Source organism: Microbulbifer sp. ABM4_008 (genome assembly GCF_056311705.1).
The window spans coordinates 2,694,459-2,752,129 of sequence record NZ_CM149970.1 but is presented as its reverse complement, the minus strand read 5'-3'; the positions used below and the strand labels follow the sequence as shown (position 1 = coordinate 2,752,129).

The 57,671-nt window shown below is 46.7% G+C and carries 47 protein-coding genes (2 of these 47 cut by a window edge); 21 read left to right on the top strand and 26 right to left on the bottom strand.

Annotated features, from left to right (window positions below):
* Window positions 1-697: the 3' portion of a LysR family transcriptional regulator gene (locus ACYX4J_RS11785; protein ID WP_476176666.1), read on the top strand. 224 nt of this gene lie to the left of the window's left edge; 697 of the gene's 921 nt are visible here — the last part of the coding sequence; the start codon falls outside the window, past its left edge; it ends in the stop codon at window positions 695-697.
* A 244-nt stretch (window positions 698-941) separates the two neighbouring features.
* On the opposite strand, the gene ACYX4J_RS11780 is transcribed toward ACYX4J_RS11785, so the two are convergent.
* Entirely contained in the window at window positions 942-1,640 is a 699-nt protein-coding gene (locus ACYX4J_RS11780) for a hypothetical protein (protein WP_444905498.1), read from the bottom strand.
* 164 nt (window positions 1,641-1,804) lie between these two features.
* Between ACYX4J_RS11780 and ACYX4J_RS11775 the strand changes: the two genes are divergently transcribed.
* Together ACYX4J_RS11775 and ACYX4J_RS11770 are read left to right on the top strand one after the other, a co-directional pair.
* Window positions 1,805-3,124, top strand: a complete 1,320-nt coding sequence (locus ACYX4J_RS11775) for a metallophosphoesterase (RefSeq protein ID WP_444941950.1) — start codon at window positions 1,805-1,807, stop codon at window positions 3,122-3,124.
* A gap of 242 nt (window positions 3,125-3,366) precedes the next feature.
* A complete protein-coding gene (locus ACYX4J_RS11770) occupies window positions 3,367-4,080 on the top strand; it encodes an ion transporter (RefSeq protein WP_444897547.1) in 714 nt (237 codons plus the stop codon).
* Window positions 4,081-4,134: 54 nt separating this feature from the next.
* Here the strand turns inward: ACYX4J_RS11770 and ACYX4J_RS11765 are convergent, their stop codons facing one another.
* The 4 genes from ACYX4J_RS11765 to ACYX4J_RS11750 all read right to left on the bottom strand — a co-directional run bounded on the left by ACYX4J_RS11765 (window position 4,135) and on the right by ACYX4J_RS11750 (window position 8,468).
* The gene (locus tag ACYX4J_RS11765) at window positions 4,135-4,743 is read right to left on the bottom strand and encodes an OsmC-related (seleno)protein (RefSeq protein ID WP_444905496.1); all 609 of its coding nucleotides are present in this window, start codon (window positions 4,741-4,743) and stop codon (window positions 4,135-4,137) included.
* A 150-nt stretch (window positions 4,744-4,893) separates the two neighbouring features.
* Window positions 4,894-5,349 carry a hypothetical protein gene (locus tag ACYX4J_RS11760; protein ID WP_444905495.1) on the bottom strand — a complete coding sequence of 152 codons (456 nt, stop codon included), beginning with the start codon at window positions 5,347-5,349 and terminating at the stop codon, window positions 4,894-4,896.
* Between the two features lie 250 nt (window positions 5,350-5,599).
* On the bottom strand, window positions 5,600-6,673 hold the full coding sequence (locus tag ACYX4J_RS11755; RefSeq protein WP_476176665.1) for a 3-deoxy-7-phosphoheptulonate synthase: 1,074 nt from the start codon (window positions 6,671-6,673) through the stop codon (window positions 5,600-5,602).
* Window positions 6,674-7,742: 1,069 nt separating this feature from the next.
* Entirely contained in the window at window positions 7,743-8,468 is a 726-nt protein-coding gene (locus tag ACYX4J_RS11750; protein ID WP_476176664.1) for a YoaK family protein, read from the bottom strand.
* An 892-nt stretch (window positions 8,469-9,360) separates the two neighbouring features.
* Here ACYX4J_RS11750 and ACYX4J_RS11745 point away from each other — a divergent pair.
* Entirely contained in the window at window positions 9,361-12,849 is a 3,489-nt protein-coding gene (locus tag ACYX4J_RS11745; protein ID WP_476176663.1) for a sialate O-acetylesterase, read from the top strand.
* 774 nt (window positions 12,850-13,623) lie between these two features.
* Window positions 13,624-14,925, top strand: coding sequence for an MFS transporter (locus ACYX4J_RS11740; RefSeq protein WP_444897543.1), 1,302 nt, complete (start codon window positions 13,624-13,626; stop codon window positions 14,923-14,925).
* A gap of 434 nt (window positions 14,926-15,359) precedes the next feature.
* Here ACYX4J_RS11740 and ACYX4J_RS11735 read toward each other — a convergent pair whose 3' ends face one another.
* Together ACYX4J_RS11735 and ACYX4J_RS11730 are read right to left on the bottom strand one after the other, a co-directional pair.
* Window positions 15,360-15,653 (bottom strand): hypothetical protein, encoded by a 294-nt coding sequence (locus ACYX4J_RS11735; protein WP_444897542.1) that lies wholly within the window; start codon window positions 15,651-15,653, stop codon window positions 15,360-15,362.
* Window positions 15,614-16,183 (bottom strand): nitrogen fixation protein NifB, encoded by a 570-nt coding sequence (locus tag ACYX4J_RS11730; protein ID WP_444897541.1) that lies wholly within the window; start codon window positions 16,181-16,183, stop codon window positions 15,614-15,616. Before ACYX4J_RS11730 ends, ACYX4J_RS11735 begins: the two co-directional genes overlap by 40 nt.
* A 1,002-nt stretch (window positions 16,184-17,185) precedes the next feature.
* Between ACYX4J_RS11730 and ACYX4J_RS11725 the strand changes: the two genes are divergently transcribed.
* Window positions 17,186-17,704, top strand: coding sequence for an aspartate/glutamate racemase family protein (locus ACYX4J_RS11725; RefSeq protein ID WP_476176662.1), 519 nt, complete (start codon window positions 17,186-17,188; stop codon window positions 17,702-17,704).
* Between the two features lie 196 nt (window positions 17,705-17,900).
* Here ACYX4J_RS11725 and ACYX4J_RS11720 read toward each other — a convergent pair whose 3' ends face one another.
* Complete coding sequence (locus ACYX4J_RS11720) at window positions 17,901-18,797, bottom strand: fatty acid desaturase family protein (RefSeq protein ID WP_476176661.1); 897 nt, start codon at window positions 18,795-18,797, stop codon at window positions 17,901-17,903.
* A 23-nt stretch (window positions 18,798-18,820) separates the two neighbouring features.
* The gene (locus ACYX4J_RS11715) at window positions 18,821-19,624 is read right to left on the bottom strand and encodes a hypothetical protein (protein ID WP_476176660.1); all 804 of its coding nucleotides are present in this window, start codon (window positions 19,622-19,624) and stop codon (window positions 18,821-18,823) included.
* A 702-nt stretch (window positions 19,625-20,326) separates the two neighbouring features.
* Here ACYX4J_RS11715 and ACYX4J_RS11710 point away from each other — a divergent pair.
* From ACYX4J_RS11710 to ACYX4J_RS11700, 3 genes are all read left to right on the top strand, one after another.
* On the top strand, window positions 20,327-20,683 hold the full coding sequence (locus ACYX4J_RS11710; protein ID WP_444927609.1) for a VOC family protein: 357 nt from the start codon (window positions 20,327-20,329) through the stop codon (window positions 20,681-20,683).
* 151 nt (window positions 20,684-20,834) lie between these two features.
* Complete coding sequence (locus ACYX4J_RS11705) at window positions 20,835-21,380, top strand: hypothetical protein (RefSeq protein ID WP_476176659.1); 546 nt, start codon at window positions 20,835-20,837, stop codon at window positions 21,378-21,380.
* A gap of 390 nt (window positions 21,381-21,770) precedes the next feature.
* On the top strand, window positions 21,771-22,466 hold the full coding sequence (locus tag ACYX4J_RS11700; protein WP_476176658.1) for a GlcG/HbpS family heme-binding protein: 696 nt from the start codon (window positions 21,771-21,773) through the stop codon (window positions 22,464-22,466).
* Between the two features lie 399 nt (window positions 22,467-22,865).
* On the opposite strand, the gene ACYX4J_RS11695 is transcribed toward ACYX4J_RS11700, so the two are convergent.
* The 4 genes from ACYX4J_RS11695 to ACYX4J_RS11680 all read right to left on the bottom strand — a co-directional run bounded on the left by ACYX4J_RS11695 (window position 22,866) and on the right by ACYX4J_RS11680 (window position 27,443).
* Complete coding sequence (locus ACYX4J_RS11695) at window positions 22,866-25,109, bottom strand: xanthine dehydrogenase family protein molybdopterin-binding subunit (protein ID WP_476176657.1); 2,244 nt, start codon at window positions 25,107-25,109, stop codon at window positions 22,866-22,868.
* 2 nt (window positions 25,110-25,111) lie between these two features.
* The gene (locus ACYX4J_RS11690; RefSeq protein WP_476176656.1) at window positions 25,112-25,570 is read right to left on the bottom strand and encodes a (2Fe-2S)-binding protein; all 459 of its coding nucleotides are present in this window, start codon (window positions 25,568-25,570) and stop codon (window positions 25,112-25,114) included.
* A gap of 158 nt (window positions 25,571-25,728) precedes the next feature.
* Window positions 25,729-26,415, bottom strand: a complete 687-nt coding sequence (locus ACYX4J_RS11685; RefSeq protein WP_476176655.1) for a nucleotidyltransferase family protein — start codon at window positions 26,413-26,415, stop codon at window positions 25,729-25,731.
* Window positions 26,412-27,443: an XdhC family protein gene (locus tag ACYX4J_RS11680; protein ID WP_476176654.1), complete on the bottom strand. Its 1,032-nt coding sequence runs from the start codon at window positions 27,441-27,443 to the stop codon at window positions 26,412-26,414. Before ACYX4J_RS11680 ends, ACYX4J_RS11685 begins: the two co-directional genes overlap by 4 nt.
* A 1,041-nt stretch (window positions 27,444-28,484) precedes the next feature.
* Between ACYX4J_RS11680 and ACYX4J_RS11675 the strand changes: the two genes are divergently transcribed.
* Together ACYX4J_RS11675 and ACYX4J_RS11670 are read left to right on the top strand one after the other, a co-directional pair.
* Window positions 28,485-29,623 (top strand): IS3 family transposase gene (locus ACYX4J_RS11675; protein ID WP_476176653.1). Its coding sequence is split into 2 segments (ribosomal slippage): window positions 28,485-28,734 and window positions 28,734-29,623, totalling 1,140 coding nucleotides; the frame shifts between segments, so codons are not numbered across the junction.
* A gap of 32 nt (window positions 29,624-29,655) precedes the next feature.
* Window positions 29,656-31,833, top strand: coding sequence for an N-acyl-D-amino-acid deacylase family protein (locus tag ACYX4J_RS11670; RefSeq protein WP_476176652.1), 2,178 nt, complete (start codon window positions 29,656-29,658; stop codon window positions 31,831-31,833).
* A gap of 483 nt (window positions 31,834-32,316) precedes the next feature.
* Here the strand turns inward: ACYX4J_RS11670 and ACYX4J_RS11665 are convergent, their stop codons facing one another.
* On the bottom strand, window positions 32,317-33,288 hold the full coding sequence (locus ACYX4J_RS11665) for a class I SAM-dependent methyltransferase (RefSeq protein ID WP_476176651.1): 972 nt from the start codon (window positions 33,286-33,288) through the stop codon (window positions 32,317-32,319).
* 1,138 nt (window positions 33,289-34,426) lie between these two features.
* Between ACYX4J_RS11665 and ACYX4J_RS11660 the strand changes: the two genes are divergently transcribed.
* Together ACYX4J_RS11660 and ACYX4J_RS11655 are read left to right on the top strand one after the other, a co-directional pair.
* Window positions 34,427-35,272: an arylamine N-acetyltransferase family protein gene (locus tag ACYX4J_RS11660; RefSeq protein WP_476176650.1), complete on the top strand. Its 846-nt coding sequence runs from the start codon at window positions 34,427-34,429 to the stop codon at window positions 35,270-35,272.
* Window positions 35,269-35,856 carry a flavodoxin family protein gene (locus tag ACYX4J_RS11655; protein WP_476176649.1) on the top strand — a complete coding sequence of 196 codons (588 nt, stop codon included), beginning with the start codon at window positions 35,269-35,271 and terminating at the stop codon, window positions 35,854-35,856. The genes ACYX4J_RS11660 and ACYX4J_RS11655 overlap by 4 nt, the downstream gene beginning before the upstream one ends.
* Here the strand turns inward: ACYX4J_RS11655 and ACYX4J_RS11650 are convergent.
* Window positions 35,818-37,116, bottom strand: coding sequence for an MFS transporter (locus ACYX4J_RS11650; protein ID WP_444933386.1), 1,299 nt, complete (start codon window positions 37,114-37,116; stop codon window positions 35,818-35,820). The genes ACYX4J_RS11655 and ACYX4J_RS11650 overlap by 39 nt on opposite strands.
* A gap of 493 nt (window positions 37,117-37,609) precedes the next feature.
* Between ACYX4J_RS11650 and ACYX4J_RS11645 the strand changes: the two genes are divergently transcribed.
* Window positions 37,610-38,215: a TMEM175 family protein gene (locus tag ACYX4J_RS11645; RefSeq protein ID WP_444897520.1), complete on the top strand. Its 606-nt coding sequence runs from the start codon at window positions 37,610-37,612 to the stop codon at window positions 38,213-38,215.
* A 49-nt stretch (window positions 38,216-38,264) separates the two neighbouring features.
* On the opposite strand, the gene ACYX4J_RS11640 is transcribed toward ACYX4J_RS11645, so the two are convergent.
* From ACYX4J_RS11640 to ACYX4J_RS11615, 6 genes are all read right to left on the bottom strand, one after another.
* A complete protein-coding gene (locus tag ACYX4J_RS11640; RefSeq protein ID WP_444913226.1) occupies window positions 38,265-38,687 on the bottom strand; it encodes a GNAT family N-acetyltransferase in 423 nt (140 codons plus the stop codon).
* A gap of 1 nt (window position 38,688) precedes the next feature.
* Window positions 38,689-39,843, bottom strand: a complete 1,155-nt coding sequence (locus ACYX4J_RS11635) for a JmjC domain-containing protein (RefSeq protein ID WP_476176648.1) — start codon at window positions 39,841-39,843, stop codon at window positions 38,689-38,691.
* Between the two features lie 129 nt (window positions 39,844-39,972).
* A complete protein-coding gene (gene purB / locus ACYX4J_RS11630; protein ID WP_413662229.1) occupies window positions 39,973-41,346 on the bottom strand; it encodes an adenylosuccinate lyase in 1,374 nt (457 codons plus the stop codon).
* A 15-nt stretch (window positions 41,347-41,361) separates the two neighbouring features.
* A complete protein-coding gene (gene hflD / locus ACYX4J_RS11625; RefSeq protein WP_476178659.1) occupies window positions 41,362-42,000 on the bottom strand; it encodes a high frequency lysogenization protein HflD in 639 nt (212 codons plus the stop codon).
* Between the two features lie 6 nt (window positions 42,001-42,006).
* Window positions 42,007-43,152 (bottom strand): tRNA 2-thiouridine(34) synthase MnmA, encoded by a 1,146-nt coding sequence (mnmA, locus tag ACYX4J_RS11620; protein WP_444933384.1) that lies wholly within the window; start codon window positions 43,150-43,152, stop codon window positions 42,007-42,009.
* 97 nt (window positions 43,153-43,249) lie between these two features.
* Window positions 43,250-43,852 (bottom strand): pseudouridine synthase, encoded by a 603-nt coding sequence (locus ACYX4J_RS11615; RefSeq protein WP_413662227.1) that lies wholly within the window; start codon window positions 43,850-43,852, stop codon window positions 43,250-43,252.
* 149 nt (window positions 43,853-44,001) lie between these two features.
* Between ACYX4J_RS11615 and icd the strand changes: the two genes are divergently transcribed.
* Window positions 44,002-45,252 carry an NADP-dependent isocitrate dehydrogenase gene (gene icd, locus ACYX4J_RS11610; protein WP_020415259.1) on the top strand — a complete coding sequence of 417 codons (1,251 nt, stop codon included), beginning with the start codon at window positions 44,002-44,004 and terminating at the stop codon, window positions 45,250-45,252.
* A 104-nt stretch (window positions 45,253-45,356) separates the two neighbouring features.
* Here icd and cspD read toward each other — a convergent pair whose 3' ends face one another.
* Window positions 45,357-45,656 (bottom strand): cold shock domain-containing protein CspD, encoded by a 300-nt coding sequence (gene cspD, locus ACYX4J_RS11605; protein ID WP_444897514.1) that lies wholly within the window; start codon window positions 45,654-45,656, stop codon window positions 45,357-45,359.
* 265 nt (window positions 45,657-45,921) lie between these two features.
* On the opposite strand from cspD, the gene clpS reads away from it, so the two are divergent.
* Window positions 45,922-46,302 carry an ATP-dependent Clp protease adapter ClpS gene (gene clpS, locus ACYX4J_RS11600; RefSeq protein WP_413662224.1) on the top strand — a complete coding sequence of 127 codons (381 nt, stop codon included), beginning with the start codon at window positions 45,922-45,924 and terminating at the stop codon, window positions 46,300-46,302.
* Window positions 46,303-46,436: 134 nt separating this feature from the next.
* The gene (gene clpA, locus ACYX4J_RS11595) at window positions 46,437-48,716 is read left to right on the top strand and encodes an ATP-dependent Clp protease ATP-binding subunit ClpA (protein WP_413662223.1); all 2,280 of its coding nucleotides are present in this window, start codon (window positions 46,437-46,439) and stop codon (window positions 48,714-48,716) included.
* Window positions 48,717-48,812: 96 nt separating this feature from the next.
* Here the strand turns inward: clpA and infA are convergent, their stop codons facing one another.
* The 4 genes from infA to trxB form a co-directional block, all read right to left on the bottom strand.
* Window positions 48,813-49,031: a translation initiation factor IF-1 gene (gene infA, locus ACYX4J_RS11590; protein WP_010130378.1), complete on the bottom strand. Its 219-nt coding sequence runs from the start codon at window positions 49,029-49,031 to the stop codon at window positions 48,813-48,815.
* A gap of 125 nt (window positions 49,032-49,156) precedes the next feature.
* A complete protein-coding gene (locus ACYX4J_RS11585; RefSeq protein WP_413662222.1) occupies window positions 49,157-49,876 on the bottom strand; it encodes an arginyltransferase in 720 nt (239 codons plus the stop codon).
* Window positions 49,869-50,561 (bottom strand): leucyl/phenylalanyl-tRNA--protein transferase, encoded by a 693-nt coding sequence (aat, locus tag ACYX4J_RS11580; RefSeq protein ID WP_476178658.1) that lies wholly within the window; start codon window positions 50,559-50,561, stop codon window positions 49,869-49,871. The genes ACYX4J_RS11585 and aat overlap by 8 nt, the downstream gene beginning before the upstream one ends.
* 88 nt (window positions 50,562-50,649) lie before the next feature.
* A complete protein-coding gene (trxB, locus tag ACYX4J_RS11575; RefSeq protein ID WP_282933072.1) occupies window positions 50,650-51,597 on the bottom strand; it encodes a thioredoxin-disulfide reductase in 948 nt (315 codons plus the stop codon).
* A 410-nt stretch (window positions 51,598-52,007) separates the two neighbouring features.
* Between trxB and ACYX4J_RS11570 the strand changes: the two genes are divergently transcribed.
* The 4 genes from ACYX4J_RS11570 to ACYX4J_RS11555 form a co-directional block, all read left to right on the top strand.
* Complete coding sequence (locus ACYX4J_RS11570) at window positions 52,008-53,063, top strand: methyltransferase domain-containing protein (RefSeq protein ID WP_282933071.1); 1,056 nt, start codon at window positions 52,008-52,010, stop codon at window positions 53,061-53,063.
* A gap of 226 nt (window positions 53,064-53,289) precedes the next feature.
* Window positions 53,290-55,632, top strand: a complete 2,343-nt coding sequence (locus tag ACYX4J_RS11565) for a DNA translocase FtsK (RefSeq protein WP_444897513.1) — start codon at window positions 53,290-53,292, stop codon at window positions 55,630-55,632.
* A gap of 93 nt (window positions 55,633-55,725) precedes the next feature.
* Window positions 55,726-56,337, top strand: coding sequence for an outer membrane lipoprotein periplasmic chaperone LolA (gene lolA, locus ACYX4J_RS11560; protein ID WP_476176647.1), 612 nt, complete (start codon window positions 55,726-55,728; stop codon window positions 56,335-56,337).
* Window positions 56,330-57,671, top strand: partial view of a replication-associated recombination protein A gene (locus ACYX4J_RS11555; protein WP_444917329.1) — the 5' portion only. The gene runs 2 nt beyond the window's last position; only the first 1,342 of its 1,344 coding nucleotides appear in the window; its start codon is at window positions 56,330-56,332; its stop codon straddles the right edge of the window (only 1 of its three bases is visible, at window position 57,671). Before lolA ends, ACYX4J_RS11555 begins: the two co-directional genes overlap by 8 nt.

The following is a 57,671-nucleotide window of genomic DNA, read 5'->3' as shown; positions in this document are numbered from 1 at the left end:
AATGGCTCAGCTAATGAGCAATACCGAACACCTGATCCTCTCCCACCAGGATGAAGCTGTTGGTAGAGTTAAGTTAAGTTGCTCTACCTTAATGGGGCAGCGGTACTTATTGCCATCCATACCATTACTAAAGCAACGCTACCCAAAAATTACTTTTCAAGTGAACTTAAGCGATAGGGTTGTGAACTTACTGGATGAAGGCGTTGATATTGCCATTCGCACTGGGCACTTGCCGGACTCTTCATTGGTAGCGCGCCGAATAGGTGAAAAGCGTTGGGGGTGGTTTGCCAGCCCGGATTATTTGGCGAGTAGGGGGGAACCTAATTCTCCAGATGATTTAAGCCAGCATCAATGCTTAGTGTTTAGTAACCAAACAACAACCATTGATCACTGGCACTTTTCTAACGATGGTAGTGAAATAAAGACCATTCCCATTGATCCGGCGATGGTAGTCGATGATGGCCGTACATTGGTTGAATTAGCTACAATGGGTCAAGGTATAGTTATGATTGATCCTCTTCTGGTGCGCCGGGAATTAGCGGAGGGCAAGTTGATGCCTATCTTTCAGCAATGGAGAAGCCCTGAGCTGCAACCGATCCATCTAGTGTGCTTGGGAAGGTCTATAAGAAGTAAAGCGGTAGAGGTAGTTTGGCAGGCATTGGTTGAGGGCTTGCAGAGGGATTTAATTCAGCCTTAAAAGCAAATATGGCAGGGTTTTACGTATCATCTCTTTTGTTCTTTTGAATTTCCTGAAGCTTCTTTCTTTTTAATTCTCTTTTCTCTTGGTAGTAGCGCTTGTCGACATATCTAAGCAGTAGCCATAAGACAAGCGCAGCAACAATGCCAATCAGGTATCCTTTCCCGTACATACTATGTGCGACCCGCTGCTGGCCAGATTGATACTCTGTTCAACCAATCTGGTCTTTTTAGAAACCTGGTTATTAGTAGGCAAAATAGGGCAGGTAGGAACTCCAGTCGGTCCATACGAGCTGCTGGACAGTTCTATTCACACCATTGGTTTGCATGTAAAAGTTCCATTGGCCCGTTTCCTTAACACCTATTACATTTTTATTTTGCAGATTAATGGCCGCAAAGTTTGATTGAATCAAAATGTAACGATTCGGGTCCAGGCCACCAACTTTAGAGGCATCGATTAGCTGAGTGACGTCTGTTCGTAAGTAGCTTCTCTGCGTGCTGGCAAATACACTGAGAGGCGTATTATTGATAATAGTTTGATTTACCTGGTTGTAACTATTAAAGGGATGGGGCTGCAAGTGTCCCATAGAGAGCTGACCACCACCCCAGTCAAGAATGATTAAGCTACAGCCAGTTTGACGCTCGGTTACCCAAAAATCCGCATTTGCCGTATTGGGCCGTAATAGTGCGGTATACCGATTCACAGAACTGTGCCCTCGCGTTGGGGTTGTGAGAGCCTGAATATAGATTCTACTGTCGTTATTTGGTGCACCTGGGCCGATATTGATACTTCCCAAGTTGAGTGAGAATGGGACTCGAGCCAGCTGCGTTTGATGTCCAGGTTGGAGGCCGACTTGCAACCGATAATTTTGTAGTGCAGTTTGCGGGTCAGCTTTCAGTTCTCTCAATGCATTACGAGAATTTAGTTGATCTTGCAGCGGCATAGCTTTGAACTCCATTTTATTTATGCTTGGCATAATACCGCATATTTTTGGCTGTTTTCACAGTATTTTTCTTTTCAAATTTACTCGACTTGTATTTGGCTGGTAGAGAGTTTCTATCGAATTAATTTGTACTGAGGTGCAGGTTAAATTTTGCCATGAGTTGAATGATTTTGACTCAAGAAATCTTTGTCTTGATAATGTTCGAATTGATTCAGGTTATGTTAAAGGGATTTTTTGTGGTCGGAACGGTTGTTAAGCGAGCTATCACCTTATTTTTTGTCCTATTTATTTTGGGGGTAGCAGGTATAACCTACCTGCTAAGTGGTAGTAAGGTTATTAAAACTACAGGACAAGTCTTTCAAGGAATTAAGATTCCTATTGGTGATGCGGCTATTAGATGGCGCGCCGACTTGAGTAAAATTGCTGAAAACCCACTTCTAGAAAGGATGCAGGGGCCGGTGATCATTCAAAGCACAGATGGTTATATTTCACGGTGGTTCTGTGACGATAAAGTTAAAGAGCAGAGGTCCATTTCTAAGGAAATTGTATTGGAGTGTGGGGGCGATCAAAGAACTTATTCTTTGAGGGATGGTGAAGTTGAGTTTGTCCCCTATGATGAGGTAAGCCCTATTGCTGTGGTCAGTGACTTGGAAGGAGATCTAGACTTCTTTAAAAATTGGGCGAGAAACCTGGGTATTATTGATGCCGATGAAAAATGGACTTATGGCTCAGGCCAATTAGTGATTGTAGGTGATGTCTTTGACCGGGGGCGATATGTTTATGATTTGCTCTGGTTTATCTATCATCTTGAGGAGCAAGCGGCCAATAGTGGTGGAGCTGTACATTTTCTACTAGGAAATCATGAACAGTATGCATTTACTTATAGAATTAAATCTGTAGAGGCTGAACACTTATGGGCTATAGAGCAGTTGAGGCCATATGATCAAGCTTTGGCAGAAGATACAGTTTTAGGAGCTTGGCTAAGGAGTAAAGATGTAATGCTGAAGCTTGGATCAGTACTTTTTACCCATGGAGGTATAAGCCCTCAGTTGCTCAAGCAGGGGCTGAGCACCAGCGAATTTAATGGTGCCCATAGAGCCTATTTAACAGGGGCCAAGATAGATAATAGCCTGTTAGTTGGGCCTCACTCTCCAACGCAATATCGTGGCTATGCCTATGCGATGGATCAATATCCGGAGGCCGATCAGCAGTTAGTTAATGCCACTATGGAGCACTTTGACGTAAGCTATATTGTGGTAGGTCATAGCCATCAGGAAGAATTGGCTTCCAAGTTCCAGGGTAAAGTGTACTTGGTGGATAGCACTTTGTATGTACCAAAAGCATTGGTCTTTGAGTCGGGCAAACCAGTAATTCGTAATACTGGCGTAGTGCGTAAAAGTTTTATTGACAAAGATACAAAGGAAGAGCCATTTGATGTTCTAAATACTGTACATTGGATGGCTTTTTTGGGGATATTTTTGTAAGTATGTCTGTATAAAAGCGAGCATATGAGGTCGTTGTTGGGAGCTGAAATAGAGTGTTTAGGCCGACTTATTGGTATTGGCATGTTTCAACTCCATTACTCGAATTACCTCTCTAATCATAATTTTTATTGTTTGATGTATCGCTTACAACTTACAAAATGATAAAGCCAAATATGCATGTGCATTAGTAGGTAGTGTTAAAATGCGGTATATATTCAATATGATACGAGCTGGGTGATTGTGTGGAACAGGGAATTAGAAAGCTGGTTGATAATTATGAGAGCAAAGAGGGGCGATTTTTTTCCATATTTATTCAGTGTCTGATAGTTGTATCGCTAATTTCTTTTTCTGTGGGTACTATCCCTGATTTAACACCAGAACAGAGAGCTGTATTGGATCACTTCGAGTTGTTCTCAGTGATTGTGTTTACTTTGGAATATATATGTCGCGTGTACGCGGCGAAAAATAGATTAGGCTTTATCTTCAGTTTTTATGGTTTGATTGATCTTATGGCGTTCTTGCCATTTTATATAGCCTCAGGAATGGATTTAAGGGCGCTTAGAATTGTTCGCTTATTTCAAGTGTTTAGGGTTTTAAAGCTATTGCGCTACAGTAAGGCAGTTGCTCGATTTAGCCGTGCATTTAGTATGGTTAAAGAGGAACTGGTATTGTTTGGAGTAACAGCTCTGATCTTGCTTTATTTGTCATCTGTAGGTATCTATTATTTTGAGAGCGCTGCTCAGCCGGAACAATTTAAATCTATCTTTCACAGTTTGTGGTGGGCAGTTACAACCTTAACCACTGTGGGTTATGGTGACATGTATCCAGTTACTCTCGGTGGGAGAATATTTACTTTCTTTGTGCTTTTGATTGGTTTGGGGGTGGTTGCAATTCCGACAGGTCTTGTCGCTTCTGCCTTATCTAAAGCCCGGATTGAGGATGTAGAAAACGATTAGTAACAAGCGCTATTAGGCTATGGCCTCTTGGTCTGTGAGGCCATCCCAGGGTATTCAATTGAACTCAATCGCTTTACTATTGATAAAGAGCTGGGTATCAACGGGTGTAGCACTGGAAACGGTTTGAAGTGACATACAGGCCTGCCGGCAACAATGCATAAATTTTACAAGTTTTTCTTCTGGCTCATCACTTTCAACAATCAAATGTATTTCCACTCTATCCCCCTTGCCAAAGACTTCTTCCGGTTTGATACCCCCAAAATTCAAAGTGGTTGAGAACTCAGTTTTTTGCTCTAGCCTTACACTTTTTAATTTGATCCCGCCAAGTTTAGCCAGCATTTCGATGTGAGACATCATGCAAAGGGCTAGCCCTGCAGAGAAGTACATAATTGGAGATGGAGCGCTGCCTCTACCGCCGACGGCTGTGCCTTCATCACAGATAAGCTCCCATGTTCCACCATTAGGAACGTTGGAAAATATGGTGGCTTTTTTTAGGTGATGCCCCTCAGGCATTTGTTCGACATTAATATGAGCGTGAAACTTCAGCAGCTCGCCTTGTTTCACCTTATCGAGATGAGGGGGAGGGAAGGTTACTTGGTGTGCATCCTCGTCCAACTTGCGAACGATGGTAGAACTCGACATTTTCCATTGAATTGGGTCCATTTCGAGGCTCCTCTGTTTTTTTGTCTCGACTGGAGGGTCGAGTAGAGTTGACTTGTGCACCCCTGCGGAGTTGGGTGGCAACAGCTTTAACAAAGGAGGTTAGGGTGAGAAGGGCTATATCCCCACTTGTGCCTTAAGAGTACTGGCTCTTTAGTCCAGTAGGGGGAGCGCGGTAAAGAGCGCGAGTTCATGCGCGTAGGCCAGTGCATCATTCTTGGAGTGGAAGGCCTGCGCCTGGATACTATTGCTACCGTTACTTTGGCGGGGGACCAATATTACCTGCCAGCTGGAGTGGCTACTTTTACGGTCTGTGGTATGGGGTGAGTAGGAGACAACCTTAACCCCCTTGAACGCCGCTAGCGATTGCCTCTCGGTCCAGCTATGCCAGAGGGCTTGTCTCTTGGAAACATAGCTTTTTGATTCTCCATCGATGTAATGTGTTGCCCGAAATGAGAATGTGATTACTGCGAGAAGAGTGCAGAGAGCGGTGGCCAGCCAGGAGATGGTGGAGCCCCCATCGAGAGCAAAACTTAGGCTGACAAGTAGCCAGGTTAGAGTAAACCCACCAAAGATATAGATTGGTACTTTGTTGGACTGCAGTTCCATATGTGCTGCTTTCCTATTTCCCATAAATGAAAAAATTAGGTGCCAGATTTCAACCTCAATCTAGTAGGCCGCTTATTTTTATTTAGCTGATTGAAGGAAGCATACGACAGCTATCTGTTACGGCAGGGCAAAAGTACTCTTTTTGTAGGGTCTTTATCAAGTGAATAGCGTAATTTGTAGGGAGATCAAGCTGTGGCGGTTATCTTTTCGGCAGGAAAGAGGCCCGCTATGGGCCTCTCCAGGGGGAGATCTAAGAGGAGCGTGCTTTAAGGGGCTCGCGCAGCTGTTCGGCCATGCCTAACAGCAGGGACTCAGTAGTTTCCCAATCAATACATTTATCGGTTACCGAAACGCCATACTCCATATCGCTCAGGTTTGGCAGAATTTTCTGGTTGCCGGCTTTCAGGTTACTTTCCACCATAATGCCAATAATCGACTGATTGCCATCGAGGATTTGGTGAGTCACATTGTCGACCACCAGGGGCTGTAATTCGTGGTTTTTATTGGAGTTGGCATGACTGCAGTCGACCATAATGTTTGGCACGATATTGGACTTACGCAGCTCCTGCTCGCACATTGCAACACTCACTGAGTCGTAATTTGGCTTGTCATTGCCCCCGCGAAGTACAACGTGACCGTATGGGTTTCCTGCGGTGTGGATAATCGCAACTTGACCGTGCTTATTGATGCCGAGGAAACGATGGGGGTTGGCGACTGATTGCAGGGCATTGATAGCCACCTCCAGGCCACCATCGGTACCATTCTTGAAGCCCACGGCAGAGGATAGGCCGCTGGCCATTTCCCGGTGAGTCTGTGACTCTGTGGTTCGCGCGCCAATGGCAGACCATGAAATTAGGTCCTGCAGGTACTGAGGGGAGATTGGGTCTAGTGCTTCTGTTGCAGTAGGCAGTCCTAGCTCGGCAACATCCAATAGCAGCTTGCGGCCAATATGCAGCCCCTCCTCAATCTTGAAGGAGTCGTTCAAGTGAGGGTCGTTGATCAAGCCCTTCCAGCCAACAGTGGTGCGGGGCTTCTCAAAATAGACGCGCATTACAATTAGCAGGGTATCGGAAACCTTGCCCGCTATCGCCTTCAAGTGCTTGGCATAATCCATTGCGGCGTTCACATCGTGAACGGAGCATGGCCCGATTACCACCATCAGGCGGTGGTCTTTGCGATCTAGGATGTCGCGCACGGCGGCGCGTCCTCCAGCGACAGTCGCCTCGGCGGCATCGCTAATGGGGAGTTCTGCTTTCAGCGTCTCCGGGCTGATCAGTACTTCCTGGGAGACAACATTTAAGTCGTCGAACTGCTGTGTGGTCATGGCGTCTTCTGGTTTCTCTATTCCTTAGTGCCGCGCTGCACCTGCAGGCGGAGTACCTATCCTACTTTGCCATCAAGAATAGGGCGAGGGTTTCATTTGCAACCAAATAATTGGACTTGGTTTGGGATGTTCATTTGTATTCACCCTTTAACAGTTTGGCACTTTCAAAGCGGTTGAGGTGGCTCTGCTGGGGCGGGCTGAGTGATGCGGGGTGCTACTTATCCATCGGTGAGTAGGTCTTCTGGCGTGTTTAGAGAGGCTTGATGTTACGAAAGAAATACGGATAACTGACACTGCAATGGCCTGCTGCCATGATATAGAGATCCCTTTAGACAGGGAATCCTTTCCAGGCGCTATTGGAACAATATATGAGTACGCTCAAAGTTCCGCAAAAGAAATTGTTGGAACAAGATTCCTGATCAATAATTTTTGTCAGTCACCAGCGGGGGTGGTAAACGGGGGGTCTCTATCCAATGAAGGAGTTTGGTTTAACTGATGCGGGGCTTTTATTTCAACATAGCGAAGGCTATCTCCTAACACTAGGGATCATGGTATTCAATTAATTGTGACATGTGCAAGGGGAGATGTCAGTTTAGACTAAATAATTGTATTTGATGAAGGCTTGTTTAATACGGATATTTCATTGTGAGGTGACTATTTAGAGCAGATGAAGTTATGGCGAGCTACATAGCTGTGTTTTTTGAGTAAAAAGTAAGAGCTCATGTACAGTGCTTTCTTATGGATTGTTTATGATAAAGGCTTGTACTAAAAAAGGTCGTTTTACGTAACGATTTCTGAGTTACCACAACGGTAAGATATACGGTGGATTGAATTTTTGTGTGGACTGGCCTTTTGGATTTACCTGTTAAAAATTAGTGCGGATTTTTTTGCGTATCTATACAGAATATAATAAGCAGGGTATTCGAGGCTATGGTGTTCTGAGGAAGCATGCTTCCGTCTAGGCTTAAGCACAACCGATAGTAGTTTAGATGAGCATTCCCATACTGAATTACACGTAGATCCTAGCCCTTTGTTTGATATCTTAAAGTGAGCTTCATATTCATTAATATCAAGAATCGGTCGCGGGAGGAGGGTCGTGTCGTTGAGTCGATACAGCTGTGAACAGTGTCATGACTACGGGTAATGCAAGAGAGAGGAACCCCCAAATTTTATATCCAATAGTGCCAAGAATTACACCAGTTATAAACCCCATAATTACCCCCAAATAGTACTTAGCTCTACGAGAAGCCTTAGGATAGGGCGGAGCGTTCGTGCTTTTGTCAATACGATAGTTATCCAGCATTTCGAAAGCAGCAGCGAAAAGATTAGTAGAGTTTCCTGTCATAAAGTGTGTAGGCGCCTTCTTATTAAGTACCCTGAAGAATATTGTACTGTGAAGAGACATGGTTGCAATTGCAAAAAAAGAGATGATGAAGGTATTTGCAGCATAGGGAGATGAAAGTTTTCCTATATAGCTGCCACTGACAAAAAATAGTAGCATTAGTCCACTCTCTAAAAATAGCATGATAGTTGCTGGGTTTCTCTTTTGTAAATGTAATCTTCTGATGAAATAAATCCAAAATATTTGAAGAAGGATAAAGGCGAAGAGGATAAAAGTTTTTGTGATGTAGTTTGGATTGTTGCTTGCAAAATCGGTGATGGCGAGAACAATTGTGCCGGTAATAAAAGTTGTAAAGCTTCCGAATAAACCCAAAATGCATACAGCTTCAGAAAAGCCGGCAACTAATGCCAGGGTGTACTCTATATTTGTCTCTTTATTGGACCTTTGATTCATGGCGTATAATCTACCCTATACTGTGATAGCTTATCTAATTGACTATTTGGTATTTAGATGATTATGAATGATAGTTTATCTTGATTTTGGATAATAAACGTTACTGGAAAGAGAGCCTCAGTTATCAGAGATATAATCCAAAGTATTACCATTCGGTAGTGGTCTTGAATTCGCTTGCCATGAAACGATTGCGGAAGGTTTGAAAGCTGACGTTTAATTTATCCGCTCACTCATTTAGACAGGGTGGTTAATGCAAATGCTAGCGGCCTCATTCAACCATATTTCCCATAGAGTACTGGCTTTAACGATGTAACAGGCGAGCAGGTTAGATTTGTGACGGGTTGCTTGGATAGTAGACCAAGAATGAGTCGAGCTGGGCAGTCACCGAAAGGGTTCTTTGTGGGGCTGCAAGTGATTTGCTTGTAATATTAAGAATTGCAGCTATTACTTGAGGTCAATTTATAGCCCCTAAATCACTAGATTAGCGCTGGTAACTTTGTCTATTCGCTTGTTTATTGATGAGTTTTCTCAAATTTCAACAGATTAAAGTTATCTACTTAATCGAGCAATTGCCGAGCAGTTGCTCATGAGCGATGTTAATTTTATAGATTTCTGTGATATAGCAAGCGAATATTGAAGGGCAGTTGCATAGTTTGGTTATGTTTGCTGAATTGGAGCACATGGTCTCATATTCACATCCAGGCCAGATCCTTTGCTTGAAAAATCACTTTAAGATCAAAGAATAAATCAAAGAACTGGTTCACGGCATTTGTTTTTATATCTCTCTAAAATTTCTGGTTAATTTCAGCTCTTTAAATGACTACTAATGTTTATAAATGCTAATGAAAATCTTCAATCAAAAAAAATATTGAAGGCTCCGCTTTTAATACTATTGAGTGCACTACTTTTTGGCTGTGGGGGAGGTAGTAGTAACGATGAGACGACACCGCAGGAGAACACTGGCGGTGATAACTCGGGCGGTGGAAATTCGGGTGGGGGAGTGGTAGATACCACGGATGAAGGTGATGATTCTAACACTTTACCCATTGCCAATGATCAGTTGGTACAGATGGCCGCACACGGCCGACTTGCAAAATCTATATTTCTTGCTGCGTATGATGAAGATCTGGATTCTCTAGAATATTCTATTCAGTCGGAGCCGGCGCATGGCACTTTAACAGGAAGTGGGCGTCGCTGGGAGTACCTCCCTGCAACAGACTTTACGGGTACTGATAGCTTCTCATATCTAGCGTCAGATAGTAGTGGTGCTAGTAATATTGCGACAGTTACTATTGAAGTTGCGGCAAATGATTGTGCCAGCGATTTCCTGGATGGACCAGCTGACAGCCTTCTGGTGCATGTTCCGTCTCACTTGGAATTCCGTGATGTAGCGGGTGGAAATTCTGTGATTGTTGAGGGCACTGCGCTAACAGAAAGTGCATCTTCGGATCCAGATGTAGAAGGGCGCACAATGTTTGTCAGTCGCAACGACTTTAATAATGCAGACATGACGGTGGCTCTTCCTGAGAAAGATGGCCTCGCGCATTTTAGCTTGTCTTTTAAGTTCATCCCGGATAGTACTGAAGGCGATGAAGTGATGGTGAGATCAATTGCCGATCCTAATGGTGGTAATAACTCCGGCAGCTTTTATATAGGCATCAGTGATGATGTTGTTGTAGGGCAATTGGGCGGCCAAGACAGTCAGCAGTTTTCTAACGCAGAAAGTACTTTAAAAACCCGTAGCTGTAATCATGCCGCAGTTACGGTGGACAATGGCACGCTAACCGTGTACGTAAACGGTGAGGCTTCTACTTCGATATCTGTTGATGGTGATAGCTATCCTTACTTGGGCGACATGCTGCAATTTGGGCCCTTTGCGGGAAAAATCTGGGATGCGCGACTCTATGAGCGTGTGCTGACATACGATGAAGTCATGGACCTGGGTGGCAGTAAGTGCAATGAATCCATGATTGCTACCAGCCCCTATGATGGTTACAACAACTATCTTTGTTCAACGTACCAGTGCCAATGGTGGTCGGATGATACCGACAAAACCATGGCTAATTTTGAGCATTATATTGTGGCTCAAGAGCGGGTATGGGAGAGGAATATCTTTGAAGCTGGCATGTATGGAAAAGGCGAGCTTTGCACTTACTTCAGTGATGAAGGTTCCACCCGTGATTTAGAACTCAATGACTCAATCAGTAATACGTTCGTTAAGAATTACACCCTGGAGGATAACCCGCTTACGCAGTCTAATGCCCAGCACTGGATGCATGAGAACTTCCACTCCTATCAGGGTAAGCTAAACAGGGTCACAGGTGAGTCCAGTGGTAAGTACACCCTGGAATCCTCCGCAAGCTGGGGCGCGGATCACAATATCCCGGGCGTTAAAGACAGCTTGCTGGGTTACTACGCCCTCCACCCGCATATTACCCTTTGGGCCATTCAAGACTCTCCCGTCGATCACCAATATGGTTATGACTTTAAAGGCGGGCATCAGTACGGTGCATATATTTTCTGGTCTTGGCTGACTAATTATGCTGTGAGTAAGGATCTGATGGGAGGTGTATTCCGTGACTCCAGGGATGGGCTCAACGACCTGGAAGCAGCGGATGCCTATCTAACAGCACAAGGGCACGATATGAAGGCCCTGTTTGCAGATTTTGCCGCACAAATCACGACCTGGGATATGGTTGAGAGTGAGGCCTACCAGGTGTCGGAGGCAGCCTCTTTGAGTCGGATGTTGAGTGAGCACCCTGATGCCAGCACCCACGATAATAAGTACACTCAAACATTTGACCAGGAAGGGACGGGTAACAGCTGGACTGATATGGATACCGGTTTTGTACCAGGCTCTTGGGCTTTTAATGCCTTTAAGGTAGAAGGTATTACTGAAGACAGTAACTACACCATTGCGGTTAGGGTTGATGCTGAAAATAACCCAGCTCATGCGGACTTCCGTGGTCGTGCAGTGGTTTACAACCCATCTACCGGCTCTCGTAGTTATTATCCATTTGATATTGATAGCTCCGGGGAAGATTCAAGTACCGTAGTACCGGTACCTGCCAATCATGAACTCTATGCTCTCGTAGTCACAACTCCTGACACCTTCAGGGATTTTGAGTTTTATGATTATGATTTTGCTATCTATCCATCTGGTGGCGACGTAAATACCGATCCAGTGGGTGATACTTCAGATGAGGATGTTGTAAAAGTTGTGGTTATGGCAGGCCAGTCCAATATGGAAGGCAACAACACCCGGTTAGATCGCTTGCAAGAGCTGATTTGCCATGCCAATGCAGATTACACCTACGGCGATGTCGACTGTGGTTCTACGGCGATTAGTGATGACCAGATAACAGAGCAGTTTATCAATAATAGTGATTCGCTAGCCGATTATAACCAGAGACTTAGCGATGATAACGAAGATCCTGTGGTGCAGAAGCTCGGGCAATTCCTCTGCCGTGCAGGCAGTCTCGACTCTCATACAGGTGAAACCTGTGATAGCCGTAACTTTGATCTGACTGACCGACTCTTTGCCACCATCAGTAGATATTACTTCTCCTCTAGCGATGGCTCCTATGGGTACAATTACGATGCCTGGATGCAAATGAGTACTGCTATGGAGGTAGCTGAGATTTATACTGATGGTCACCTGGACGCAGCTCTTGAAGGTGCACGAGACGATATTACTGTACTGCAGTATCAGGGTTCATTGAATGATACCGGTTCTCTCTCCTTCTCTGAGCGCCATGGTGAATTGTTCCCCAATTACGGCGTGTCTACTAACCGCTATGGACCAGAGCTCACTTTAGGGCACTACCTCGGTGAAGAGACTGAGAACGATCTGTTGCTTTTAAAAGTGGTTCAGGGTGGTACTGACCTGAGAGTTGACTGGAAGGTCCCTGGCTGCCATGACTCCGCCGCTAATGAGTGGACCCAAGATGAGGAAAATCAGGAGTCTCTTTACACTGCGATGTTGGAGAAGATTGAGGCCTTGCGCGACCCTGAAGTCTTGGCTGGTTACTTTCCGCAGTATGAAAATAAGTCGATTGAAATCGATAGTTTTATCTGGTTCCAGGGTTGGAATGATGGAGGGCAAAGTGTAAATGAAAACAACTATGAGGCGAATTTGACCTGTCTGGTGAATGGCCTACGGGAAGCGCTAAATGATTATGACTTGCCCATTGTTATTGCTAAAAGCCACTATGGTGATGCCAGTGGAGCTATTCAGTCTGCCCAACAGTCTGTTGCAGACAACATCTACAATGTTGAGGCTCATGAAACAGATGATCTCTCAGGTTATTACCATTTTGATCCAGCGGCGCATTTAGCGATAGGTAAGAGAATGAAAGAAGAGATGGATAACTTACATTGATTTAGGACTCATTTACAGGGGTTAAGTAGTGGATAAAACCATCATTCTTAAGGTTTTATCCGCTCTGGCTTTGCCTTAAAGGCTTACAAGTTAACTCCAATATACTCTCAGGTTGCCTTGCTTTGGTATATCGCTTTGCCTAGGCCAAGCGAGGTACCTAAGACCTAATTTAAGTCGTTCATTCCTCACATTATTACAATTCCTTCAACTCATCGCTGCCTTTTTCTGGACCGGGAAAGGTGGTAGTGCTACCAGTAGAATTTTCCCTGATTAATGGCACTTACTACTCGTAGCGAAGCAAAACAAGCTTTACTTTATTTTGTGAAAACGCACAGCCCGACTAGAGTTTAATCTTTATATATGCGGCTAATTATTTACTTCTACAACTGGAGGCGAATGACATATGGGAATTTTGTTAAAAATTTTCGAATTACTCACCCTCTTCAGATATTCAAGTTGATACTGTGAGCGTTGGAGTATTGAATCACAAGGGGCAAATTGATCTTTAACATCTCGTGAGTTGTATTTTAGGAATCCTCACTTCCTAGGTGTGAAGAGTTAATAGTTTCTATCCTAATAGAAAGTTATGAATATCATTTGTGAATTGATCTAATCGCAACCCTTAATACCTAACATGGATTCGTGAGGTTGTAATTGTACTTGTATGTAATCGTGCTGACCCATCACAGTAGGTTAGAGTATGAATTTTAGCTAGGCATAGCCATAATTTATTGCTATGCGATGGCGGCGTTTCAACCAGGAATGGTGATAAAGATGAGCAGGTCGGTACATGCTTTAATAATTAAGTTTGGTCTTGTTCAGGCTGGAATATCAGCTATAAGTGGGATGATTGCTCCGATTATATTCTTGTTGTTTATGAGTAAAGGAATCGAGCTTCATGAAATGGGTATATTGTTGGCAGTAGCAACAATATCCACTGTTGCTTTAGAGGTCCCGTTTGGAGCGCTTGCTGATAGATACGGGAGAAAAAAGACCTTTATAGCTGGCGAGCTGGTTCTACTGTTTGTAGTGATAGGTTTTTGGTGGTCGTCTAGCTTTGCGGAATTGATTGTATTTATGATTCTTAATGGATTGTCTATAGCTCTTTTCTCTGGAACTATTGATGCACTTTTTGTTGAGCAGTTTAAAGTGGTTTCTAGAGATGGTGAAACAAACTTGATGGAAGCCCAAGCTTCAGTAAATATTTTCCAGATGATTGGCTTAGCTGTTGGGGCAGTATTTTCAGGACTTATCCCAGTATGGTTTTCATTTGTAAGTGATAGCTACGATTTTATAGGGTTTTATGAGGTGGGTTTTGTCTTTCTTGTTCCTTTAATATTAATACATATGCTTTGTACTTTCTATTTTGTTGGTGAATCAGATTCTATGGGGGAGCCAGTTGGTTCGAATTTTTTCCGCGAGGTTCACAGTACCATTAAGAGTGCTTTTGATGTGATTGTTGAGAATCCAGTCTTTAAACCACTTTTATTAATTGACTTCATAAGCGGGGTCGCGTTCATTAGTTTAGAGCAACTTTGGCAGCCAATGCTTTCTACTTTAGTCGACAGCAAGGAAAGTCTTTGGTTGTTTGGTATTCTATTTGCGTTAAATTATGTTTGTATGGCGGTAGGGCAGGGATGCTCCATTCCCTTGTCAAGAGTTTTTAAAAATAATTATTCGAATATGCTATTGGTGCTTGAGTTCTGTACAGGACTACTATTTTTTATATTTGCAATTCAAAGTGATTTGTATGGTTTTATAGTTGTATATTTACTATTGCATGTTGTTGTTGGGATTTCGATGGCTCCAGGATCGGCAATGTTTCACGAGAAAATTCCAGAATCTAGAAGATCAACAATGCTATCGGTGAAATCTTTAATTGCACAAGGGGGTGCGACGGCAGGGGCTTTAGTGGCAGGGTATACAGCTCACTATTTTAGTATTTCTATTGCGTGGTCTATTGCTGGATTTGTGTTTATTATTTCCTCTTTCCTTTATCTATTGCCGTCTATCTCGAACTTGTCAAAAGATATGGCTATTGTGCTAAACAAGAGGTTTCAGCCACAACCCGAGTAGTACTTTCTGCGCTCAATAAAAATCTGAGTTGATGGTATGTAAATAGCTATCAATATTTTATTGATATGTGGGCTCTGAAATCTGGAATGTGCATTAATTGATGATGAGAATCTTCCTATATCCAAGTTGTATATTTCGTGCGTATAGCAGTTCATTGAATCTAGTGAGTCTCTGAATAATTCCTCAAATTAATCCAGGAATTAGAAATTAATCCAGAGAAATTAATCCAGGACATCCAAAGAACATCCAAAGAATGGAGAGTCGGAAGCTAGACAAGAACTTTTTCGCCACCACTTGGTAGCCGGTATATCTGTCTCAAAATAGATGGCAATTTGGCGTTAAAAGATCATTTTGGGAGTCCATAGGGAATCAGGTGGGGTGTAGAGTCGGGAGCGATGGAATCTAGGGGCAGCTGATAAGCGGATTTCTGTAATCTAGCAGGGGGCGGGGCAAAGAAAGCGCTGGCAATCGGGCAGCCCGTGTACCCAGCGTTTATTTTGCTGCGCACAGACCTGGCGTACCGCTTCCGCCGAGCCCACCAAGCGTTTAAAGCGGCTTTCAAAATTGCGGTTTAGGTAGAGCCAGTGTTTTGGCGAAATACCCAGCCGATTTAAAATAGGTGGGATGTTTTCGGGAATAGCGCCGCGCTTTTTAGGGTGCAGCTGCCGGCCACTCCAGTCTACCAGCTCTAAATAGTGATCCAGCTGAAAAGGCAAGCCTTTAGGCATATCCCGGCGCTCTCCGCCCACCAGCGGCAGTAGGCTTTTGGGCTGCTGGCCTGAGATGGCTGTGTGGATGCGTTGCTGGATCGAAGTGTAATCGGATTAGCGATACTAGCACGGATAGGGTTGAGGTCCACGTAAGCCAGGCAGGCGGCAAGGGCTCTTTCATCCAGCAAGGCCTGAGACTTGAAAAGCCCCTCCCAGAAACGACCGGTGCAGCTGTCCTCGGCATTGGCCTGGCGGGCGATGGACTCGTTCAGGCAGCGCATAAACCAGCTGATATCGACCAGGCGTTCGCGCCAAAGGGATGTCACCTCCTGAAGTTTTTCCAGCTCGACGGCATCCAGGGCTTCACCGCGAAGATAACGTTTGCTTAGCGCAGAACCTTTGAAAAGTTGTTGCCAGCGTTCAATTATCTCGATAGTGGACCATGAGTTTGCTGTGTAGGTATCGATATAGAGCACAATATGGGTGTGATTACTCATTACCGCATAGGCAGCGATATCGAGAGCAAAGATTGAGGCCAGCTTATGCATCCTGGCCTCAATCCACCGGCGTCGGTGCTCATAGTCTTTTTCGGATTAGCATCCCTACCGCAAAGGAACGCTCTACGCACACAGCGGGAGACACAGTGATAATAGGGTGTCGCATCGAGAGAGATTTGCGTGCTGCGCGGAAGAGTCATGGATTTTTATCTTTGACTCCAGTATTTTGATCATTCTGCCTGTGTTGTGTCAATTGACTTGACGCTTTAAGCTTCTACTTTGGTGGGTGTCCAGAATTGTCTCGATACCACCTACAATGTTGAGGCTCATGAAACAGATGATCTCTCAGGTTATTACCATTTTGATCCAGCGACGCATTTAGCGATAGGTAAGCGCATGAAGGAAGAGAGAGATAACTTGCGCTGATTAAAAATCATACTCGATAGCAAGTGCGTAGATAAGGCCTCCCTGCTGAAAGTCTTATCTACGCTCACCTAGCCCACAAAGCCAAAAAACCAGTATTATCCCTTCCGTTTATCTTGTCAGATTTTTTCAAACCATACTGTATCTCGCTCTAATAGCGTGATATCAATAGCGCTATACTCAAGTAATTAATTTGCCCCATCAAAAGGTGCGTACTTTAGCGTTTGAGATAGGCGTTACATTGATTAGCTGTGTCTTCAAAATTACTTTTGCTGAAAAGTTATGTGAAGGGAATATTGATATCGGTAGAGATATAGCCTTTGGGTTTTAAGTTTAGTTACTCTAAAGTGAGTATCGATAGTAGTGCGTATCATAAGGGACCGCCGCAATTCTAAGTGGCGGATTAATTCTAATAGATAGAAGTTTAGTAATATGAAAACCTTGCCTAAATATATAGGTATAGTTGGATGCTCCGCAGAAGGGGCCGCCCTTTGCTATAGAACAATATGTACTGAAAGCCCCAAAATTTTGGGGGAGTATGCACACCCGGAAATCTCCATGCATACTCACTCTTTGGCAGACTATGTGGATCGATTGAATAACAGCGATTAGTTGGGTGTTGGTGACCTAATGCTTTCTTCAGCTAAAAAGCTCAAAGCGCAGGGTGCTGATTTCTTAATTTGTCCAGATAATACCATTCATCAGGCGTTTGAGTATGTAAAAGAGTTATCACCGCTACCTTGGCTCCATATTGCTGAAGCTGTAGCAGAGAGTGCGAAATCTCGCGGTTATCAAAAGCTTGGTATTTTAGGCACCAAATGGCTGGTGGAAAGTGATGTTTACCCAAAGAAAATTGAAGGGCAGAACCTTGCTTGGCTGCGACCTACAAATGAGCAGGTACACAATATAGACCGCTTAATTATGGAAGAATTGGTCTGTGGAGTCTCGACGCCAGATTCAGTAACTTACTTTCAAGAGGTTATTCAAAGTTTAAAGGCTAATGGTTGTGATGCCGTTATACTTGGGTGTACAGAAATACCACTAATAATTAGTGACTCCAACTCCCCTCTGCCTACCTTGAACTCCAATCATTTATTGGCGGAGGCAGCAATTAGGTTGGCTGTTGGATGTGCAGAATATTCCTGGTAAGCGCAGTAGTGGGTGCTCGATCGGCATTTATCATATGTAAAGCGAAGCTCTAATGTATGGATTTGGATTGCAGCAAAGCAAAAAACCATTTCACGGATAGGTTAGTATGGCTTTTGCTGCTGCCTGTATGGAAAATACGGTGGAAGTATCATACTTATCTTAAGCTGTTTTGCCGCGAAGTATTCAGTTTCAGTTGCTATCTTAACACCTGCCTTAACACGCCAAGGTAGTTATCAGCCAGCTCTACATCATCATAGTACCCGCGGGCCTTAAGAAACTTATGGAGTGCCCTTAAGTTATAGGTGGGCACACCCATAAAAGCGTGATGCTCACAATGGTAGCTTAATCCATCGGTGGGGCTGACAAAGAGTAATCCTAAAATTCCCCTTGGAACCGATCGTGTATTATATTTTGGTTCCAGATGATAGAGATCTTTAACCCCGGCATGCTCAGCGATTTGACGCATTCGAATGATGGCCATATAGACTGTAAGGTAGGCTATTACCCATAGGATATACAACTGCGGAAAGCCAGAGGCCCACAACGCCGCAAACATGATACCGTTAACAAACAGGCCCCGTGTCAACTGATAATTAACTCTCTTATTTCTGCTCAACAAATCTCGACCGTTTAAAAAAAGATATAGGTTTGCCTTTAAACCAGTGATTCCCAAAAAATCTCTAATGAATTTTCTCGCTAGACTCCTTTTACTTACAGGATAGTCTTTGTAGTTCTTCAGATCCGGATCTTTATCTGTGCCAGCATTTCGATGATGTTTTAGATGGCTCTTAATATAGGTATCACCATCCATCAATAAAAATGGTGAAGATAACCACTTGGCAACGAATTTATTATAGGCCCGGGTTGCGAAAAGCGTTTTATGACTGGCTTCATGCATGATTGCAGCTAAGGCCTGTTGACGCCCAGCAAGCAAGAATACTGCTGCAATATATACGTACCAATACGGTAATAGTGCTGCAATAACAAAAATACTAACGATGCCAATCCAAGCGCTTGCTACTATCCACCAAGCTCTGGCATCACTACGCTGCAGAAAAGGCTTTAGTTCTTCTTTGCTAATTGGGATATTCATTGAGGAGTACCTTGTTGTGATTATTAGTCAACACCTAACTTCTTCAACTGTTCCAGCCAAATGTTACGGCCAACACGATCGTACTTACGCACGATATTCTTCAATTCTTGGTACTTCTCTTGCGGTCTTATTATCTTTGGGAGTAGAGGATCAATCGCTAGGCGATGAATGGCCTCACCACCCAACCGGCATGTTTCTGATAATGTTGTATAAATAGGTTTATTTGACAGAGTCTTAAGGCTTTTCTCAAGGGACCGTACGAGATCGTCATATTCGCTATCAAGCCTTCCGATATCCCATAGCTGGTGAGCCCATTGAGAGACTAATGAATCGGGAACCTCATGCAATACAAAACAGTTCGCCCCTACCTCAAGTCCAAGAGTATCTAATGAAGCGATTATTTCAGAATGGGCGAGTTTTAGATTGTTGGGTCGTACCCACAGGTGGTCGAGGCCTACGGAAAAACCATACCATTGGAGAACCGATAATGACTTTCTACGAACCGTACGTGATATTCCTTTAGGTAAGTGACAAGTAAGCCAACTACCGTCCCAAGTTTCATAATGAAAAGTATCATGTTGCCAGCGGTTGATAAAAGCACGTTTGGCGATCGCTTTTTCTGTTAAACGGTACACCCCCCGCCCATCATGGCTGACCAATTCGGTACTTACCAATCTATTTAATGTTACTCGTAGACTATTGATAGAAATGTCAAATGCATCAGATATAAAGCTGAGCTGACTGGTTCCAAGCTCGTGTCGCTTGTTAACGCCCATCAGGTCCAGTAGGACATTTTTAGGGGTAGGCTCATACGTAAACTGATACATAATGATATTTCTGACAATAATCCTGGTATTTGTTCTACGTGATATTACAGAGTAGAGCACAACTTGCAAGACATTGTAATCTTTGGGTTAAACAAATAGACGCTTAAATCCACGGTAATGCCATCTACTGCTACCCGATATCCCTATCATCGTGATAGAAATCTATGGGGGAGGATTATATTCAAGTGCTTGATAAGCTCTCTGTGCGAGGATGAGATGATAATTTCAAGCTTTGTTGCTAAGGCAGTTAAAGTTGTAGATGTTAATATCTAACACAGGTGTAACTTGTACAAATTATGTGTTCTAGAAGTTCTAACAGAAGCAACTTTGTGTATTACTTTAACAATATCCTTAAAGCAAGTGCCTAAGAATAGGTGCTTTTTAGCACTATCTAGCAGTTTAATAGTTGCTGTTGATATAATGATCGATAGAGGAATCCCATAATAATAAGGGAATGCTATGTATACCTCTAGATTGTCTTTTCGTTAGATTGATAACTGTTCTTTTGTGTGGGTCGGGAAGGGACTGGATATGTCAATTGCTATATGCCACTAAAAGGTATTTCTATAGTTCGGCATCCTTTAATCTAGGGGGAAATATATGGTTGCTTGACTTGTTAACAATTTTTTGTACTTGGGTAACATTTGTTTGTGCAGTTTAGGTTAAAATGCTTGGAAGTCTTATAAAAAATGGTGGTAGAACATGAGTGAAATATCAAAGTTCGGAGTCGTAATATATGCAAGAGATATACAGGGTCTCTCCGAGTTCTATCTAAAAATGTTTGATTTTTACGTACTACATAAAACAGATAAGTTGATTAGTATAGGTAAAGACGGATTTAATATTGTTGTACATGTCCCGCCCAAAGAGCTCCCTGAGCGAAGTTTCAACACAATTAAACTATTTGTCATGGTGGAGTGTCTTGAAGATGCAAAGAATAAGGCTGAGACACTTGGGGGCAGGGCTATGGAAGGTGAGTGGTCAAATCCAATTTTCAAGGTTTGTAACGTAGCTGATCCTGAGGGGAATCACATTCAGCTTAGGCAAGCTAAATCTTAGTAATAGAGTCAGTTTTATCTATATTGGTGAAGCATGATCTTCAGTGATGCTGCTTGGTGGCGAGTATATGTTTCTTTACAGTTTTGTATTTTAAAGTTTGATTTCCAAAGTAACTCTTCAATGTGGTGCGTAATAGTGAGTTGGAGGATAGGTGGATTTAATATTAAAAGATTTAATTTCTTTATCATGTAAGGCTCTGCAGGAGGAGGATCAGTATCTTCAGGAGTCACTTTCCAATAATTCTTGCTACTCGTGTGACCAAGCTGGGATTCTAAAAATAAATAATGAGAGATATTATCAGTTCATCATTGCCAGGTACCTTTTTAGATGCTTCGCTAGAAGGATTCAGGTCGAGTATGACTTAATTGATCTTGTTGTTTTCCGGGAAGATGTGCCATCAGAAATAGAAGTGGTGGTGGAAATGAAGAGGTGGATGAGCTCAACAGGTAGTCCTGAAATACCTAAAATTAGAAGTGACTTTGATAAATTAAGCAAGTGTAGACCGGCAAAAGGACTGGCTCTAATAATGTCTTCTAATCCAAAGGGCGTATCAATTAAAGATAATATACAGTATCTTTCTGATGAGCTAGATAGAAATTTAGATTCAGACCTATGGGTATATGAGTCGTTCGATACAATAGGTATAAATGGCGAAGAAAATGTATTTTGGGTGGCCGGTTATAACCCTGCTTATTGATAAGAGTCAGTTGTAAAAAGACATGATTGTTTTCTGTAATTTACTATTTGAGTAATTCTTCTAGCTTAAAATCGTTTATTGTGTATATAGACTTTTTATTTAGATGGTGTTTATTTGGTGGTCGTCAATCATTCGTGTAGTTAAGTTGAATTTAGATGGTTCGTAACCAGTTGGATGGAGATTAATATGATCTATCCTGCTTGTTGGTTGTAAACTAGTCATAACTCTTAATAGAGGCAGTCTTCAATCAGGTGGGCGAGAAAATAATTTTCAAACTTGCTGGCAGAGTATAGGTTGGCTCTACTGACCTTTATTGGCTGAAGCACATTTAAAGCAATAAGCTACTATGATTGGATGCTAATTACTTGAGCGAGAAAAGGAGAAGTTGGTATGGACGCTGCTTCAGTTAAATTCCCAACGCATTCTGAGCTTCAGAAGGTGCTTAAAGATATTGTAAGCGAAAAAAATGGTGGATTTAACTTTAATATGTGGGCAACTATCGTTGACAGGGATGGTGTCGTTAAATTAGTTGCATTTTCAGGCAAGGACCGAGGTGATCAATGGCCTGGGAGCAGAGTTATTTCAGCGCAAAAGGCAAACACGGCGAATGCATTCAGTCTTCCCGACCTATCACTATCAACGGCCAACCTTTTTTCGGCTGTACAGCCTGGTGGTAGTTTATATGGCTTACAGCATAGCAATCCAGTTGATACAAATGTCGCTTATGGTGGTTCATCAAATCAAATTGGCACAGAAGATGACCCGATGGTGGGTAAAAAGATCGGAGGAATTAATGTATTTGGTGGTGGCTTAGCTCTGTATAATAAGGATGGAAAGCTTATCGGTGCTCTAGGGATTAGCGGTGATAGTTCATGTGCAGATCATAATATCGCATGGAAATTGCGCCACAACCTCCAGCTAGATTATGTGCCTTCAGGAGTTAGCCCCAATAAGGATGACAATATTGTCTATGATATTGTTGATGGCGTTAGCGCCAGTGGTTGGGGGCATCCCGCATGTTCTCCCGAATCAGTTGATATAGCGACAAGCTTCTCTAAAATTTATTCGGTTAGAACAAAAAAGTAATTTAGTTTCCAGTAAGAGTAGTATTCTACACTACCCCAATAATGATAATGGCAAGCCGAACGAGGTTTTTATAGATCTGTCCTTATTTGATGTTGCCCAACAAGGTAAAGGCTATGGCCCAAAAACTATGAGACTTCAGTGTGAGGAAGTCGAAAAAGTGAAAATTTCTAACCCTGTATCCCGTTGCTACGTAGCAATCCATGCTTTTATTAAGAAACTTTTGAGCGATTTAATTTTTAAGTTGTAGATCGAGACGAGTTTGATGAGTCAATAATGGAATTGCATTATGTTCAGTCAGTTCTGTGGGTCTTTGTCTACGCTGTTTTCTTTTATATATCCCCCTTCACGAAGAACGAGTAGGGGGATATAAAGCTCTACCTTTGCAATTGTGATCATAACTTAAACATTAAGTTTTTTATTTACTGGCAGATTGCGAATTCTGGTTCCTGTTGCTGCAAATATCGCGTTGGTCAATGCAGGGGCTACGGGTGGCACACCAGGCTCACCAACGCCTGCTGGAGCAGAATTGGCACTCACTACCGTTACCGAAATATCAGGGCACTGCCCGATACGAAGTACAGGGTAATCATGGAAGTTGGACTGCTTAACCTTCCCATCTTCAAAGGCTACCTCTCCCATCATCGCCAAGCTTAAGCCAAAAATCACCGCGCCTTCGGTTTGTGAGACAACTCTATCAGGGTTAACAACAAGTCCAGCATCAATAGCTGCAATTGCTTGCAGTACCTTAAGGTTTGTGTTTTTCACCTCCACCAGAATCGCTATAGCTACATAGCTATTAAAGCTTCGATGAACGGCAAAGCCCCAGCCTTGATTTGGCTGGTTAGGTGCAAATTCAGCCATATTCCTTTCAACAATATCAATCACCTGATGGTAGCGACCAACATCGACTGGGTGACGTGATAGATCCTCTCCGTAGTTTCCGTATTTGAACTGTTGACCGGAAAAGTCGATATGCCTAGGTTGGCCCAACATTTCTTTCCACATCTTTGGGCATGATACTTTGGCATTGTGTGCCAGTTCATCCACGAAGCTACCAATACCAAAGGCGTGTTGAATATTACTCACTGAGCGCATCCAGCCGATACGGGTATGCGCCAATGCTTTAACCGCTTCACAACGATGACTTGGCACAGTAAATGGAATGTCGACAAAGCCAAGGTCCAGCTCTCCAGCGGACGGGTACTCCACGTTTTCGGCAAAGGTAGTGCTAATAGATGGAAAGGCGGTACGTTGTAGTATTGCCGTTGGCATTTGATCGCTATCAAGTTTTGCTTGATAAAGTTGGGCACTAATTGCGTGCATGTAGCCGTTTTGGATATCGTCCTCGCGGCTCCAGCTAACTTTAACCGGCCGTCCAAGCTTTTTAGACAATAGTGCCGCTTCCACACTAAAGTCAGGCTTTGACTTCCTTCCAAAGCCGCCCCCTAATAGCGTGACGTTAACTTTCACTTGTTCGTCATTGAGCCCGAGGTTTGCTGCTACATTTTGCTGCGTACTTTGGGGTGTTTGTGTTGATGCCCAGATTTCACAGCCATTTGGTGTAACTGAAGCTACAGCAGCAGGAGCTTCCATCGGTGCGTGGGCCAAATAGGGCACTGTGTATATGGCTTGCTGGGTAGAGTCCTCCGGCCAATCGGTGTTTTCAACTCCTTGTTGGCGAACTAATTTACCAGGCTCCTTGACCCCCTGAATTAACGACTCCATGAAACTTGTGCTGTTATGGCTATCATTCTTACTGGCAGTCCAAGTTATTTCTAATGCTTTACGCCCTTGCAAGGCACTCCAGGTGTTAGTAGCAATAACTGCTACACCACCTAAAACTTGAAACTTAGGTGGTCCTTCGGGCACAGGTAATTGAATCACATCCACAACCCCGGGAACCTTGCGTGCCAGGGTATCATCTAAACTTTCTACATCACTACCGAGAACCGGGGGCCTGGCTATACTGGCATACAACATGCCATCTATTTGAATGTCGTAGCCATATCTAGCTCTTCCGGATAGCATATTATCCATGTCGACAATCTTGTGAGATTTGCCGATATGTTTAAAGTCCTTGTTTTCCTTCAGTTTCACATGGTTCAATTCTGGTATGGGCAGTTTCGCAGCAGTAACTGCTAGCTCTCCATAACTAAAGCTTCTACCCGACTTTACGTGCACGACTTTATGATTCCTGGCTTCCACTTCTCCGACAGGCACTTGCCATGAGTCTGCTGCAGCTTGTTCTAGCATGGTCCGAGCTATTGCCCCCATTTGTCGCATTTTGTCATAATGCTTACGAATACTGCGTGACCCATCGGTATTCTGGCTTCCATAGCGCTTATCGGCTAACCCTTGAATCACAACGACATGTTGCCAATCAGCCTCAAGCTCATCAGCGAGTATCTGAGGTATCCCGGTTCTAATACCTTGGCCCATCTCTGAACGATGACAGGTAAGATAGACTTTATTGTCTTCGCCAACAGCAACAAACAGGTTTAACCTCGGCTCCTTTCCTTGTGCTATGGCCATCGGACTCCAGCTTATCCCACTTGCACCTAAAGCTAAGCCCCCGCCAGTTGCTCCAAATAGTTTAAGTACATCCCGGCGGCTGAAATTTTTTACGGCTGTAAAGCTACTCATTATTAAGTTCTCTTTTTAGCGGTGTCTTGAATAGCAGCTCGAATTCGTGTGTAGGTACCACAACGGCAAATATTTCCAGCCATGGCAGAGTTAATCTCTTCATCACTTGGTGATGGGTTTTGGGTCAATAGCGCGGCAGCAGTCATAAGCTGGCCAGACTGACAATAGCCACATTGTGGAACGTTATTGTCGCTCCATGCTTGCTTCAATTCAGCAAATTGCAGCCCCTCGATGGTAGTTACTTTCTTGCCGTTGGCTTGCGAAACCGTCGTTAAACATGCTCGCGTAGGCGCTCCGTCCAAGTGGATTGTACAAGCTCCACACAATCCAGCACCGCAACCATATTTAGTGCCTGTTAATCCAAGCAAATCTCTGATTGCCCACAAAAGTGGCATCTCAGGTGCAACATCTAGTGCGTAATTTTTGTCGTTGATGGTTAAGGTTAACTTCTTATCTGACATTACCCACTCCTTGATAATCCCACTAGTAATTGCGTATCGGTGGCGAAATCGCTTCTTTTCGTTAACTGGCTCTGACTTGGAAATCTGAGTATCGCACAGCTAGTTTTACGGAAGTACTTATGTAAATTGATACTCTCACTAAAAACTGAAAATAAGCCCTAACTGAGATTCTCCACAATCATTTGTTGCCAATTTTCTATGTCAGCTCTACGATCTATATCTATAGCGACACCTTCGATCTCAACAATTGATAAAGCATCTAGATTAGATTTATTTTTCAATAAGTGCTTTGCGCCTGTATCGCCTGTGAGAGATGCGAGATCAGTAAAATCTGAGGAGTTAAATACTGCAGGTACACCAAAACTATTTTGATATTGGGCGCAGCAAGTTTGCCCATATGACTGCCACGCAGAGATTAATTGTTGATAATCATCCAAAGTTACGCCTATGTGATCAGCCAAGGCAATTAGCAAACCATCTACCTTAAGTGCCTCGGCTTCGATAACTGCTTCTTTGATAGAGCTTGCAATACCACTTTGCCAGTTAGGGTTAAATCGCCGGTTCACATCGGAAGACAACAAATTAGCCAGCTTCTCTTGATGCGCTCCCAGAACTACCAATAACTCTACTTTTAGCCCGGTTGATGTTTTTGTGTTTAGGCTGGTTAGTTTATCAAGCGTTTGCAACAGCAGAGGCTGACTCTTAATCTTCCCATTTGAGTCAATCACATCTACTGTTGCTTGTAACTTTATACCATTAAATCTACGGCTTTCTCCGGCAGCGAGCAATGCTACCAGTATCCGTTTTGAAGGTTGTCTAGCTGTCTCCCGGATAAATTTATTCACGTTGCGACCTTGTCTAGAGGTAACAATCTAGCTTGATGCAATACTCCGTGACATTGAGCCAGGATGCTCAAAGCAATGGACTCAGGTAGCTCACCACCTAATGCTAAACCTGCCGGTGCGGAAAAGACACCATAGAAATCACTTACTTTTATCCTCGCTCTATCAAGAACTTTATCACGTCTATGTGGAGGGCCGAGCAGCGCAACATAGTGTAGCTTCGTTAGGCTTACGGCTTGTAACGCCTTCGCATCCAAGTCCAAGTTGTGGTGCATCACAATCGCCGCATCAAACTGATTCAGCAGTGATGTAGTCAGCTGTGAATAGGGTTTCTTTAGAATACTTGCACCAGGGAAATCGTAATGACGGGCAAAACTTGTGCGTTCATCAATCACCGTAATGTGCCAGCCTAGTTCTTGAGCAATTTTGACTACTGGCTGAGCATCTAACCCGCCACCAAAAACAGCAATATGAAAGCGGGGTAGGCAGGGAATAATTAATCTCGGATGCAGAGCATCTGTTTTTCCATTTTGTAGTGATAGGGTAGCTTTGGTAGTGCTATCAATCTGGTAGCCCATTGCTTCTGGGGCAATAACTCTCGCAACAAGATCTCTTGAATTGGTATTTTGAATAGGTAACTCCAGTTCGTAGAAAGCGGAGTTTCCCGAGTTCAAATATTCTAAAAGGCAATGCAACTGAAGATATTGGTTTCTATGCGTGAGGGGAAATAAAATTAGTTCTACAATGCCACCACAGCCTAATTGATAGCTAGCATCCGACTCATCACTGGCATCGTAAATCACTTTAATCGAAGTATCATACTGAATAGCGCGTTGAGCGTATCGTTTTAAATCAGCCTCTAAGCAACCACCACTGACTAGACCAATACTCTTACCTAGTGGGTGAAACAACATTATCGCTCCCGCCTTACGATAAGCTGAGCCCCGAACTTTGGTGATTACGGCTAGTACCCAATCATCCTCAGGCGATGCCTGCCATTCACTTAATAGGGCTTCAATATGGTGCGACATAACTCTGTGCTCGAATACATAAAAAATGACCTACAAACCTACTTGGAACCCAGTAAACTTTAAAACACCACAATTTAGCGATACTCCAAGAATATGAATAAAATGCAAGGTCGTTCCCAGAAAAAGCGGCAGCTGTGCTGTTAAGTGCGATAGTCGGAAATTGATGCGTGCTTTCGTCTAATAATGGGCTGCTTCTATAAGGGTAGAATCTGAGGCGAGGCAGTGGGGTTTTGTCCTAAATGACTCTTATTGGATTATTTTCTATTTTGGCTGCCTCTGAAACAATGGTACCAGCTCACTAGATTGTTCTGAGTTGAATCAGTAACCTATTTCCTAGTGATACTTTGGGTAAGGAAGGGCTTAGTGCGTAGAGGTTCTTGTAATTGATCTTTGGTAGAAGAGTAAAGCAAGGCAAAAGGGTAATAGATGTAGAATGGAAAATTAGATATTAAGCTGCTAGTGCTGGGAAGCCATTGGCTACATCAATATTTATAAGGTTAACTAAACGTTTGTATTGCAATGCCAGGAAAATTTCGAGATCCGTATGAAATTCTATCGATAGCCGGTCTTGTTTAAGCGATAAGTAGTGTTTGATTCAAAGATTGTAACAGATAAAGTTAGAGTACGGTGAATTTTAAGTCCGTTTAGTTGTGTTTTGTGGTGTGCCATATAAAGATAAATTGATAAGGATGGTTATGAATACCAAGTTGATTCTCAATTTTCTCATCGCAGGTATCATATTATTTGGTGTTTCAATTCTTGCTGAAAATAGCGGTATTCTAAAGCATGGGTATTAAAGGTGTGGGATTATCTATTTCGCCGTATCGTGAAGTTCTTGGTTTGAGTTATGTAGTTGATGGGGAGTAATTGTGAAATTTACACAGAGTTTATTAGTTAAGTATTGCCTTGTTTTATTGTTCCTTTTCTACAGTGCGGTAACTCTGGCACAGAACAATAAAATAGATTATTTGGACATTTTGTAGTGGTCTAATCCTTCCGGACACTTCGCTAAGATGGTAAAACTACCAAGCGAGGTGAAGTATGACAACAAAAGGTACACGTCGGCATTTCAAGCCGGAATTTAAGAAAGACGCCGTAGCGCTAGTCTCTGAGCAAGGGTATTCAATTTCTAAAGCAGCAGAGGCTGTAGGAACAACAGCCAATAACCTGCGACGCTGGATAAAGGAACTGAAGCAGGAAGAAGACGGTGTGAGGTTGGATGTAGGTGAGCGCGCAGAATTAGAGCGATTACGATGTGAAAATAAGCAGTTGCGGATGGAGAAAGAAATCCTAAAAAAGGCCAGCGCCTTCTTTGCGAAAGAAATGAAATAAAGTACAGCTTTATTGAAAAACAGCAAGGCAGCTTTCCTGTTAGGGTGCTCTGCCGGGTAATGCAGGTAAGTAAGTCTGGTTATTACGATTGGTGTTGCCGTGGTAATAGCTCAATAGATGCTCAAACATGGCAACTATGCCATCGTTTGAAGGCCCTATTTGCAGAATCTAGACAGAGCCTGGGAAGTCGTCGGTTAATGAAGCTGTTACGTAAAGAAGGCTTTGAAGTCGGGCGCTATCGAGTCCGCAAGCTCATGAAAAAGCTAGGCTTGGCAGTAAAGCGCAAGAAGCGATTTACACTGACGACAGACAGTAAACATCACCTGCCGGTCGCAGAGAACCTTCTAAATAGGGAGTTCTCACCGAGTGCTAAAAATCAAGTTTGGACGACTGATATTACATATATTTGGACTTCGCAGGGCTGGTTGTACTTGGCGGTAGTGATTGATCTCTATTCGCGCCGGATTATTGGTTGGCATCTAGATCGGAAGATGGAAACGGCCCTGGTAACTCGTGCGTTGATGATGGCTGTCAATTTGCGTTCGCCCCCAAAAGGTCTCCTGCATCACTCTGATCGTGGTAGTCAGTATGCCAGCCATACCTACCAAACGTTATTGAGTCAGCATGGGATGGTGTGTTCAATGAGCCGTAAGGGAAATTGTTGGGACAACGCACCGACTGAACGTTTCTTCAGCAGCCTGAAGCGGGAGTGGGTAACGGGAAACCTTTATCCGACAAGGGAGGATGCGGTAGCAGATGTAAGAGCCTATATTGCTTATTACAACTCACGAAGAATACATACAACACTGGGAGACCTAGCCCCTATCGAATTTGAGAAATGTGCTTAAAGAAGTGTCCGCTTGGAGTTGACCACAACATTTTGATTCTTGATGGAAAAGTTATCGATGGTTCAGGTAATCCATGGATAAAGCAAGATGTAGGAGTGGTCGATGACAAGATAGTCTTTGTAGGGAACGCTGATAGTCTTAGGAGCAAGGCTAAATTAACCATTAATGCTGAGGGGTTATATGTTACTCCTGGGTTTATTGACATGCATAGCCATGCAGATCTCAAAGACCCGCAGGGTAAAAAAATGTTACCCCAGATCTTTCAGGGCGTGACGTCGGTAATTATTGGTGTAGATGGCTTTGGGAAAAATGATGTTCTAGAGCAATATAAAGTCGCTGAGGAGGGAGGTGAAAGGCTCAGTGATACCGGCGTCAATATAGGAACCTATGTGGGTTTCAATCAGGCTCGCTTGAACGTTATGGGGATGAATGATAGACCTGCCAGCAATGAAGAGCGTTCAAAGACGACGCAGTATCTTGAAAGTGGTATGCAGCAAGGTGCTTTTGGGGTCTCAACGGGTCTTTTTTACCGACCGGCTTCTTATGCCTCAACAAAAGAAGTGATTGAATCCCTGTCATTCTTAAATAAGTATAAAGCTATTTATGATACCCATGATAGGGATTTGGGAGCAGTTCTAAACGGTATAGGATACGATGCTTCTGTTGCTGAAGCTATCAAAATTGGTTCTGCAATAGATGCGAGAATTATCTTTAGCCATTTTACTCCGCAGGGTAAGCATAACGACGGACGAGCTAACGTAGGGATAGATTTGATCAATAATGCCAGGGCGGATGGTGCTCAGGTATTTGCTGCACAACATCCATATACTGCAACGCAGAGTTCATTGCTGGCTTATACTATTCCAGACTGGGCCTTAGCTGGAGGAATGACATCTTTTCTTGAACGATTACAAAGTGAAAATCTCCTAAATCGTTTGCATTCAGAACATAGGCAGATGCTTGACATTCGTGGTGGCCCGGAAAAATTATTATTTACTGATAATAATAAAGACCTCAATGGAAAAACGTTAGCACAAGTATCCAAGGAATTAAATTTAACATCTTTAGATACTGTACTTCATATTGCTAAGGAGCAAAGAGATGCTTCTGTGATGAATCTTGAATTATATGATATGGACAATATTCGCTTATTAGCAACACAGGAATGGATGATGACGAGCTCGGATGGAGGCTCACACGCTGTGCCAGGCCAGCGTGCACATCCTAGAACATTTGGAGCGTTTGCTAAGAAGATAAGGCAGTTTGTTGTTGATGAATCTCTGATTTCTTTACCATTCTTGATTAGGGGGATGACAGCATTGCCCGCGAGTTTCTTAGGCATTCAGGATCGGGGACGATTGGCTCCTGGATATTATGCCGATATTGCTATCTTTGATTTGGATCAGGTCAATGATCGAGCAACCTACGAAGATCCGCAGCAGCTCGCAGAAGGGTTTATTCATGTATTAGTTAATGGCGAGTTGGCCTTGTACCACGGTGAGATAAAGAGTACAGATTTAGGACAGGTTTTACTTAGGCACCAGCCGCTAGTGAATGAAATGCCAACCGCACTACAGGTTAAAGAAAGTCTCTTAGGTGCTTTTGGAGGGAAGGATTCATTACATAAGATTGAATCTTTAACGTCTACAATAGAGTTATCTTCAGAAAGCAAGCCGTCACGTACAAAAATTCAATATTTAAATTTTTTGAATGAATCCATCGCCGAGTATTCAAGTCGTGAAAATGTAATTCACTTTGGAGTAGAAGGTCAATACGAACTATATCAAGGTGGCAATTCAATTGACCCTGAGTCAGCTGCCTATATTAGTTTAAATAAGAAGGATAATTTGCTTCAGGGATTACGGCTTAATTTCCTTTATTTTCTACGTGACCCATCGATGGAAGTGCAGGGCCCATTTGATGTGCCTGAGCACAGAAGTGAAAGCTGGTGGAAGCTCGTCTCAGGGGGAAGGATAACCCCTTTACTTGGTATAGACCCTGATACTGGGTATATTAGAAAGGTACTTTATGAAAATGGTGTTTTTGTTGAGGAGTTTGATTATAGAAGGATTGAATCAGGCGTCGTTTGGCCGCACCAATTTAAAGTATTAAATAATGGTAAAGTTGGCCTGAGTGGTCGATACAGCACTTTACAGACCGACTCAGGTCCAGGGTTTGAGGTATTACCATCTTGGTTCCCTGAAAATTAACTTTATACGAAAACACAATGCTGCTGGACTGTAGGTAGACAATTGGCTCGGTTTGATCTTGAGAAAGAGTTTTAATTGTATTAATTTAAATTTTGATTGGCGATGTGTTTTTTGTGAAGTTGTTGACCCTGGATTCCTACAATATTCGATACATATGGCGATGGCGAAGATTTTCTGCTGGCTGGTAAGCCCCTACACAAACAAGTTAGGACCATCATGGGGTCCCCAGTTGGTCATGGAAAAATGGTGCCAGATCGAACTCCTCATTGGGTGGTTCTGTTCGAGGGTTACCCTCAGCTAACCATTTTTTAGGTGATTAACTGATATGGATCAAAACTGAAATCAGCTGTTATTGTTGTAGCTATTATTTTATAAGTGGAGGTGGGTAGGGCAATTTATAAAGGGGTAATTTTTTGGGGTTTAGGAGTCGCTATTGTGGGTTTTGGCGAGCATAAAATTACTCGCCGAGTTTTTTAGGCGCTGTTAAGGTTTTAGGATTTCAATTTTCCAGCCAGTGCAATTGTTTTCATCATAGAATTTATCGCGAGCTAGTGGTTGCATCCCCAACCTTTCGAATATTGCTAGAAGGTTACCCATACTCTCTTCTGATAGTGATGAATCTAGTTGGTTTTGCGACCTTAAAGCCGTATATTCCAGTTCTGTACTAAAAAAAGAAAGAAACTTATCTTTTGTGGTGTTATTTGATGCTAAATTTCTTTGCAGGAAGTTTTCTAGAGAGTTTCTCACAAAGTAGGTTGTCGCAGATTTTGGATGTTTGGAAATTAACATCTCTACGGATGTAATAAGATACTTTAATTTGTCTGCTGTGTGCGGGTTGCCTAATTTTACTTTTGCCTCTTCAATGGACTGGATGTCTTTAAAATCATGTATAAAAGATGTAGTTTGCTCTGGGATTCTTAATTCTTCGGTAATTAGCTTGTGGGCTGAAACCTCATCTGAGCAATTTCTGTAGGGGGTGGAGTTTGTTTTGTGGCATATCGCTTTAAATACTCCTCCAGACTCCAGTGATTTTTCTATACTTCTCGCGGCTTCCAATTTATTGCTGTACTCAAAGCCAAATTGTGAAGTAATTAGGTTGAATTTCTCATCAAGTGAATGAATTTTTTCGATTGCCATGCAGGAGTGAAAGTGTAGTTTTTCTAATAGTTTTTGATTTCTAGGGTTTTTGTTGGTTGCTAGGGGGGTGATGTTAGCTGCATCAGCAGCATGTATTTCAAGAGGTTTGCCAGACTTTGATGCTTCATCTGCAATTAATAAAGCTATTGCACCATTGCCGCATGCAATATCGAGAACTTTAGAGTTAGGACTCAATCCAGAGACTGTTGATCTCCAATATTCGCCTGTTTTTCCTGTATAGCTGTGGGGCAGAACTTGTGCAAAAGAAGTGGGAAATCCTTGCTTCCAGAAATTTGTCCATTGCTCCAAATTTTGCATGGGTACCTCGATTTTATTTTGATTTATATATTGGATAATACGGTAAAGGCGTGTTTAAGAGCTACTTGTCGTGTATTGAGTGGGTGAGAATGGAAGGCTATTTAGGGGCATTATGCCCTCACAGTGGTTTGGCTAATATAATTAGCATGCCGTTTGTGACATTTATGAGTTTTTTGTATGTGGCGATGTATTTAATATATTTATCCATATTTAGGATGACTTTATTTGACTGTTTGCCTGTGTAGGATATATGTCTTTTTAGAACGGTTGTGTAGACTACTGTCTTGCTTTTCCAATGCTCAGACTAATTTGTATGTAGGTGGGGCAGGTATATAACGATTGTTATCAGTTGAAAAGGCAGTTGACTTAATGGTCGGGTTTAATCGGGTTTTCCCAACACATAGAACCCGCTTGATAAATTGCTGATAAGGGGACTTGGTGACTGGGCGTGCCTACTTGGTCCTTTATTATTGTGTAAATTGATTCTGTAGTATTGTGACTTTGATCTTCAATCTAGTTATTTTGGAGAGTCGTTTTTCTGTTTCGGCATAGCTCTCCCATATGATTACGTTAGTATATGTTGGGTTATCTATACATATGGGGTAGTACTCCCTGTTTAGCCAGTTTCAGATACGTAAAGTCTTCAGATAACTATAGCCGCCCCTATAAACTGATTGTGCCTCATTCCTAATTGTCTCTTTTGAGCATTAGGTTCTATTTATAGTGAGTACTGTCATGGAGAGAATTTGATTGGGTGTTGATATATTCTCCGTAAATAAAGTATTTAAGTAGAAAGTCGTGTCTTATACGGCTCACTTTTGCGGTGATATTCTCTGCCTAAATCGCTTTATGTACTAGTACAGTTTCCAAAATTCCAGCAACAGAAACGCTCTGCTAATTGGTTGGTGTGCCAGATGATGTCCCTAAAAACGGTATTTCACCAAGTTCTTCCTGATTGTTTTCGCTTCGTTAGCAAGATTGTAGTCTGCGTTTGCTGAGTAATCCCTACATTATGAGCCAGAATTGCTCTAGATCGTAACCAGTGTGGAAGATGAAAAAGCTATTGACCTCAAGTTAGGTTTAGGTATTAAGCTCTCGTCTATTGTTTATGAGCCCGGGTTTTGAGGAGACAATCGAGATGGGTACCCCTGGTATTAACTTGCAGCAATATTTAGACCGTATTAATTTTGATGGAGCCCCGGGTGCTAACTTGCAGTGTCTACAGCAGTTGTTGACCCAGCACGTCCGTACGATTCCATTCGAGAACGTCACTTCATTTTTGGGAAGCCCAGTGGATATTGAGTTGGAATCTATAGAGGCCAAGTTGGTACAACAAAAACGTGGAGGTTATTGTTACGAGCAAAATTCCTTATTAGGGGCAGTGTTAGGGCAAATCGGTTTTAAAGTTACGAACCTCGCCGCACGGATACTGTGGCAAATGCCGATAGGGCATCAACCCGCTCAGTCGCATATGATTCTGATGGTGGAGCTTGAGGGTGCACGCTTCCTGATAGATGCGGGATTTGGAAGTAACACTTTGACTGCACCACTCAATTTAGACTCCAGTGATCGTCAGAGTACACCGCACGGTGTTTACCGCTTTACTTTAATAGATGATGAGTACCTGTTAGAGGTTACAACCGATAGTGGTTGGCAACCTATGTACAGCTTTGACTTGAAACCTAAAACTCATGGCGATTATAAAATTGGTAGTTGGTATTGCTCAACGCACCCAGAATCCAGGTTTGTAGAGCACTTGATTGTTACTCGGTCTTTCCCAGAGGGGCGGCATACACTTTTCAATAGACAGTTAAGCTATCAACCACTTTTAGGCTCCAAGAGTGTTGTCATGATAGCGGATGTTGATGAGCTTCGGGCTACTTTACTGGATATCTTTGGGATAGAAGTGCCGGCTGGCAGAGAAATTGATCAAAAGTTAGGCCGGATATTTGAGTCAGGCGGCATAGCGGAGAGAGTCATATGAAGAGGGTAGGTGTTGTTTACCATTCTGTATCTGGCTGCAGTAAAGTTCTTGCGGAGTCCGTGGTGGAGGGAGTTAACACGCTAGAGAAGTGTATTGGTGTTGCCCTTGAGATTCAGGGAGAGAGCATTCGTCACGGACGTTATGAAGACCAGTCATTATTAGCTCAGTTGGATCAATGTGAAGCCATAGTAATGGGTTCGCCGACCTTTATGGGTACTGTCTCCGCTCAATTCAAAGCATTTATGGATGCAGCAAGTGAACGCTATGGAGATCGGTGCTGGCTGGATAAGTTAGCTGCAGGATTTACTGTTGGTAGTAATTTTAGTGGTGATCAGCTAGGTACCATCAGGACTCTACAGGTCTTTGCTGCACAAATGGGCATGTTGTGGGTTCCCCTGGATATTCTACCGAGTCAAGATTCCCTGGGTAGAAACCGGGGTGGTTGTCAGTCGGGCTTGGTAGCTGTCGCTGAGGGGGTTGGTGAAATTCATCAGTTGGACCGACTTACAGCCGTACATTTAGGTCGTCGAGTCGCAGGCTTAGCACTACGAACTTCCGATTTTAGAACCGCGCTTCTTGACTAGCTTTTTGCTGTTCAAAAGTAGGCTGCTGATGCAGCCTATGATGACGACAATCCCGATTAGCTGAAATCCCGCTTGGTAATTGTAGAATTTCTGTGTTGGTTGTGGAGCAAAGTCAAAAAGTCTGGCTAGTAGATTGCTGAGGGAGCGGATATAAGCGAACTCTATATCTTGATCGAGTGAGAGCCCTATGAGGGTTTGAATTACCCCTCCTAAAACAAAGCCCCCAGTTACAATAAGGGCAGAGGCAATGGCGTGCGCCTTTTCAGGAAGTTCAGATTGCACTATCGAGAGAGATAGAATTGAGCTGCTGAGGCCAAACCCTAAGAGAAAATTTGCCGCCAAAGTCCAGGAGTCCGACAAGTGAATACTAAGTAAAGCTGTGACAGCAATAATTGAGAGGAAACTAAAAGTTCTCGCTGGAATTATATAATCTCCCCGATAATGAGACCAAGCACCGACAATAAAGCTGCCGATAATGATGCCCGTTGAAATCATCGCATTGAGTAGGGCACTTTCTTTGGATGTTTCACGAAAAAAATCAACCTGGAACTGGATATTCCATAAATCAGAGTAGGCGATAATTACGCCGAAAAGGCAGGAGTAGAAGGTGAGGGCCAGCCAAAAAGCTCTTGATTTGAAGCATGAATTTAGCTTGTCAAATTGAGTGGCTTTTTTGGCAGAGAGTTCATGGGAAGAGTTTTGATTGCTGCCAATAAAAATAAATAGCAGCACAGCAAGGCAAATAAAAAATAGCGCTGCGATGAAGTAGGGCTCCCGGAATGAGACTTCGGTATCGAACAAACCGATAAGTAATGAGAGTGAAGCTGCTGCGAAATTAGCTAGTCCTTGGCTAACAGCGGCCATTAGTGAAAACTTATTAGGTAAATCCCGTCCGATAACATAGATAACTCCCAAGAAGCTACTGGATAATCCAAGTGCGACTAAGAGCTGCCCTGTAAGGGCTGTTCCGAAAGAATGACTGCTGGCAAAAATTACACAGCCGCTAGCGGCGAGGGCGGCTGAGATACCCAGTAAATACCGTGGACTTATAGGGCCCAATAGTGAGCCAAGTGTCAGTTGACCAATAGAATAGGCGACAAAGTAATATCCTCCCAGCATCCCTAAGCTTTGATGGTTGAGATTGAGTTCTTGAGTGAGGCTAGGTGATAGTAGGGCAAATAGGATTGAGTTGGTTACGCTGGCGCTGAAAAATATGACTGCAACTGTCCAAGACGCGTAGCGGAAGTGTTTCTGCCCCATAGGCTTTTCTTTATCGGTGTCTATTGCCACGTCTCGGCCTTGGGCTTCACTCCTCAGCTCCTGCTTATGATTGCAGCGACCAATAGGGATAAAGCGCTAGGGTTTTAAATGGATATGAAACAAGTCGCATTAGATAGATCTTAGAGCAATTAGGAGCCGTAGCCCGAACACAAGTAGTTGATAGTAAGCAGGATTGAAATCGATCGGGCAGCTAGGTTTGATCAAAGTATCGCCAACGGCTGTTGAAGTTGAATGCTATTTGCTAGGCGGTGCCGTATTGAGGAGCTTTAATAGACTCTTTATTCAAAAGAATACACTTACAAAGTCGTTATCACGTAATTTCATCTCCCCAATAGAAACATTCCGTGGCTCGTTATCAGGTGGAAGGGATGTGAGCAGTGTGAACGCTGTTGGCATCTTGATACTGGAGGTGAGATCGTGCTTCGGGACTGGGCTTTAATGAGTATGCAACCCTGGCAATCGATGGTGGCCCATGCGTCGAAAGTCTTTCTTGGCTAGCCGTATTAATGCCGTGAGTGATGGCGTTTTTGCCATTGCTATGACGCTGTTGGTTTTTAATATCCAGATTCCCGATCTGGAGGATATAAAGCCGGGCGAGGATTTCCACAGCAATATTCTTCAGCAGTTGCCCCACTTTTTTTCCTGGATACTGAGCTTTGCGATTCTCTGTCGGCTATGGCTTACCCACAATCATCTGATGTCGGACCACCAATTTAAATCGGTTGCCTTTACCAGTTTTAACTTTTTGCTATTGGGGGCGGTGGCGTTTATTCCTTTTCCAGCAAGTTTGATGGGGGAGTATCCAGACCAGGTTTGGTCAGTGATCTTATTGTCAGCCAGCTACGCGGTGGCCGCTATCGCAATTGCGGGTATGTGGTGTGTCGCTGCGAACCGAACGAACGTATCCGCGCACCGTGTACTAGTGGTCAGCATGGTGATGTTGTGTACCAGTATCCTGGCGTGCTTGTTGACCCTTTTCAATCCCTATTGGGGGCTTGGGCTCTGGATAGTATATGTGTTGGGGATAGCGCCTTTGGCTCACTTTGTCGAGAAGCGCTATGCCCCAGTAGAGAGTTGAGATGGGGCTGGGCCTGCAATATGGGTGCTGGTGGCAGGCCTCAAAATGGTCAAATCAGGCCGCGCACCATTTTGATGTGGGGAATTCCCGCTTCGTAAAACACGTCGCCTTCCACCTCAAACCCAGCCTGCAAGTAAAACCCCTCGGCATGTTGCTGTGCATGTAAATAGACTTGCTGAAAGTTTTGTTCCTTCGCCCGCTCACAGATGGCCTGCAATAGCTGGGCCCCGATGCCGCATCCGCGTGAAGATTTCTGTACAGCCATACGACCAATTTTTCCGCCTTGGGTGAGGCGCCCGGTGGCAACTGGGATTGTTTCGCGGAAGACGAGGAAGTGCTGGGATGTCTCCTCTTGATCATCCCATTCCAGGTCCGCAGGTACCTGTTGTTCCTGTACAAAAACTGCTTCGCGAATTGAACGAATTGCGTCCCGGTCAGTGTTCCAATCCGCTAGGCGTATAGCTACTGGCATCTCAGAAATCCTCAGGAGGGTAGATCAAGGTGCCCTGTGCAACCAGCTGATCGAGAAGGGCGCTGTCTTCGGCTATTTCCGGGAAGGCTTCGATATCATCCCAGGAAATTTCATGGGATTCAGCAAACCGCTCGGCAAACGCCAGGGGGCAGGGGAAGGCTTCACCATCAACAAACAAAGTGGCTGGCTCGCGGCAAAAGGCGGTGCGGGAAGCGGGATTTAAAACCAGTTGTGCTCCCCGGGGCATTTGTTCGCGCCAGTCTGCAGCATCGTCAGCATCCAGGGCGACAGTATCCGGGTATTTTGCTTCGGTCATAACCGCACCAAACCACTGGGCGATTTTCTCCGGCTGCTGCAGCCATTCGCCGAGTTGTTGTTGCAGGCGGGCAACAGAGGCGGGGTCAATTTCCGCTGGGTTTTTCGCCACTTCAGCACCGGCATCGGTGTAACGCTGGCTGTCCGGCAAATCCATAGCGATTTCAGCGGCGAGATCTTCGAGGATCGCCGCGGCGGAAGGCGCGCGGAAACCAATAGAGATCGTGGTGCACCCACCTTCGGCTATTCCCCAATGGCTGTATTGGGGCGGCAAGTAAAGCATATCGCCGGGCTCTAGTACCCAGCTGTTTTCTGCTTCGAATTCTTTCAGGATATTGAGGCGCGTTCCTTCCAGGCGGGGATTGCTTTCATCCACCTTGGGGCCTTGTTGCCACAAACGCTTGCCTTCGGCCTGGAGAAGAAACACATCGTAGTGATCGTAGTGGGGACCAACGCTGCCCTTATCGGCGGCGTAACTGATCATCACATCATCCAGCCGCCAGTCGGGGATAAAGCGGAAGAAATCTTTTAGTTCAGCAATTTCTGACATCCACTGATCGACAGCTTGTACCAGCAGGGTCCAGTGGGTTTTAGGGAGGGAGAGAAAATCCTCTTCAGTGAATGGACCGGTGCGCAGCTCCCAGGGGCCGCTCTCACCATTTTCCAATACCAAGCGAGACTCGACCGCTTCCTCCAGGGCCATACCAGCGAGTTCTTCACCCGAGATGGGTGATTCAAAGTTGGCGAAAGCATTGCGTATCAGCAGGGGTTTCTGCTGCCAGTAGTCACGCATAAAAACTTCGATGGGCATGTCGCCAAGATGGGTAAGGGGGCTGGCCACGGTAACTCTCACTGTCAGAAGGCTGGGGTTTGTATCTGGATATTCTGAGGTTCGGAAACTATCCAGCGTACTTTTGTATTTTTTAAAAGATGACCAGCCGCACTGGGTGCGGCTGGTAGCTGGGCTCGGTTAAATTTTGCGAGCTTGTTCTACGGCGTTACCGATATAGGATGCCGGAGTCATTTCCAGCAGATCGCTCTTGGCTTCTGCGGGAATCTCCAGGTTCTCGATAAATACTTTCAGGGTTTCACGGGTGATGCCCTGGCCACGGGTAAGGGCCTTCAGTTTTTCGTAAGGCTCTTCAATGTTGTAGCGACGCATAACCGTTTGGATCGGTTCTGCCAACACTTCCCATGAATTATCCAGGTCTTCCGCTAGGCGCTCGCGGTTGATTTCCAGTTTGCCCAGGCCTTTCATGGTGGCGGCATAGGCAATGGCAGAGTAGCCCGCACCCACCCCCATATTGCGCAGCACGGTGGAGTCTGTCAGGTCGCGCTGCCAGCGGGATACTGGAAGTTTGGCTGCCAGGTGCTGGAATACGGCGTTGGCGATACCCAGATTGCCTTCGGAGTTTTCGAAGTCAATGGGGTTAACTTTGTGCGGCATGGTGGAGGAGCCAACTTCACCGGCTACGACTTTTTGCTTGAAGTAACCCAGGGAGATGTAGCCCCATACATCGCGGTCAAAATCGATCAGGATGGTGTTAAAGCGGGCAACAGCGTCGAACAGCTCAGCAATGTAGTCGTGGGGCTCGATCTGGGTGGTGTAGGGGTTCCAGCTAAGGCCCAGAGAAGAAATGAATTCTTCAGCATTTTGCTCCCAATCAATATTGGGATAGGCGGACAGGTGAGCGTTGTAATTACCTACCGCACCGTTAATTTTACCCAGCAGCGGTACCGCTTTAATCTGGGCTACCTGGCGGCGTAGGCGCGCGGCCACGTTGGCAAGTTCTTTACCAACAGTAGACGGGCTGGCAGTCTGGCCGTGAGTACGGGACAGCATGGGTACGTCGGCAAAGTCCTGGGCCAGGCCTACGATAGCGTCAATCAGGGCTTCCATCGCAGGCAACATGACGTTGTCGCGGCCGGCGCGAAGCATCAGGGCGTGGGACAGGTTATTGATGTCCTCAGAGGTGCAGGCAAAGTGTACGAATTCACTCACTTTTGCCAGCTGGGCATTGCTGCTGATTTTATCCTTGAGGAAGTATTCAACCGCTTTTACATCGTGGTTCGTGGTGCGCTCGATTTCCTTGATGCGCTCAGCATCTTCCAGGGAGAAGTCGGCCACAATGCTGTCGAGCAGCTTGTTGGCAGCTTCGTCGAACTGCTCAACTTCGGCGATCTCTTTATGTGCGGAAAGTTTTTGCAGCCAGCGTACTTCCACTTCAACGCGGGCGCGGATCAGGCCGTATTCACTGAAAATTTCACGCAGGGGGGCAGTCTTGCTCTCGTAGCGACCATCAATAGGGGATACCGCTGTGAGTGCGGAAAGCTCAACTGTCATAGTAAATCTCCGGGATTAGTGTTTTATAGATTCGATATGTGCGATCAATTCGTTGGTCGCATTCAAAAGCTTTTTGCGCTGGAACAGAAGGTGCAGGCGACGCCCACCCAGCTGTCGCCATAGGGTTGCCGAGCGGATGCCGGCAAATAGCATGGAGCGAATTTGATTGGCGATACGCTGCTGTTGCAGGTAATTGAAGTCACCCAGTACTTGAATCCGGAAGCGGAAGGTACCTAGCGTATCGCTGTAGATGCTGGCGAGGTTGGAAAATACATTCTCGTGAGTCAGCTCGAAGTGCTCTGCTTGAGTCTTGGCCTTATCCAATCGGCTGCCAATGATTGATAGCAGGTCATTATTCTTGCTGAGTTGTCGCTGCAGGTAGATCACCGAGAGGGCGTAGCGTAGACCGTCGGTATATTCCGGGTGTTGCCGGGTCTTTAGTATTTGCTGCGATACTTTTAAGCCGGGCAGCAGCTTGTCTGCACCGGCGAATATATCTTCAGTGCGATCAGGGTTTAGTTGGAAGAGGCTATATACCCCGGTTTCCAGCTGTTCCTGCGGTGCAGAGCCTGTTTTGGCCAGGCGCTCCACCAGTGTTGCGGATTGGAATATTCCTGCCAGTGCCAGTGCCTGATCCCGCCAGTTATTCAAAATTACTCCTTAATCTTTCTTGTATTTTTCCGGTACTGCGGCGCCAACTCCCGTGGCTTTCTCGATCACCGCACCACCGAGACAGGTTTCTCCATCGTACAGTACCAGAGATTGTCCCGGTGTGATTGCGCGTTGTGGCTCGTCGAACTCTACAACCAAATCGCCATTGTCCTGCAGGTGCACGGTGCAATCCTGATCTGGTTGGCGATAGCGGGTCTTGGCCTGGCAGCGGAAGGTTTTGCCCGGTGCTGCGCCATTAATCCAGTGGGTCTGTGTTGCTTCCAGCCCCGTTGCATAAAGCAGGGGGTGGTGTGCACCCTGGGCCACAATCAAGACATTGCGCTCCAGGTTTTTTCCGACAACATACCAGGGCTGTTCGCCTGCACCTTTGACGCCGCCAATACCGAGCCCCTGGCGCTGGCCAATGGTGTGGTACATCAGGCCCGCGTGGCGCCCCATGACTTCACCCTCTGGGGTTTCCATATCGCCGGGCTGGGCGGGCAGGTACTGCTCGAGGAAATCCTTGAAGCGGCGCTCGCCGATAAAGCAGATGCCGGTGCTGTCTTTCTTGTTGTGGGTGATAAAGCCGTTTTCTTCAGCGATATGGCGAACCTCGGGCTTCTCCAGCTCTCCTAGAGGAAAGAGTGAGCGGGCAAATTCGGCTTCTCCCACCGCATGCAGGAAGTAGCTCTGGTCTTTGTTACCGTCGAGGCCCTTCAATAAATAGGTGCGGCCATCGATATCGCGGCGACGGGTATAGTGCCCGGTGGCTATTGCATCGGCACCCAGCACTTCGGCGTACTCAAGAAAGACCTTAAATTTTATTTCCCGGTTACACAGGATGTCCGGATTGGGAGTGCGCCCGGCTTTATACTCTGCCAGGAAGTACTCAAATACGTGATCCCAGTACTCCGCAGCAAAGTTGGCGGTGTGCAACTTGATGCCCAATTTCTCACAAACTGCCTGGGCATCAGCCAGGTCTGCCTTGGCGGTACAGTATTCTGTGCCGTCGTCTTCATCCCAGTTTTTCATAAACAGGCCTTCCACTTGATAGCCCTGCTGGATCAGCAGGTGTGCGGCTACAGAGGAATCCACACCGCCGGACATACCGACGATGACGCGCTTTGGCTGTTTGTTGTGGGTGGAATCAGGCATAAGAAGGACAGTCACTACTTCACTGGTATGAAAGGGGGGCGAATTTTACCTGCGAACGCCCCATTTGACCAAGACCGCTTTGATCTTCCGTTATAGATTATCGCTTTCGGCGCGGTCGATTGCGGTTGTTTGCCGGCTTTGTTCGGGGCTTGGGAGCGCTAAAAACCTCCTCCGTTCGATACTCGCCAGGCTTTAATGAGTCGAGCTTCCAGCTGCCTATCGCCACCCGGATTAGCCGCAGGGTAGGGAAGCCTACCGCCGCAGTCATCCGCCTTACCTGGCGATTCCGCCCCTCGGAGATAGTCAGCTCCAACCAGCTGGTTGGGATCGATTTGCGTTCGCGAATTGGCGGCGTGCGGGGCCAGGGCTCCATATCAGGCAGGCGCTTGGCCTTGGCAGGTGCGGTTCGGCCATCCTTCAGGTCGACCCCTTGCCTGAGCATATAAAGGGCATCATCAGTAATTTCACCCTCCACCTGGGCCCAATAGGTTTTGGGCATTTTCCGCTTGGGGTGACTGATTTGATGTTGTAGCGCTCCATCATCAGTCAGTAGTAGTAATCCTTCAGAATCGTAGTCTAGGCGGCCCGCCGCATAGAATCCCTTGTGCTGGATAAAGTTAGCCAAAGTGGCGCGATCCTGATCATCTGTAAATTGGCTTAATACGCCAAAAGGCTTGTTGAGGAGAATAATCTTTGCCATAAGAAAAATTGAGTATTGTAATCCAACTACAAAAATTAGCCGAGGCTGCTATAATCCCGCCGTTTTTCATCCCCGCCCTAAGGTCCCGGGGGAGCGGTGCAAGCAACGCTGGACCTAAAAAGTCATAGAATTTTGGGAGTTTACGCAATATGGGTCATATCCAAGTGCCGGCAGACGGCGAAAAAGTTACAGTCAATTCCGACGGTTCGCTGAATGTTCCGAATCGCCCGGTTATTCCTTTCATCGAGGGTGACGGCATCGGTGTGGATATCACCCCGGTAATGCGCAAGGTGATCGACGCGTCTGTAGAAAAAGCTTTCGGCGGCGAAAAGAAAATCGAGTGGATGGAAATCTACTGCGGTGAGAAAGCGGCAGAGACTTACGCTGGCGACTGGTTCCCGGCTGAAACTCTGGAAGCGATCAAAGACTACGTTGTTAGCATCAAAGGCCCCCTGACCACTCCAGTAGGCGGCGGCTTCCGTTCCTTGAACGTAGCCCTGCGTCAGGAGTTGGATCTGTACGTATGTCAGCGCCCGGTGCGCTGGTTCAGCGGTGTACCTTCTCCGGTTAAAGAGCCGAACAAGGTAGACATGGTTATCTTCCGTGAAAACTCCGAAGATATCTACGCTGGTATCGAGTGGAAAGCTGACACTGACGAAGCTAAGAAAGTTATCAAGTTCCTGCAGGACGAGATGGGTGTTAAGAAGATCCGTTTCCCTGAGAACTGTGGTATCGGTGTTAAGCCGGTTTCTGCAGAAGGTACCAAGCGTCTCGTGCGCAAGGCCATCCAGTACGCTGTGGATCAGGATCGCGATTCTGTAACCCTGGTACACAAAGGCAACATCATGAAGTTCACCGAAGGTGCCTTCGCTGATTGGGGTTACGAGCTGGCTCGCGACGAGTTTGGCGCTCAGCCGCTGGACGGCGGCCCCTGGCACAGCTTCAAGAACCCGAAGACTGGCAAGGAAATCGTTGTTAAGGACGTAATTGCTGACGCTATGCTGCAGCAGATCCTGCTGCGTCCGGCTGAGTACGACGTAATTGCTACCCTGAACCTGAACGGCGACTACCTGTCTGACGCACTGGCTGCACAGGTTGGTGGTATTGGTATCGCTCCGGGCGCAAACCTGTCCGACGACGTTGCCCTGTTCGAAGCAACCCACGGTACTGCGCCTAAGTACGCTGGCCAGGACAAGGTTAACCCAGGCTCCCTGATTCTTTCCGCTGAGATGATGCTGCGTCACCTGGGCTGGAACGAAGCTGCTGACCTGGTAATCAAGGGTATGGAAGGTGCTATCGAAGCCAAAACCGTAACCTACGATTTCGAGCGTCTGATGGACGGTGCTGAGCTGAAGTCCTGTTCTGCGTTTGGTGACGAAGTTATCAAGCACATGGCTTAAGCTGCATCCGTGAGGCCGGGCTGGCTTTAAGTTGGCCCGAGTCCCATGAAAAAAGCCCTTCACCTTGGTGAAGGGCTTTTTTATTGTCTGTTTGCTGGGCTCGCTTAGCCGACAGCTTCCGCTTCCTTCTCCCTGGAATTCTCTGTGAGCACTGCATCAGACTCGCTTTTGCTCGAAGTGTTGGGTGAAGTGGTTTCGGAGGTCAGTGCAGAGATATTTGCAGCGTGGTAGCCCTTGTCTCCTCGAATAATATCGAAGGTGACTTGCTGGCCGGCCTTCAGGGTTCGGTAGCCTTCCATCTGAATTGCGGAATAGTGCGCGAACAGATCCTCCCCTCCCTCATCTGCAAGAATAAACCCATATCCCTTAGCGTTGTTGAACCACTTTACAGTACCGGTAGGCATAACGATTCCCTCTAATTGCCTGAGTGGCCCCTGGCCACCTTACAGAGTTTTTATATTTATTTGACCTGCTGGTTAATCGGCTGCGATCCTATCTGCGACTAACGTTTGATGTAACGGTCACTACCTCTTGTAGTCAACAGCTGGAGGATTGTCAAGGTTCCCCGCTGACCGCTGTGTCAAAGGTCAAATAAGGTTACAATGTCACGTCATTGAAGGTTGCATTGGGTGCAATTTTCAGGCTCGATAGAATTCATTGATAATTGTTATGAGTACTTCGCGAATCATTAAACTAAGCTCCAGTGACTCTGATGGAGACAACCCGTACTTCGATGATTTCGATGGTGGGTTGGCCCTTGAGGAGGCGCCGCCGCAGCTAAAGCGGCCGCCGATGTATAAAGTCGTTATGCTCAATGATGACTACACCCCCATGGATTTTGTTGTTGAGACTTTGGAGTTGTTTTTTTCAGTAAACCGGGAGCGCGCCACACAGTTAATGTTGCAGGTTCACACACGGGGAAAAGCAGTGTGTGGTGTCTATACTCGGGATATAGCGGAGACAAAGGCCGCACAGGTCAATCAGTTCGCTCAAGAGAATGAGCATCCCCTGTTATGTGAAATTGAAGCGGACGAAAGCAAAGAGGATTGATTCTGACAAAAACTGCTTTGAACAAAGGGTCCCGTCACCTGAAGGGAATCAGCCAGGATATAAACGCCGGCGAAGGGTGCGCGCCTACCAGCGGAGTCGGCGGGAAATATTGGCGATTAGGGTTTGAGGTTTAGATGCTCAGCAAGGACTTAGAGGTAACGCTTAATCTAGCGTTCAAAGGTGCTCGAGCGAAACGGCATGAATTCATGACCGTTGAGCACCTATTGCTGGCGCTCTTGGATAACGAATCCGCAGCAGATGTTCTACATGCGTGCGGGGCGGATTTAAGTGCATTGCGCCGTGAACTCCTGGAGTTTGTGGACTCCACAACACCGTTGATCCCGGAGGCCGATACAGATCGAGAAACCCAGCCGACATTGGGTTTCCAAAGGGTCCTGCAGAGGGCCGTATTCCATGTCCAGTCATCCGGTAAAAAGGAAGTTACAGGGGCTAACGTCCTGGTCGCCATTTTCTGTGAGCAGGAGAGCCAGGCTGTTTACTACTTGAAGCAGCAGAGTGTTGCCCGGATAGACGTCGTCAACTACATCACCCATGGAATTTCCCGCGTTGGCTCCAGTGGTAATAATCACCATCACGGTTCCGATACTGCACCTGAGCAGGTAGATGAGGAAATTAGTGGGGGTGCTGAGCCCGGTGGTTCCGACCCCCTGGAAAGCTATGCCACCAACCTCAATCAAGAGGCAATTCTTGGTCGTATTGATCCGCTTGTGGGGCGTGCACCTGAGGTGGAGCGTGTCACGCAGGTTCTCGCTCGTCGCCGCAAGAACAATCCACTGTTGGTGGGTGAGTCCGGTGTCGGCAAGACGGCAATTGCTGAGGGCTTGGCACGGCGTATTGTCGATGAGGATATCCCCGAACCTTTGAAAGAGAGCACTATTTACTCTCTGGATCTCGGCTCCCTGCTGGCGGGGACCAAGTATCGCGGTGATTTTGAGAAGCGCTTTAAGGCGCTGCTGGCGGAGCTCAAGAAGCGTGAGCACGCCGTACTGTTTATTGATGAGATCCACACCATCATCGGGGCCGGCGCCGCTTCAGGAGGCGTCATGGATGCCTCCAACCTGCTTAAGCCGCTACTTTCCAGCGGTCAATTGCGCTGCATAGGCTCCACTACTTTTACTGAATATCGCGGTATCTTTGAAAAAGATCGCGCGCTGTCGCGCCGTTTTCAAAAGATCGATGTCAGTGAGCCCTCAGTGGAAGAGACCGTGCAAATATTGCAGGGGCTCAGAAGCTGCTTTGAGGATCACCACAAGGTCCGCTTTACCGATGGAGCTTTGGATGCTGCTGCGCAGCTATCCAGTCGTCACATCACCGAGCGATTCCTCCCAGATAAGGCCATTGATGTAATCGATGAGGCGGGAGCCTACCAATCTTTGCTGCCTGAAGAGGACCGCAAAGAGGTTATTGGGGTCTGTGAGATTGAGATGGTTATCGCCAAGATGGCGAGAATACCTGCCAAGAGCGTGTCTGCTTCTGACAAGGAGCAGTTATCACGCCTGGATGACAATCTCAAAATGGTGGTGTTTGGGCAGGACAGCGCGATTGATGCCCTGGGTACTGCGATTAAGCTGAGTCGCGCCGGCCTGGGTTCTGAAGAGAAACCCATCGGCTCCTTCCTATTTTCGGGCCCCACCGGAGTCGGCAAGACAGAGCTCTGCCGCCAATTGGCGAAGGTGATGGGTATCGAGCTGATTCGCTTCGATATGTCTGAGTATATGGAGCGCCATACGGTTTCCCGCCTGATCGGCGCGCCCCCTGGGTATGTAGGTTTTGACCAGGGTGGTTTACTGACAGACTCGGTAACCAAGCACCCTCACAGTGTTGTGCTGCTCGATGAAATTGAGAAAGCACACCCCGAAGTATTCAATCTGCTTTTGCAGGTGATGGATCACGGTACCCTAACTGATAACAACGGCCGCAAAGCGGACTTCCGCAATGTCATCCTGATTATGACAACCAATGCGGGCGCTGAGGTGATGAGCCGTCGTTCAATTGGTTTCTCCCATCAAGATCACTCCACCGATGGAATGGAGGAGATCAAGAAGATGTTTACCCCGGAGTTCCGCAATCGCCTCGATAATATTATTCAATTCCGCTCTCTGCCTCTGGATGTCGTGAAGACGGTGGTGGATAAGTTTATCGTTGAGTTGCAGGCCCAGTTGGATGACTCCAAGGTGACACTGGTTGTAGATGATGAGGCTCGAGAGTGGTTGGCGGTGCGGGGTTATGACGAGAAGATGGGTGCGAGGCCTATGTCCCGTCTGATTCGCGACAAGCTGCGCAAGCCTCTGGCAGAAGCCGTGCTCTTTGGTGAGTTGGCAGAAGAGGGTGGGCGTGTTTGCGTCACTATTGAAGATGATGAGCTGGCGATTAAAACGGCGGTGCCCGCCTAAAGTAAATTAGCTTCAGCCAAGCAATAAAAAAGCCACCGAGAGGTGGCTTTTTTATTTCAGGTCAAATTGCCTTGCGGAATTTGGCCTCTGAGCGAATTAGCGCGCGCGGTACGTAATGCGGCCCTTGCTCAGGTCGTATGGAGTCAGCTCCACTTTCACCTTGTCGCCGGTGAGAATGCGAATGTAGTTTTTACGCATCTTTCCAGAGATATGCGCAATTACCACGTGTCCGTTTTCCAGCTTTACGCGGAAAGTGGTGTTCGGCAGGGTGTCGATCACCTCGCCTTCCATTTCAATATAATCGTCTTTTGCCATGCGGCAGCAACCTTACAATAACTTGATCAGACCTTTACCCCGGAGGCTCTTTGGCCTAGCCGCGGCTTGACGGGCGAGCATTTTGCACGAAAAGGCAAGATAGAGCAAAGGGAGAGTGTGTTGAACTAGAGCGATTTAAGGCTCCAGCGGTTTTCTTTTAACATTTCGATGGGGCGAAATTGGCTTTTATAGGCCATTTTGTGGCACTTCTCAATCCAGTACCCCAGGTAGAGATTAGGTAGTCCCAAGCGCCGGGCCCATTCGATCTGGTAGAGGATGCAGTAACTGCCCAGGCTCCGTTTGTCCTCATCGGGATCGAAGAAAGTATAGATCGCCGATAACCCGGCAGTCAGGATATCTGTTACAGCCACTGCCACCAACTTGCCGCGGGCTCTCAGCTCAATATAGCGAGTAGACCCCCAAGCCTGACTCAGGAAGCTGCGGTATTGTTCCCGGCTGGGCGGGTACATCTCCCCATCGGCATGGCGCTGCTCGATATAGCGGGCGTAGAGTTCGTAATGCTCATCTGTATCGATGGACTCGATATGGAATATGTCCAGGTCCTTGTTGCGCTTCCAGCAGCGTCTCTGGTTGCGGTCGGGGACAAACAGGCTCACAGGCACGCGAGCCGGTATGCAGGCGCGACAGGTCGCGCACTGGGGGCGATAGAGGTAGGCACCACTGCGCCGGAATCCCAGCTCTGACAGGCGGTTGTACAGACGCTGATCCACTTCTGTTTGTGGATCGACAAACACCGTTGTCGCCTCCCGATCCGGCAGGTAACCGCAGGGGTGGGGCAGGGTGGCCAACAGGCGCACTGAATCCAGCTGAGAGTATTTACCCATAAGTCCACGAAAGCTTCCAGGGCTGCGGGAAAGGCGGCTGCTTAACGCCGTCTGCCAGCAGTTGTTCGAAATCCTTACGACACATTTCCACCGCCCCAAGGCTGCTGAGATGAGGATTGCTCACCTGGCAGTCGATCAGTGGGCAGCCCCACAATTCTAATTGCCGAACGAGGTGGACAAAAGCGACTTTTGAAGCGTCTGTCTCCCGGTGAAACATCGACTCCCCAAAGAACACTCGCCCCAGCGCAATACCATAGAGTCCGCCAACGAGTTGACCGTCGCGCCAAACCTCCACAGAGTGGGCAAATCCCTGATGGTGCATATCGACATAGGCGTCGCACATCTCATCGGTGATCCATGTGCCGGTTTCATCCGCCCGGGGGGCACGACAGGCCTCAATTACCTCGGGAAAGGCTTGGTCGAAGGTGACCGAAAAGGTTCCTCGGCGCAATACTTTGCGCAAAGTGCGGCCAATACGAAAGTTTTGCGGGATAACCACGCAGCGAGGGGAGGGGCTCCACCACAAGATCGGCTGGTCATCTGAATACCAGGGGAAGACGCCCCTTTGATAGGCTTCAACCAGCCACTCGGGAGTCAGGTCTCCTCCGGCCGCCAGCAGGCCATTGGGGTCATCCAGTGCGAATTCAGTTGGGGGAAAATCAACAACGGTGTGGTCGAGCCACATCAGGCGGCTTTGGGTGTTCCCTGCCACGATCTGACTCCTGTCGGTAGAGGGGGATACCGGGCAGAAAAGCTCTGCCCGGGGATTTGACTTACTTCTCGGCGTCGAGGAAGCGCTCGGCGTCCAGGGCGGCCATACAGCCGGTACCCGCAGAAGTTACCGCCTGGCGGTAAATATGGTCGGATACGTCACCTGCGGCAAATACACCGGGAACAGAAGTCTGGGTGGCATTGCCGTTCAGGCCGCTCTCCACAATGAGGTAACCACCATTCATTTCAAGCTGGCCTTCAAAGATACCGGTATTCGGTTTGTGGCCGATAGCAATAAACACACCGGAAACATCCAGCTCTGTTGTGGTGTCGTCCTGGGTGTTGCGCAGGCGCAGCCCAGTTACACCGTTGTCGTCACCGAGTACTTCGTCCAGGGTGTTGTGCCAGCAGACATTGATATTGCCGTTTTCCACTTTATCCATCAGACGGTCCTGAAGGATTTTTTCTGCGCGAAGCTCGTCGCGGCGGTGAATCAGGGTCACTTCACTGGCGATATTGGAGAGGTACAGGGCCTCTTCTACGGCGGTGTTGCCACCACCGACAACAGCAACTTTCTGGTCGCGATAGAAGAATCCGTCACAGGTCGCACAGGCGCTGACACCGCGCCCCTGGAAGGCTTCCTCAGAAGGTAGGCCCAGGTACTGTGCTGAGGCGCCAGTGGCGATAATCAGTGAGTCACAGGTGTAAGTTTCGTTGCCTTTCAAGGTGAAAGGACGCTGTTTCAGATCAACAGATTCGATGTGATCGAAGATGATTTCTGTCTCGAAGCGCTCTGCGTGCTGCTGCATTTGCACCATCAGGTCCGGACCTTGAAGCTCCGGAATACCGCCCGGCCAGTTCTCGACTTCAGTGGTGGTGGTCAGCTGCCCACCCTGTTGCATACCCGTGATAACAACCGGGTTCAGGTTTGCCCGTGCAGCGTAGATAGCCGCGGTGTAGCCGGCAGGGCCTGAGCCGAGGATGATCAGTCGATGATGGTTATTGCTCATGAAGTACTCTTTAAAACTCTCAATTTGCGAAGTTTACCCAATGGGCTGGGAGTCCATATGCCCGTCCATTTTTTGATCAGGCGAGACTATTAAATTGGGCGATATAATAGGCGATATTTACCATTCGGCGAAATAGTTTGCCTTAATTTGTTCGATTGATCGTACCTATTCAACTCTCTTTGACCTTGCTAGAGGTTTGGCTCAAATCGGAGATTGCGCCATAGTTGGCCGTAAGAGCTGGAAAAATGTAAAAAAGTTCCAATCTAACGCAGCTGCTGCTGGCACTGCTAGGGGGAGAATGGGGTGTCACAAATTAGAATTACGGATTGTTAGATGTATTGAGTGTGTGAGCGTCATAGAGACCAGTGACTTCGAGTAAGTGCCCAAACCCCAGTGGGTTGAGGATCGTTATGCGCTACAAAAGAAAGTTCATACCCTTAAACCTGAAGCGAGAGCAGTTGGGGCATCCTAAAACTTTTCTGACCCTTAGTGAGGAGGCCCAGGCTTTCGTAGCCGAAATTATCGACGATAGTTATTCGTTGCGTTTTTCCATTGATCTGGAGCCCGATGGCGATCACCGGGCGAGCTTACATGGCCCACCCCACCTGCTGGATCTATTTACCGCGCTCAACTTGCAAATACGCTGTGAAATTGTCTCTGATGGATATGGTGATACAGGAGGTGGGGCGGTTACTTGCGCGGGTGAGCCAGAAGAGCTCGAGAAGTTTGCTATGGCGCTGGGCCTCAGCAATGGTTGTCGAGTTCTCGACTTGATGTGTGGCAGGGGAGTCCTGAGTAGCTACCTGCTTAAGTTTGCCAAAGCTCATGGGGTTATTATTCAATGTAGCTTGTGCGACTCCCACCCTTCGCAGCTTGAAAACCTTGACCCAAATATTCAATTGCTAGCTGCCGATATCACTATAGGTGATGGAAGAAACTTGCCATATCCCAGTGAATTATTTGATGCTGTGGCAATCAGAATGGGCCTGCACGAAGTGCCTTATAAAGATCAGCCCCTGGTTCTCCAGGAGTGTTATCGGGTTTTGAAGCCGGGAGGTCCGCTGTTGGTTTGGGACTTGATGCCGGCGTCTGCCGGGGTCCAAGATTTACTGTGTGCCCAAAAGCGAAAACTGTCAGCGCTGACACACCGTGAATCGTTGCTCTTGGATCGGTTCTTTTTGCGGGAAGACCAGTTGTTACAATTACTCAGCGATGCAGGCTTTTCGCAAGCAGAGCGGGTATCCAGAACCTATTACCGGGATAGTACTCAAGACAAATTAAAAACAGAGTTGGGCGGGGATCAATACAAATTGGAAATTCTGAATAGTTACCTCCGCGAGAGAGTTACCCAGGCGATTATTGATGAGGTTTGCTGGGAGGATTCAGGGCAAGATATCTCGATGATGATTCCAAATTGCATCTATCGCACGTACAAACCGATAAATTTAGAAGAGAATACTGGCTAGGAAGCGCTCCAGGTTTTTCGATACTGCCGCCAAACAACAAAAAACTACTTGGTGTCAGGGATCGTAAGGCGCAATCTGAAAGCGTAGATTGTAAAATAGCCTGATTGATTTGCTTTCTTCTGTAAGCAATACAGAATTTTGTCAGGCGGCATGGGGATTCAGGTCCCAGGTAGACACCGCCAAGTTCATGTGGACATAAAAAGTACAGCATTATTGAGGTAAGCCATTGAAGGCCGAAAGCGCAACTGAAAAAAGCCCTGCAGAGAGCAATGCATTGCCAGACTCATTGATCGCCCGACTCGTTCGCGAGGGGGCCCTGATCAGTTTGCTGGCTGGTGCCCTGTTGCTCGCCATTAGCCTGTTAAGCTTTAGCGCAGAAGATCCGGGCTGGTCGCAAACTGGCAGTACCCAACAAGTGCACAATGCCATTGGGCCAGCCGGTGCTTGGCTGGCAGATGTGTGTTTGTCTTTGCTCGGATGGATGGCTTACCTGTTCCCCTTGCTGATTGGTCTGCGGGCCTATCACATTCTTCGCGATCGCAATGCCCGCTTCCATTTGCCGCTATTTGCTTTGAGAGTATTTGGCTTGCTGCTTGTTCTTGTCAGCGGGGCGGCAATGGCGACTCTTTGTTTTGATCCCGCAGAAAACCCGTTGCCGTTTACCAACGGAGGCATCATCGGCAGTGCGATGGCGTCTGCCCTGGGTTCTAGCCTCGGCTATGTAGGGGCAACCATTTTACTGCTGGCGATATTTGCTATCGGTGTCACTGTTTTTACAGGTTTGTCGTGGCTCAAATTGGCAGAGGCAATCGGCAAGAATGTGCTCGGCTTTTTTGCCTTACTGGGCAGTTTCTATCAACGCTGGCGCCAAAAGCGCAATGAGCGGAGGGTGGCCAGAGAGGCGATCGTCGTGCGCAAGGCCGCTGTGGAGGAAGAGAAACAGCGAGTTGCCAAACGAATTCCCCCAAAGATTGAGCCCACTGCCCCCAAGCCGAAGCAGAGTCCTCGGGCAGCAAAGGAAAAACAGCGAGAGCTTTTCAAGAGTGGCCCGGTTACTGGAACCCTGCCGCCGCTGGGTCTTCTCGATCCAGCAGATCAAAACAAGAAGGCCGGCTTCTCCCGGGAATCCCTGGAAGCGCTGTCACGCCTGTTGGAACTTAAGCTGAAAGACTTCGGCGTTGTTGCCGAAGTGGTATCTGTGCTGCCGGGACCGGTAGTAACCCGCTTTGAAATTCAGCCTGCTCCCGGTGTAAAGGTGAGCAAGATTTCCAATCTGGCAAAAGACCTGGCGCGCTCACTGGCGGTGATCAGTGTGCGTGTGGTCGAGGTAATCCCAGGCAAATCGGTAGTGGGTATTGAAATCCCTAACGAAAATCGACAGATGGTGCGCCTCAGTGAAGTGTTGTCGGCAGATGTTTACGATAATGCCAAATCGCCGCTGACTCTGGCGCTCGGTCACGATATTTCCGGTCAGCCAGTGGTGGCCGATCTGGCCAAGATGCCTCACTTACTGGTAGCGGGTACCACCGGTTCGGGTAAATCCGTGGGTATCAACGTTATGTTGTTGAGCCTGCTGTACAAATCCACGCCCGATGAGGTCCGCCTGATTCTGGTGGACCCAAAAATGCTGGAGCTCTCTGTGTACGAGGGCATTCCGCATTTGTTGACCCCGGTCATCACCGATATGAACGATGCCGCCAATGGTTTGCGTTGGTGTGTTGGAGAAATGGAACGCCGTTACAAGTTGATGGCGGCAATGGGGGTGAGAAACCTCGCAGGCTTTAATCGCAAAGTGAAAGAAGCGGAAGAGGCCGGGGAGCCGCTGATCGATCCTATCTGGCAGCCAGATCCCGCCTCCAGCGTGCCGGAAGATGAACAAACCGCACCTGCCCTGAAAGCACTGCCTGCCATTGTTGTCGTGATTGATGAATTTGCCGACATGATGATGATCGTCGGTAAAAAGGTTGAACAGCTGATCGCGCGAATCGCACAAAAAGCCCGTGCAGCTGGGATCCACTTACTGCTTGCAACTCAGCGTCCGTCGGTGGATGTTATTACCGGCTTGATTAAAGCTAACGTACCTACTCGAATCGGTTTCCAGGTTTCGTCCAAGGTGGACTCCCGCACAATCCTCGATCAGGGCGGCGCGGAGCAGCTGCTCGGTCATGGTGACATGTTGTACTTACCGCCCGGAAGTGGTGTTCCCGTTCGTGTCCACGGCGCTTTTGTCGACGATCACGAAGTGCATAAAGTTGTCGCGGATTGGGGCCGTCGCGGTGAGCCTGATTATATCGATGGTATTGTCGACGATAGTAATAACAGTATTCCTGTGCCTGGATTACAGTCTGAAGGCGGTGAGGATGAAGATCCTGAAGCCGATGCGCTCTACGACGAAGCCGTAGCTTTCGTCACTAAATCCCGCAAGGCGTCAATTTCCTCTGTGCAGCGTCAGCTGCGGATTGGTTACAATCGCGCGGCTCGAATTATTGACGCCATGGAGGCTGCTGGGGTGATATCTGCGGCGGGCCACAACGGCAATCGAGAGGTGCTGGCACCGCCGCCAGCCTGATAGGAGTTTGGCCCTTGGAGCAGTGGCGGGTTAAGCCACTGTTCACTTAGTTGGGGTTAATCTTTAAGGAAATCAATACGTTGGGACTCCACTATGAAAAGAATTCTGCAGGGTCTGCTGCTTTCAATCAGTGTTACCGTCAGCGCGGCCTGGGCTGATGCTACAGATGACCTGAGCGATTTACTCAAGCCGCTGGAGGCGATTTCGGGTAATTTCAAACAGACATTGATCGACGAGCGTGGCGAGGTCACACAAAAGAGCAATGGTAGCTTTTCTGTGCAGCGCCCGGGCAAATTGCGCTGGAAAACCGGTGAGCCTTATCCCCAGTTACTGGTGACAAACAACAAGACGCTCTGGCTGTACGATCCGGACCTGGAGCAGGTGACAGTTCGCCCGGTGGATGCCCGTATAAAAGATACTCCAGCCCTATTACTGGGGGGCAAAGTAGAGGAAATTCGGGGCTCGTTTAATGTGAGCCAGAAAGAAGGGGTTTATCACCTGACCCCCAAGAACCCCTCGGCCCCTTTTAAAGCGATGGAAATTCGATTTGCCAAAAATGGCTTGCCGTCGGCAATGACCGTGCGCGATGGTATGGGACAAACCACTGAAATTCAGTTCAGTGGTATGGAGGCGAATCCAAAACTATCCGCTTCTATATTTGATTTTAAGCCCCCGGCCGGTACTGACATTATTAAAGATGAGTGATCTGTTCGATACTCCCAAAACCCACCAGCCCCTCGCGGCCCGTATGCGGCCGAATTCCCTGGCCCACTATGTGGGCCAGTCGCATTTATTGGGGGAGGGCAAACCTCTGCGGGAGGCCGTAGAGCGCGGCCAACTGCACTCTATGATTTTGTGGGGCCCACCCGGTGTGGGTAAAACCACTTTTGCGCGGTTGCTAGCTGAAGAGTGCGATGCTCGATTTGCCACACTGTCTGCGGTACTCGCCGGAGTGAAAGATATTCGACAGGCGGTGGCCGAAGCTGAACAGCACCGGATACAGTCGGGCCGACACACTATTTTATTTGTCGATGAAGTGCATCGATTTAATAAGGCTCAGCAGGATGCCTTCCTTCCCTACGTGGAGGAGGGCACTGTGACTTTTGTCGGGGCGACTACAGAGAACCCGGCTTTTGAGTTGAACAATGCGCTCCTGTCCCGGTGTCGGGTCTATCTTTTGCGCAGTATTCCCGAAGAGGAGTTGTTGGGGTTGCTGCGCTACGCCCTGCAAACCGACCTGCAGTTGCGCGAGCGGAGCGTCAACATTCCCGAGGAAGTGTTGGGCAAGATTGCCCGGGCTGCCGATGGGGATGCCCGCAGTGCACTGAACTTGCTGGAAGTGGCCTGCGACCTGGCCAAAGAGGAGGCCGGGCGACTGATTGTCGATGAAGACGTGCTCGCCGAGGTGCTCAGTGCCGATGTTCGCCGTTTTGATAAAGGCGGCGATTATTTTTACGATCAAATTTCCGCCATGCATAAATCAGTGCGGGGGTCTGACCCGGATGCGGCGCTCTACTGGTTTGTGCGGATGTTGGATGGAGGCTGCGACCCGTTATATATCGCTCGCCGTGTCGTGCGTATGGCCAGCGAAGATATCGGCAATGCGGACCCGAGGGCTTTGCAATTGTCACTGAATGCCTGGGATGTGCAGGAACGACTGGGGAGCCCCGAGGGCGAGCTGGCAATTGCCCAAGCCATTACTTACCTGGCGGTTGCGGCAAAAAGCAATGCGGTTTACTCCGCTTACAATCGTGCCGTGGCGGATGTTCGTCGCGAGCCCAGTTATGAAGTGCCAGTGCATTTGCGCAATGCCCCTACCAAACTGGCAAAAAGCCTGTCCCACGGTGCGGAGTATCGCTACGCCCACGACGAACCCGATGCTTTTGCTGCGGGAGAGAATTACTTCCCCGAAGAGATTGCCGAGCGCGAGTACTACCAGCCGGTTCCCCGAGGGCTGGAGTTAAAAATTTCAGAAAAATTGCAGACTCTGCGCCGACTAAATCGCGAGAGTGACAGGCAGCGTTACAGAAACTCTAAAT

Bases quoted from the DNA above. Each gene is read 5' to 3' on its own strand.
- ACYX4J_RS11755 (WP_476176665.1), bottom strand. From the start codon at position 6,673: ATGACCACACAGCAGTTCGACGACTTAAATGTTGTCTCCCAGGAAGTA.
- purB (WP_413662229.1), bottom strand. From the start codon at position 41,346: ATGACAGTTGAGCTTTCCGCACTCACAGCGGTATCCCCTATTGATGGT.
- ACYX4J_RS11710 (WP_444927609.1), top strand. From the start codon at position 20,327: ATGAGTGAAATATCAAAGTTCGGAGTCGTAATATATGCAAGAGATATA.
- ACYX4J_RS11780 (WP_444905498.1), bottom strand. From the start codon at position 1,640: ATGCCGCTGCAAGATCAACTAAATTCTCGTAATGCATTGAGAGAACTG.
- clpA (WP_413662223.1), top strand. From the start codon at position 46,437: ATGCTCAGCAAGGACTTAGAGGTAACGCTTAATCTAGCGTTCAAAGGT.
- ACYX4J_RS11730 (WP_444897541.1), bottom strand. From the start codon at position 16,183: ATGCATAAGCTGGCCTCAATCTTTGCTCTCGATATCGCTGCCTATGCG.
- ACYX4J_RS11720 (WP_476176661.1), bottom strand. From the start codon at position 18,797: ATGAATATCCCAATTAGCAAAGAAGAACTAAAGCCTTTTCTGCAGCGT.
- trxB (WP_282933072.1), bottom strand. From the start codon at position 51,597: ATGAGCAATAACCATCATCGACTGATCATCCTCGGCTCAGGCCCTGCC.
- cspD (WP_444897514.1), bottom strand. From the start codon at position 45,656: ATGCCTACCGGTACTGTAAAGTGGTTCAACAACGCTAAGGGATATGGG.
- ACYX4J_RS11570 (WP_282933071.1), top strand. From the start codon at position 52,008: ATGCGCTACAAAAGAAAGTTCATACCCTTAAACCTGAAGCGAGAGCAG.
- ACYX4J_RS11650 (WP_444933386.1), bottom strand. From the start codon at position 37,116: ATGGGGCAGAAACACTTCCGCTACGCGTCTTGGACAGTTGCAGTCATA.
- ACYX4J_RS11640 (WP_444913226.1), bottom strand. From the start codon at position 38,687: ATGCCAGTAGCTATACGCCTAGCGGATTGGAACACTGACCGGGACGCA.
- ACYX4J_RS11695 (WP_476176657.1), bottom strand. From the start codon at position 25,109: ATGAGTAGCTTTACAGCCGTAAAAAATTTCAGCCGCCGGGATGTACTT.
- ACYX4J_RS11715 (WP_476176660.1), bottom strand. From the start codon at position 19,624: ATGTATCAGTTTACGTATGAGCCTACCCCTAAAAATGTCCTACTGGAC.
- icd (WP_020415259.1), top strand. From the start codon at position 44,002: ATGGGTCATATCCAAGTGCCGGCAGACGGCGAAAAAGTTACAGTCAAT.
- mnmA (WP_444933384.1), bottom strand. From the start codon at position 43,152: ATGCCTGATTCCACCCACAACAAACAGCCAAAGCGCGTCATCGTCGGT.
- ACYX4J_RS11735 (WP_444897542.1), bottom strand. From the start codon at position 15,653: ATGCCTAAAGGCTTGCCTTTTCAGCTGGATCACTATTTAGAGCTGGTA.
- ACYX4J_RS11645 (WP_444897520.1), top strand. From the start codon at position 37,610: ATGCGTCGAAAGTCTTTCTTGGCTAGCCGTATTAATGCCGTGAGTGAT.
- ACYX4J_RS11700 (WP_476176658.1), top strand. From the start codon at position 21,771: ATGGACGCTGCTTCAGTTAAATTCCCAACGCATTCTGAGCTTCAGAAG.
- ACYX4J_RS11690 (WP_476176656.1), bottom strand. From the start codon at position 25,570: ATGTCAGATAAGAAGTTAACCTTAACCATCAACGACAAAAATTACGCA.
- ACYX4J_RS11615 (WP_413662227.1), bottom strand. From the start codon at position 43,852: ATGGCAAAGATTATTCTCCTCAACAAGCCTTTTGGCGTATTAAGCCAA.
- ACYX4J_RS11750 (WP_476176664.1), bottom strand. From the start codon at position 8,468: ATGAATCAAAGGTCCAATAAAGAGACAAATATAGAGTACACCCTGGCA.
- infA (WP_010130378.1), bottom strand. From the start codon at position 49,031: ATGGCAAAAGACGATTATATTGAAATGGAAGGCGAGGTGATCGACACC.
- ACYX4J_RS11775 (WP_444941950.1), top strand. From the start codon at position 1,805: ATGATTTTGACTCAAGAAATCTTTGTCTTGATAATGTTCGAATTGATT.
- ACYX4J_RS11740 (WP_444897543.1), top strand. From the start codon at position 13,624: ATGAGCAGGTCGGTACATGCTTTAATAATTAAGTTTGGTCTTGTTCAG.
- clpS (WP_413662224.1), top strand. From the start codon at position 45,922: ATGAGTACTTCGCGAATCATTAAACTAAGCTCCAGTGACTCTGATGGA.
- ACYX4J_RS11665 (WP_476176651.1), bottom strand. From the start codon at position 33,288: ATGCAAAATTTGGAGCAATGGACAAATTTCTGGAAGCAAGGATTTCCC.
- ACYX4J_RS11760 (WP_444905495.1), bottom strand. From the start codon at position 5,349: ATGGAACTGCAGTCCAACAAAGTACCAATCTATATCTTTGGTGGGTTT.
- ACYX4J_RS11660 (WP_476176650.1), top strand. From the start codon at position 34,427: ATGGGTACCCCTGGTATTAACTTGCAGCAATATTTAGACCGTATTAAT.
- aat (WP_476178658.1), bottom strand. From the start codon at position 50,561: ATGTGGCTCGACCACACCGTTGTTGATTTTCCCCCAACTGAATTCGCA.
- ACYX4J_RS11725 (WP_476176662.1), top strand. From the start codon at position 17,186: ATGCTTTCTTCAGCTAAAAAGCTCAAAGCGCAGGGTGCTGATTTCTTA.
- ACYX4J_RS11655 (WP_476176649.1), top strand. From the start codon at position 35,269: ATGAAGAGGGTAGGTGTTGTTTACCATTCTGTATCTGGCTGCAGTAAA.
- lolA (WP_476176647.1), top strand. From the start codon at position 55,726: ATGAAAAGAATTCTGCAGGGTCTGCTGCTTTCAATCAGTGTTACCGTC.
- ACYX4J_RS11585 (WP_413662222.1), bottom strand. From the start codon at position 49,876: ATGGGTAAATACTCTCAGCTGGATTCAGTGCGCCTGTTGGCCACCCTG.
- ACYX4J_RS11765 (WP_444905496.1), bottom strand. From the start codon at position 4,743: ATGGACCCAATTCAATGGAAAATGTCGAGTTCTACCATCGTTCGCAAG.
- ACYX4J_RS11680 (WP_476176654.1), bottom strand. From the start codon at position 27,443: ATGTCGCACCATATTGAAGCCCTATTAAGTGAATGGCAGGCATCGCCT.